The 49202-nt window shown below is 55.6% G+C and carries 48 protein-coding genes and 2 pseudogenes (1 of these 50 only partly in view); 5 read left to right on the plus strand and 45 right to left on the minus strand.

Features of this window, described 5'->3' with window-relative positions; genetic code table 11:
* The 6 genes from B5E62_RS07355 to B5E62_RS07380 form a co-directional block, all read right to left on the minus strand.
* Positions 1-1770, minus strand: partial view of a peptidase U32 family protein gene (locus B5E62_RS07355; protein ID WP_087173972.1) — the 5' portion only. It extends 477 nt beyond the left edge of the window; the window shows 1770 of its 2247 coding nt (coding positions 1-1770); the start codon lies at positions 1768-1770; its stop codon lies beyond the left edge, outside the window.
* A gap of 70 nt (positions 1771-1840) precedes the next feature.
* A complete protein-coding gene (gene zapA, locus B5E62_RS07360; RefSeq protein ID WP_033125221.1) occupies positions 1841-2254 on the minus strand; it encodes a cell division protein ZapA in 414 nt (137 codons plus the stop codon).
* A gap of 67 nt (positions 2255-2321) precedes the next feature.
* Complete coding sequence (gene ruvB / locus B5E62_RS07365) at positions 2322-3329, minus strand: Holliday junction branch migration DNA helicase RuvB (RefSeq protein WP_087173973.1); 1008 nt, start codon at positions 3327-3329, stop codon at positions 2322-2324.
* 15 nt (positions 3330-3344) lie between these two features.
* Entirely contained in the window at positions 3345-3959 is a 615-nt protein-coding gene (gene ruvA / locus B5E62_RS07370; RefSeq protein ID WP_087173974.1) for a Holliday junction branch migration protein RuvA, read from the minus strand.
* A 1-nt stretch (position 3960) separates the two neighbouring features.
* Positions 3961-4470, minus strand: coding sequence for a Gx transporter family protein (locus B5E62_RS07375; RefSeq protein ID WP_087173975.1), 510 nt, complete (start codon positions 4468-4470; stop codon positions 3961-3963).
* Positions 4471-4482: 12 nt separating this feature from the next.
* Positions 4483-4854 (minus strand): NusG domain II-containing protein, encoded by a 372-nt coding sequence (locus B5E62_RS07380; RefSeq protein WP_087173976.1) that lies wholly within the window; start codon positions 4852-4854, stop codon positions 4483-4485.
* 271 nt (positions 4855-5125) lie between these two features.
* On the opposite strand from B5E62_RS07380, the gene B5E62_RS07385 reads away from it, so the two are divergent.
* The gene (locus tag B5E62_RS07385) at positions 5126-6115 is read left to right on the plus strand and encodes an FAD:protein FMN transferase (RefSeq protein ID WP_087173977.1); all 990 of its coding nucleotides are present in this window, start codon (positions 5126-5128) and stop codon (positions 6113-6115) included.
* A gap of 84 nt (positions 6116-6199) precedes the next feature.
* On the opposite strand, the gene B5E62_RS07390 is transcribed toward B5E62_RS07385, so the two are convergent.
* The 20 genes and pseudogenes from B5E62_RS07390 to B5E62_RS07480 form a co-directional block, all read right to left on the minus strand.
* The gene (locus tag B5E62_RS07390) at positions 6200-6421 is read right to left on the minus strand and encodes a helix-turn-helix transcriptional regulator (RefSeq protein WP_087173978.1); all 222 of its coding nucleotides are present in this window, start codon (positions 6419-6421) and stop codon (positions 6200-6202) included.
* Positions 6421-6735, minus strand: coding sequence for a DUF6442 family protein (locus B5E62_RS07395; RefSeq protein ID WP_087173979.1), 315 nt, complete (start codon positions 6733-6735; stop codon positions 6421-6423). Before B5E62_RS07395 ends, B5E62_RS07390 begins: the two co-directional genes overlap by 1 nt.
* 134 nt (positions 6736-6869) lie before the next feature.
* A complete protein-coding gene (locus tag B5E62_RS17125) occupies positions 6870-7427 on the minus strand; it encodes a hypothetical protein (RefSeq protein WP_206414309.1) in 558 nt (185 codons plus the stop codon).
* Between the two features lie 41 nt (positions 7428-7468).
* A complete protein-coding gene (locus tag B5E62_RS07405; protein ID WP_087173980.1) occupies positions 7469-7924 on the minus strand; it encodes a DUF2752 domain-containing protein in 456 nt (151 codons plus the stop codon).
* A gap of 5 nt (positions 7925-7929) precedes the next feature.
* Positions 7930-8721 (minus strand): RnfABCDGE type electron transport complex subunit B, encoded by a 792-nt coding sequence (locus B5E62_RS07410; RefSeq protein ID WP_087173981.1) that lies wholly within the window; start codon positions 8719-8721, stop codon positions 7930-7932.
* 12 nt (positions 8722-8733) lie between these two features.
* On the minus strand, positions 8734-9309 hold the full coding sequence (locus B5E62_RS07415; protein WP_033125212.1) for an electron transport complex protein RnfA: 576 nt from the start codon (positions 9307-9309) through the stop codon (positions 8734-8736).
* Positions 9310-9320: 11 nt separating this feature from the next.
* Positions 9321-10037, minus strand: a complete 717-nt coding sequence (gene rsxE, locus B5E62_RS07420; protein WP_087173982.1) for an electron transport complex subunit RsxE — start codon at positions 10035-10037, stop codon at positions 9321-9323.
* A 12-nt stretch (positions 10038-10049) separates the two neighbouring features.
* Complete coding sequence (locus B5E62_RS07425; protein WP_087173983.1) at positions 10050-10634, minus strand: RnfABCDGE type electron transport complex subunit G; 585 nt, start codon at positions 10632-10634, stop codon at positions 10050-10052.
* Positions 10634-11587: an RnfABCDGE type electron transport complex subunit D gene (locus B5E62_RS07430; protein ID WP_087173984.1), complete on the minus strand. Its 954-nt coding sequence runs from the start codon at positions 11585-11587 to the stop codon at positions 10634-10636. Before B5E62_RS07430 ends, B5E62_RS07425 begins: the two co-directional genes overlap by 1 nt.
* Positions 11588-11615: 28 nt before the next feature.
* A complete protein-coding gene (gene rsxC, locus B5E62_RS07435; RefSeq protein ID WP_087173985.1) occupies positions 11616-12938 on the minus strand; it encodes an electron transport complex subunit RsxC in 1323 nt (440 codons plus the stop codon).
* 199 nt (positions 12939-13137) lie between these two features.
* Entirely contained in the window at positions 13138-14238 is a 1101-nt protein-coding gene (rpsA, locus tag B5E62_RS07440) for a 30S ribosomal protein S1 (RefSeq protein ID WP_087173986.1), read from the minus strand.
* A pseudogene (locus tag B5E62_RS17735) lies at positions 14219-14368 on the minus strand (4-hydroxy-3-methylbut-2-enyl diphosphate reductase); the annotation flags it as partial. The gene rpsA and the pseudogene B5E62_RS17735, both read right to left, overlap by 20 nt.
* A 27-nt stretch (positions 14369-14395) precedes the next feature.
* Positions 14396-14482: pseudogene (locus B5E62_RS17740) on the minus strand (4-hydroxy-3-methylbut-2-enyl diphosphate reductase); the annotation flags it as partial.
* 18 nt (positions 14483-14500) lie between these two features.
* A complete protein-coding gene (cmk, locus tag B5E62_RS07450; protein WP_087173988.1) occupies positions 14501-15157 on the minus strand; it encodes a (d)CMP kinase in 657 nt (218 codons plus the stop codon).
* Positions 15158-15182: 25 nt separating this feature from the next.
* Complete coding sequence (locus B5E62_RS07455; RefSeq protein WP_087173989.1) at positions 15183-15629, minus strand: YcxB family protein; 447 nt, start codon at positions 15627-15629, stop codon at positions 15183-15185.
* 30 nt (positions 15630-15659) lie between these two features.
* Complete coding sequence (locus tag B5E62_RS07460; protein ID WP_087173990.1) at positions 15660-16889, minus strand: NAD(P)/FAD-dependent oxidoreductase; 1230 nt, start codon at positions 16887-16889, stop codon at positions 15660-15662.
* Positions 16882-17820: a MurR/RpiR family transcriptional regulator gene (locus tag B5E62_RS07465; protein WP_087173991.1), complete on the minus strand. Its 939-nt coding sequence runs from the start codon at positions 17818-17820 to the stop codon at positions 16882-16884. The genes B5E62_RS07460 and B5E62_RS07465 overlap by 8 nt, the downstream gene beginning before the upstream one ends.
* 118 nt (positions 17821-17938) lie before the next feature.
* A complete protein-coding gene (locus B5E62_RS07470; protein WP_087174024.1) occupies positions 17939-19024 on the minus strand; it encodes a M24 family metallopeptidase in 1086 nt (361 codons plus the stop codon).
* Between the two features lie 92 nt (positions 19025-19116).
* Positions 19117-20478 (minus strand): peptide MFS transporter, encoded by a 1362-nt coding sequence (locus tag B5E62_RS07475; RefSeq protein WP_087173992.1) that lies wholly within the window; start codon positions 20476-20478, stop codon positions 19117-19119.
* Positions 20479-20506: 28 nt separating this feature from the next.
* Complete coding sequence (locus B5E62_RS07480; RefSeq protein ID WP_087173993.1) at positions 20507-22294, minus strand: aminopeptidase P family N-terminal domain-containing protein; 1788 nt, start codon at positions 22292-22294, stop codon at positions 20507-20509.
* 289 nt (positions 22295-22583) lie between these two features.
* Here B5E62_RS07480 and pepI point away from each other — a divergent pair, with 289 nt between their 5' ends.
* Positions 22584-23480 (plus strand): proline iminopeptidase, encoded by an 897-nt coding sequence (pepI, locus tag B5E62_RS07485; RefSeq protein ID WP_087173994.1) that lies wholly within the window; start codon positions 22584-22586, stop codon positions 23478-23480.
* A 28-nt stretch (positions 23481-23508) separates the two neighbouring features.
* Here pepI and B5E62_RS07490 read toward each other — a convergent pair whose 3' ends face one another.
* The 5 genes from B5E62_RS07490 to B5E62_RS07510 form a co-directional block, all read right to left on the minus strand.
* Complete coding sequence (locus tag B5E62_RS07490; protein ID WP_087173995.1) at positions 23509-25497, minus strand: 2-isopropylmalate synthase; 1989 nt, start codon at positions 25495-25497, stop codon at positions 23509-23511.
* A gap of 123 nt (positions 25498-25620) precedes the next feature.
* A complete protein-coding gene (locus B5E62_RS07495; protein WP_242957774.1) occupies positions 25621-26898 on the minus strand; it encodes a D-alanyl-D-alanine carboxypeptidase family protein in 1278 nt (425 codons plus the stop codon).
* Between the two features lie 66 nt (positions 26899-26964).
* Positions 26965-27486, minus strand: a complete 522-nt coding sequence (gene scpB / locus B5E62_RS07500) for an SMC-Scp complex subunit ScpB (protein ID WP_442911353.1) — start codon at positions 27484-27486, stop codon at positions 26965-26967.
* A 49-nt stretch (positions 27487-27535) separates the two neighbouring features.
* Positions 27536-28330, minus strand: coding sequence for a segregation and condensation protein A (locus B5E62_RS07505; RefSeq protein WP_087173997.1), 795 nt, complete (start codon positions 28328-28330; stop codon positions 27536-27538).
* A gap of 71 nt (positions 28331-28401) precedes the next feature.
* Complete coding sequence (locus tag B5E62_RS07510; protein ID WP_087173998.1) at positions 28402-28986, minus strand: TetR/AcrR family transcriptional regulator; 585 nt, start codon at positions 28984-28986, stop codon at positions 28402-28404.
* 167 nt (positions 28987-29153) lie between these two features.
* Between B5E62_RS07510 and B5E62_RS07515 the strand changes: the two genes are divergently transcribed.
* Positions 29154-30032 (plus strand): DegV family protein, encoded by an 879-nt coding sequence (locus B5E62_RS07515; protein ID WP_087173999.1) that lies wholly within the window; start codon positions 29154-29156, stop codon positions 30030-30032.
* Here the strand turns inward: B5E62_RS07515 and B5E62_RS07520 are convergent.
* Both B5E62_RS07520 and B5E62_RS07525 read right to left on the minus strand, forming a co-directional pair.
* The gene (locus B5E62_RS07520) at positions 30029-30904 is read right to left on the minus strand and encodes a metallophosphoesterase (protein WP_087174000.1); all 876 of its coding nucleotides are present in this window, start codon (positions 30902-30904) and stop codon (positions 30029-30031) included. The genes B5E62_RS07515 and B5E62_RS07520 overlap by 4 nt on opposite strands.
* Before the next feature lie 104 nt (positions 30905-31008).
* Entirely contained in the window at positions 31009-32235 is a 1227-nt protein-coding gene (locus tag B5E62_RS07525; RefSeq protein WP_087174001.1) for a D-alanyl-D-alanine carboxypeptidase family protein, read from the minus strand.
* A 204-nt stretch (positions 32236-32439) separates the two neighbouring features.
* Between B5E62_RS07525 and B5E62_RS07530 the strand changes: the two genes are divergently transcribed.
* A complete protein-coding gene (locus tag B5E62_RS07530; RefSeq protein WP_087174002.1) occupies positions 32440-33621 on the plus strand; it encodes a DUF4317 domain-containing protein in 1182 nt (393 codons plus the stop codon).
* Here the strand turns inward: B5E62_RS07530 and B5E62_RS07535 are convergent.
* Complete coding sequence (locus B5E62_RS07535) at positions 33618-34160, minus strand: prolyl-tRNA synthetase associated domain-containing protein (RefSeq protein WP_087174003.1); 543 nt, start codon at positions 34158-34160, stop codon at positions 33618-33620. The genes B5E62_RS07530 and B5E62_RS07535 overlap by 4 nt on opposite strands.
* Positions 34161-34292: 132 nt before the next feature.
* Between B5E62_RS07535 and B5E62_RS07540 the strand changes: the two genes are divergently transcribed.
* The gene (locus tag B5E62_RS07540; protein WP_087174004.1) at positions 34293-34889 is read left to right on the plus strand and encodes a Maf family protein; all 597 of its coding nucleotides are present in this window, start codon (positions 34293-34295) and stop codon (positions 34887-34889) included.
* A gap of 40 nt (positions 34890-34929) precedes the next feature.
* Here the strand turns inward: B5E62_RS07540 and rpsU are convergent, their stop codons facing one another.
* The 11 genes from rpsU to B5E62_RS07595 all read right to left on the minus strand — a co-directional run bounded on the left by rpsU (position 34930) and on the right by B5E62_RS07595 (position 49078).
* Positions 34930-35106 (minus strand): 30S ribosomal protein S21, encoded by a 177-nt coding sequence (gene rpsU / locus B5E62_RS07545; protein WP_004222305.1) that lies wholly within the window; start codon positions 35104-35106, stop codon positions 34930-34932.
* Positions 35107-35228: 122 nt separating this feature from the next.
* Positions 35229-37865 (minus strand): alanine--tRNA ligase, encoded by a 2637-nt coding sequence (alaS, locus tag B5E62_RS07550; RefSeq protein WP_087174005.1) that lies wholly within the window; start codon positions 37863-37865, stop codon positions 35229-35231.
* Positions 37866-37945: 80 nt separating this feature from the next.
* Positions 37946-39460, minus strand: coding sequence for a 4Fe-4S dicluster domain-containing protein (locus tag B5E62_RS07555; protein WP_087174006.1), 1515 nt, complete (start codon positions 39458-39460; stop codon positions 37946-37948).
* A gap of 131 nt (positions 39461-39591) precedes the next feature.
* Positions 39592-41979, minus strand: coding sequence for a homocysteine S-methyltransferase family protein (locus B5E62_RS07560; RefSeq protein WP_087174007.1), 2388 nt, complete (start codon positions 41977-41979; stop codon positions 39592-39594).
* Entirely contained in the window at positions 41976-42629 is a 654-nt protein-coding gene (locus tag B5E62_RS07565; RefSeq protein WP_143468821.1) for a vitamin B12 dependent-methionine synthase activation domain-containing protein, read from the minus strand. The genes B5E62_RS07560 and B5E62_RS07565 overlap by 4 nt, the downstream gene beginning before the upstream one ends.
* Positions 42630-42658: 29 nt before the next feature.
* Positions 42659-43528, minus strand: coding sequence for a methylenetetrahydrofolate reductase [NAD(P)H] (metF, locus tag B5E62_RS07570; RefSeq protein WP_087174008.1), 870 nt, complete (start codon positions 43526-43528; stop codon positions 42659-42661).
* A gap of 102 nt (positions 43529-43630) precedes the next feature.
* Complete coding sequence (glgA, locus tag B5E62_RS07575) at positions 43631-45067, minus strand: glycogen synthase GlgA (RefSeq protein WP_087174009.1); 1437 nt, start codon at positions 45065-45067, stop codon at positions 43631-43633.
* A 78-nt stretch (positions 45068-45145) separates the two neighbouring features.
* The gene (spo0A, locus tag B5E62_RS07580) at positions 45146-45937 is read right to left on the minus strand and encodes a sporulation transcription factor Spo0A (RefSeq protein ID WP_087174010.1); all 792 of its coding nucleotides are present in this window, start codon (positions 45935-45937) and stop codon (positions 45146-45148) included.
* Between the two features lie 113 nt (positions 45938-46050).
* The gene (gene spoIVB / locus B5E62_RS07585; protein WP_087174011.1) at positions 46051-47118 is read right to left on the minus strand and encodes a SpoIVB peptidase; all 1068 of its coding nucleotides are present in this window, start codon (positions 47116-47118) and stop codon (positions 46051-46053) included.
* A 108-nt stretch (positions 47119-47226) separates the two neighbouring features.
* Positions 47227-47808, minus strand: a complete 582-nt coding sequence (locus B5E62_RS07590) for an ANTAR domain-containing response regulator (protein ID WP_162610275.1) — start codon at positions 47806-47808, stop codon at positions 47227-47229.
* A gap of 43 nt (positions 47809-47851) precedes the next feature.
* Positions 47852-49078, minus strand: a complete 1227-nt coding sequence (locus tag B5E62_RS07595; RefSeq protein WP_330398057.1) for a glutamine synthetase family protein — start codon at positions 49076-49078, stop codon at positions 47852-47854.
* Positions 49079-49202 lie beyond the last annotated feature (124 nt).

Consider the following 49202-nt stretch of genomic DNA (forward strand, 5'->3'; position numbering starts at 1 on the left):
CGCGTAGGCAGATGCTCCCGTGTCCACAGGCTTTGAGAAGCCCGACTCTCTGAGGAGCAGAAGGCTTTCCAGGTTTTTCACCATGGCGCCGTCAAACTCCCTGCCCATGTCATGCAGTTTCGCCCTGTAGAATCCCTCCGCCTCCCTGCGGCAGATTTCAGCCATGGAGACATACACCTCCACCTGCCCCTCCTTTGCCCTTGCCAGGACCTCATCTGCTCCGCCTCCGGCCCAGACTGTATCCGGAAGATAGATCCTTTTTACAGAGGGGACAGCGAGGGCAGCCATGGCCTGCTCCACGGCCATGACAGACACAAAGAGCGGGATTTCCCTGAGGGGACGCTCCTGGCAGGGCTTCCCCGCAGAAGGGAACGGCCTGTCCGGAATCGCCGTCTCCAAAGGCAGCGTTTTTTGAGCTGTCTCAGACCCGCAGGGTCTCCGGAAGGATGTGGTGATCGCGTCCTCCAGCTTTTCCAGGCCCGCCCGCCGGAGCGCGTTGAGTGACTGGAGGGGCAGAAAAATCTCTCCCTCTGTATGGATTTCCAGGTCCTGAAAGACAAATTCCGTATTTCCCGTCTTCTTCATCTGCTTCAGGAGCTGTTCCCGGGCCAAGGGCCTGCTCTGAGCCTCCTGCACCGTGTCGCCGCTGACTGTCACCTGGGCCTTCTTTCCCGCAGTGTCGGCATATAGAGTAAGTGTAGCACTTTTCCCGGGAGAAAGTATTAATTTCCCATTAATTTTTTCTTGCAGATGGCTTTCCTTCCCGCTTTTTGAAGATGCATCCCTCTTCTGTGCCGGCTCAGGGCGGTCCAGGGAGAGCATCTCCCTGCCGTTGTGGCGGGTGTAGTACCCGTCCGTATAGCCCCGCCGCGTGTAGGCCTCGAGGAGAGCTCTTTGATCCTCCCGGGACACCCGGAAGCGTTCCTTATCGCCTTCCAGCTCTGCCCAGAGGTCTGTGTATTTCCGGTACATGGAAGTGACGGTCTCCACGTAGTAGGGCTGCTTCATCCTCCCCTCGATCTTGAAGGAGGTAATGCCCGCCCCGACAAGCTCCGGGATGAGCCGGATGGTGCACAGGTCCTTCAGGCTCAGGATATCCTGCTCTTTTTTCGTCTGCTCCGCCCTCCACGGGAGGCGGCATGGCTGGGCGCACTGGCCCCGGTTCCCGCTCCTTCCGCCTATCATGCTGCTCATGAGACAGCGCCCGGAGTAGCAGTAGCAGAGCGCCCCGTGTACAAAGCACTCCACCTCCAGGTCTGTCTCCTCCGCGATCCGGCGCACCTCCCCGAGAGACAGCTCCCTGGCCGGGACTACCCTTGTGACGCCCCGCTCCTCCAGAAAGGAGGCGCTGACCGCGCTGGTCACTGTCATCTGGGTGCTGGCGTGGATGGGGAGAAGGGGGAACTGCTCCCTTATGAACTCCATTACTCCCATGTCCTGTACGATGACCGCATCCAGCCCCTGCCGGTAAAAGGGAAGGAGATAGCTGTAGAGCTGGTCAAGCTCACGCTCCTTGACCAGCGTGTTGACAGTCAGATAGAGCTTCTTCCCGTGGATATGGGCATAGTCGATGCCCTCCAGGAGCTCCTCCTCTGTGAAATTCCGGGCAAAAGCCCTGGCGCCAAAGCAGGCGCCTCCCGCGTAGACCGCGTCGGCTCCCGCCCTGAAGGCGCACTTCAGTATGTCCAGGGAACCGGCCGGAGCCAGTATCTCCACCGGCCCGCCCTTCTGCCCCGGCTCTCTGTTTTCTGTTTGTTTCGGATACGGCATACCTGTCTTCCCTCCCCTTTTGGTGACCATTCTTTTCGATGAACATTTAAAAAGGCTGTCCCATGACAGCCTATTTTTTCTGATTGTTCTTCATCTCTGTTTCCAGTTTGACGATCTTCATCTGAAGCTCCCGGTTCTCCTCTTTCATCCGGTCCAGCGTCTTCTCCGCGTTCTCGAGTTTTATCTGAACGGAAATGAGCTCATGCTTCAGGTCGTACATCTCTTTGTCCTTCGCCTCAATGTCGCTCTCCAGGGTGCCGCCCTGCTTCTTTGCCTTGAAGTAGTCATCGGCGATGTTCAACGCAAGGAGGATGCTCCTCGTCTCAGCGCTCTGCTTGCGGTATCCCTCGCTGTTGGTACACTCTTCCAATTTATGGTTCAGATAGGTGGACACCCTCTGCAGATACTCCTCGCTTTCAAATCCGCTCAGTGTGAAGACCTTGCCCCCTATGAGAACTTCCGTATAATTCTTTGATGATGCCATAAATGACCTCCCGCCCTTTTACGTTTATCCTGCAATTTATTATAAACTATTTACATATAAAAACCAACTATTTTTCAATATTTTCAGGTGAAATTCCCAGATGCTCATAGCTGAGCGCCGTAACCACGCGGCCTCTGGGCGTTCTCTGTATAAAGCCGTTCTTCAAAAGATAGGGCTCGTAGACGTCCTCAATGGTCCCCGCGTCCTCCCCGATGGAGGCGGCCAGCGTGTCAAGGCCCACAGGACCTCCCTGGAACTTCTCGATCATGGTGAGAAGGATGTTCCTGTCGATATGGTCCAGTCCGTACTTGTCCACGTCCAGAAGGTCCAGGGCAAAATCCGCCACAGCCTTCGTGATGACGCCGTCGTATTTCACCTGGGCGAAATCCCTCACCCGCTTGAGGAGACGGTTTGCAAGCCGGGGCGTTCCCCGGGACCTCCGTGCCAGCTCCATGGCTCCCGCCTCGTCGATCTCCACCCCCAGCACGGCGGCGGAGTTCATGATAATGGTCCGAAGCTCCGGGACCGTGTAAAATTCCAGGTGATGGACCACGCCAAACCGGTCCCTCAGGGGCGCTGTCAGCATGCCAGCCCTTGTGGTGGCCCCCACCAGGGTAAATTTTGGAAGGTCCAGGCGTATGGACCTGGCTCCGGCGCCTTTGCCGATGACAATGTCAATAGCGTAGTCCTCCATGGCCGGGTAGAGCACCTCCTCCACCTGCCGGTTCAGCCTGTGGATCTCATCCACAAAAAGCACATCACCCTCCTGCAGATTGTTCAGGATGGCTGCCATCTCCCCGGGCTTCTCGATGGCCGGCCCGGAGGTGACCTTCAGATGGACCTGCATCTCGTTGGCGATGATGCCGGCCAGGGTCGTCTTACCAAGCCCCGGCGGACCGTAAAAGAGCACATGGTCCAGCGCCTCCCCCCTGGCCTTGGCGGCCTCGATGTAGATCTTCAGCGTGGCCTTAGCCTTCTCCTGACCGATGTAGTCCTTTAAATAACGGGGTCGGAGACTGTTCTCTATCTTAACATCCTCTTCCAGATTTTCTGTTGTGATAATTCTTCGTGTCATGTCTTCTACCTGCTTCTAGAACATCATTGATTTCAGAGCTCTCTTCAGCACATCCTCCACCTGCATGTCCTCCGTGATCTCCACCTGGCGCACCGCCTTGAGAGCCTCCGTGCTCCCGTAGCCCAGGGCCACAAGAGCCTGTACCGCGTCATTCTGGACTGTTCCTGCAGGGCCGGCGCCAATCCCCGGCACGCTGTCCGCATCCCCGGAGTGAGGGAGGGCGTCCTCAAGCTTCAGTTTGTCCTTCAGCTCCAGTATCAGCTTTTCCGCCGTCTTTTTCCCAATGCCGGGCGCAGACGAGATGGCCTTTGCATCGCCCGAGAACACAGCGAACCGCAGCTCATCAGGCGTGAGCTGTGAGAGGATGTTCAGACCTCCCTTGGGTCCGATGCCGCTGACACCTATGACAAGCCGGAACACCTTCAGGTCATCTTCTGTCAGGAAGCCGAAAAGCTGCATGCTGTCCTCTTTTACGCTGAAATAGGTGTGTATCTTTACCTGGCTTCCGATAGCCGGCAGCCTTCCCATGGCGCTGCCGGCCATGAAGATCCCGTAGCCGATGCCACCGGCTTCCACCACGACCCTGTCCTCCTCCACCGCGGCCAGTTCACCCCGTATATATGAAATCATGTCATCTAACTCCCTTTCCATTCAATGTAATGCCTGTCAGCCGTCTCAGCATGGCGTCAGCGGCAATGCCGATGACAAGTCCCGTGAGCAGCCCGGCCACAAGGAGGACCGGGACATAGTAGGAGACACTGAAGGTCTGGACGACGAACATGGCTACCGCGAGCTGTCCCACGTTGTGCATGACGCCCCCGCCGATGCTGACACCCAGGACGCTGAAGCCTCCGTTCCTCTTCAGCAGAGCCATGACCGTCAGGCTGAGGAGCGCGCCGGCCAGACTGTAGAGGATGCTGAACATGCTGCCAAATATAAAGCCCGCCAGGACAACTCTTGTTACAGACAAAAGATAAGCCTCTCTGAGGCTCATCTTATAAAGTGCGATCACTATGATAAGATTGGCAAGACCCAGCTTGACTCCAGGAATACCGATCTGAAATGGTATCAGGGATTCCACATAGCTGAAGATCAGCGCCAGTGCCGTGAAAACTCCAAAATAAGCAACCCGCGTCTTCAAGGACAGCACCTCCTAATTCGTGACAGCGTCATACTCGCTCTCCTGCCTGGACTGGATCTCCACGATCACCCTGTTGGGGAGACAGATGATACTCTCGTTGTCCGCGGACACGGCCCGCTGGTCCACGCAGAGCTGGTCCGGACAGTCCGCTTCTATCATCTTGGCCCTCCCGTTCCTGATCCTGAGGATATTGGTCCCACCGTTGATGGAGACCTCCCTGTCCTCGTTCAAAGGATATGTTCCCTCTATCGCACCGTCCACACGGACCACAGCCACGCCGCTTCCGGCACTTCCCAGCGCTTCGTGAAGGAGCCAGGAGCCGGCCGCTACCGCCAGGATCAGCACGATAAGTACGATATCTTTTATCTTCAGACGTTTTTTCATGATGACTGCTTTCGCTTTCTCCTAAATACTATATGTGCTATTCTACCATATCGTTTTGGGATGTGCAACCACATGTTCGGACATCTGTTCGGATGAGCAGCAGCCACATGTTCCTGTGTAGTTGCAGTTGCGGCCCCTGCCGTGACTATGTTATAATGTTTGCGCAAAAGCGTGACCTGAAGCGGCAAGACCGCTTCACCCTGTCGCTCACGCGGTATGACAGCGACGTGCCGCAGACCTGGCACGATTTTTACAAATGAGGTGGAAAATCATGAAATTATGGAAAACACGGTCCCTGGCAGGAGCGGCTGCGGCAGTCTCTTTCTTTCTGGTATCCGGCTGTGCGGCAGTCTCCTCCGAGCCCATGACGTACACAGACACGCTGTTTGACAGTGTGATCTCCCTGCAGATATACGACTCGAGGGACCAGGATATACTGGAGGGATGCCGTGAGCTCTGTCAGAAGTACGACGTCATGTTCTCCCGGACCAATGAAGAGAGCGAAATCTCCAGGATCAACAATGCCCAGGGCAACCCGGTCGAGGTGTCGCCGGATACTGCCACCCTTGTCAAAAAGGGGCTCTACTACGGCAAGCTCTCCGGAGGGGCCTTCGACATCACTATAGGCTCTGTGTCCAGGCTGTGGGATTTCAAGTCTGAGGACCCGGCTCCGCCGGATCCTGCCGCTATCGCCGCAGCCCTGACCCATGTGGATTATAAAAAGGTGGTCGTGGAGGGGAATACCGTCACCCTGCAGGATCCGGCCGCAGCCCTGGACCTGGGCGCCGTGGCGAAGGGATACATAGCTGACAGGCTGAAGGATTACCTGGAGGGAGAAGGCGTGCGCCACGCCCTCATCAACCTGGGTGGGAACGTGCTGGCTGTAGGTGACAAGCCGGACGGCTCTTCCTTTAATATAGGCATCCAGAAGCCCTTTGACGAGAGCGGCATCCCTCTCACCTCGGTCAGGATCGATGACAAGTCCATTGTCACATCGGGGACCTATCAGCGCTTTTTTGAGCGGGACGGCAGTCTGTACCACCACATTCTGGACCCCGCCTCCGGGTACCCCTGCAATAACGGTCTGGCCAGCGTATCCATCATCACAGACTCCTCTCTCACCGCGGACGCTCTGAGCACCACCTGTTTTGTCCTGGGCCCGGAGAAAGGGATGTCCCTTGTCAATCAGCTGGAGAACGTGGAAGCTGTATTTGTAGACACGGACAGCCAGATCACCTACTCAAATAATTTCCAGAAATAGAAAAACTCCCTATGGGCAGTTAATGTAGAAGCTCCCTGTGTGAGAGGCAATGCAAAAGACAATGCCTCTCGCGCAGGGAGCTTCTTACACTTGCCGTTCGTCAAAATAGAACAGCTCTTCAAACTTCTTATCTAAAGCGATACAGAGAACAAGCGCCAATTTCGCAGTTGGGTTAAACTGCCCTGTCTCAATAGAGCTGATCGTATTGCGGGATACCCCCACCATTTCCGCCAGCGCTGACTGTGACAGCTTTTTTTCTGTCCGCACTTCCCTTATATTGTTTTTCAGTATCAGCTTATCATTCATCAGAACAGCTCCATACAAAATTTACAAAAAAAGCAGGCAGCCAATATCAGCAGTACGATACCGGCTATAAGAGAATACTTTTGTTGCAGCTTTAGCCCCTCATAGGTAAATCCCAAGCCCGAAGTGCAAAACAGCAGCGATATGATGTCTGCGGGAGACTCTGTCCGGACTATCTTGATGATCATTATGACCGCCCCCAAGACAATCAGGCCCCACAGTGAAAAGGCATCCCTCTTTAGACGCACCTCTCTCTCGCGTTCATCTCCCAGATAATTTTCTCTTTTGGCTCTTAATAAAATTTCCTCTCTGTTCATGGATACAGTCTCCTTATGCCAAGTTTTATTGTCATTAAGAAGTATATCATTGCCAAGTATACTTGTCAATACTACGCATAAAAACGGCCAGCCCCATGGGGCTGACCGTTTCCTGATTACATGATTTCAAGAAATCAATATCCGTATGACGGATAGGCGCTGAACAGGGCTGCTCCGAAGACGAACACCAGGATGAAGGAGAGTATGATGACCACCAGCTCGATGACGAGTGCCGCGCGGCAGTAGTTTCTCCTGTTGATGTTGCCGTTCTTTCCGAAAGCCCACACAAAGTAGAGGATGATGCCCGCGCAGGGGATCATCAGGGCCAGGATGGTGAGGACCCAGTCACCCATGGACATGGGGCTTGTATCCATACCGCCGTACTGCTGCGGGTTGTAGCCGTTTCCGCCGTACTGCTGATTGTAATTCTGGTTGTAATTCTGGCTGTAGTTATAGTTCTGGTACTGATACTGGCTCTGATCCTGGTACTGGGTCTGGCCGTTCTGAGCATAGTATCCGTTCTGTCCCTGGCTGCCAGCGCTGTCTGTACCTCCTGCACCGTTATAGTCCGCACTGCTGTAGCCCGCATTGGGGTCTGTGTACTGCTGCTCCGGCTGGCTCTGCGAGCTTCCGCTCCCGGCGCTTGTATAGTCCTGTCCGTTGTCCGGCTGATTGTTGTAATTATTATCCATTTGTTCTTCCTCCTTGAGACACATAACAATCTGCCGTTATTTTACCATAATTGTCTGTAAATGACAATCTTTTGGAGGAGATTATCTGAATGGTAAATGTAGGGTTCCCTGTCAGGGAAGTATCTGTACATGGATACAGCGTAAAAGACGAGCATCCCGCAGATGAGAAGGATGCCGACCCACTTGAGCCACCCGGAAAGGTTCCTCCTGCGAAGGAGATATCTCTGTACAGCGGCGGCCCCCAGCCACAGCAGGATGGGATAGATAAAGGGCTGCAGCTCCCAGGCCTCCGCAAAACGGAGGGCGAGGACCGCAAGCCCCGCCCTTGTCAGCCCGCAGGCGGGACAGGGAAGGCCTGTCAGGCAGACTGCCGGGCAGATGCTGCCGAAGAGGATATACAGAAGACAAAAAAGGGCGATTACCGAAATAACCGCCCACTTTACATTCCTTATATCCGTCCAGAAAAGCTTTGCGCTGGATCTGATATATCTCATCATGATTTTTACAGTATCACTTTCTTCGGACACTTCTCCGCGCACTTTCCGCAGTTTGTACACTTGGAAGGATCGATGTGCGCGATATTGTCTACAACCTTGACAGCGTCAAACTCGCAGACCTTCTCACACATCTTGCATCCGATACATCCAACGGAGCATACAGACATGACATCTTTACCCTTATCCCTGGAGCTGCACTGTACAAGGTGCTTCTGCTCGTAGGGCACAAGCTCGATCAGATGACGCGGGCACACGGCGATACATTTTCCGCAGGCCTTGCAGGCATCCTTGTCTACTACAGCCACACCGTCCACTATATGGATGGCGTCAAAGGGACAGGCCTGCACGCAGGAGCCCTCTCCGAGACAGCCGAAAGTACAGGCCTTCGGGCCTCCGTTCTGCATCATATTGATCATGACACAGTCGTGTAATCCGTTGTAATTGTACGTCTGCTTTGCCACCTCGCAGGTGCCGGCACATTTGACAAAGGCAACCTCCCTTATCTGCTCTCCTGCGTCAACACCCATGATCGCGCCAACCTTTGCGGCCACCGGAGCGCCGCCCACAGGGCAGGCGTTGACCGGGGCCTCTCCCTTGGAGATGGCCGCCGCAAGTCCGGAGCACCCCGGGTAACCGCAGCCACCGCAGTTGTTGCCCGGCAGCACGCCCAGTATCTGCTCTTCTTTTTCGTCAACTTCTACTGCAAACTGCTTGTCCGCAAGTCCGAGGAAAATACCGATGAATAACCCAGTACCGCCTACAATGACTGCAGCCAAGATAATTCCTGTCATACTCATTTTCTTTTCCTCCTATATCAGCCCGGAGAAGCCGAAGAATGCGATCGCCATCAGTGTGGAAGTGAGAAGGACGATAGGCATTCCCTTAAAGGACTCCGGAATATCGTTGTATTCCATTTTCTCTCTGATGCCGGCCAGCAGGACAATGGCGATCAGGTAGCCGACTCCTGTGGCAAAACCGTTTACGACACCCTCCAGGATGTTGTAGCCATCCTGCACGTTGTTCAGCGCAACACCCAGCACGGCACAGTTTGTCGTGATCAGGGGCAGATAAACGCCCAGCGCGTTGTAGAGGGAGGGGACGAACTTTTTGAGGAACATCTCCACGATCTGTACAAGCGCCGCAATGACCAGGATGAACACGATGGTGTTCAGATAGTCAAAGCCCAGCGGATGAAGGATGAACTGGTACAAAAGGCCTGCCACCAAGGAGGCCAGTGTGATAACGAAGATAACGGCTCCGCCCATGCCGACCGCTGTCTCTGTCTTTTTGGAGACACCGAGGAAGGAACAGATACCGAGGAACTGGCTGAGCACCACGTTGCTCACGAGCGCAGAGCCCACTGCAATTAAAATCAAATCTCCCATGGTTTTCCCTCCTATTCTTTATCTTTTCCGGCTGCTGAAGGGCATCCGCCGCATGTAGCACAGTCCGCGCCGCAGCCTGACTGGATCTTGGAAGCGTCCTTGCCCTTCTTCTCCATGTTGATCTTCACCTTGTTCTGGAGAGCGGCAAGTCCCGCGAGCACGAGGAAGGCGCCCGGAGCAAGGATGAAGATGGTGATGGGTGTGTAGCCCGCGGTTCCGGTAGCCGAGTCAGCCAGCGGAAGGAGCTGGTAGCCGAAGACCTGTCCCGCGCCCAGTATCTCTCGCACGATACCGATAGCGATCAGGGCCACCGTAAATCCAAGTCCCATGCCCAGTCCATCAAAGATGGAGGGGAGCACCTTATTCTTGGAAGCGTAGCTCTCAGCACGGCCCAGGATGATACAGTTTACAACGATCAGTGGAATGTAGATTCCCAGTGAATCGTAAAGGTCCGGTGTGAAGCCTTCCATCATAAAGTCAACAATTGTTACAAAGGATGCCACGACTACGATAAACGCAGGCATACGGACAGAGTCCGGTATGATCTTCCGCAGCATGGAGATCAGCATGTTGGACATGACAAGTACGAATGTCGTGGAAAGTCCCATGCCGATACCGTTTGTCGCTGATGTTGTGACCGCAAGCGTGGGGCACATGCCGAGCATCAGGACAAAGATCGGGTTTTCATCTATAAGACCGTTTTTCAGTCTCTCGCCACATTCATTCATCTCAACTACCTCCTAAAACGCATTCTGGAAGTAACCAAGTGCCGCGTTCACCGCACCTGTCACTGCCCTTGTTGTGATGGTGGCGCCGCTGATGGCATCAATTGGCTCGCCCTCGCCGCCGTCTTTAGATACATAGAAATGGTCTGTCTGCACGCCCACATACTGGCCGTAGAAGGACTCGTTCTGGGCGTTCATTCCAAGACCTGCCGTCTCGCTGATGGACAGGAAGGAAATGCCGCTCACCGTGCCGTCCGCCGTAATGCCGACAACCACCTGTATATCGCCGCCGTAGCCCTCGCCGTCTGTAGCCGTGATGACATAGCCTGTGTCGCCGCCGTCCACTGTGCAGACCTCATCGATGGTGGCATCGATGCCAAGATCGGAGATTACCTGGTCTGCCACAGCGGAGTCCACATCTGTCTCCTCGAAGGAGCCCAGATCCGCGTCCGGGAACACAGCCTGCCATGCCTCCCTCTTTGCGTTCTCTTCAGACTGGGCGATAGGGTCCTTTGTGACCTCATAGGCAAGCCCGAGGAGAAGGCCGGAGATCAGTGTGATAACTGTAAGGATGATTGTATTTTTTATGATCTTGTTCATTATTTCTCTCCTCCTTTACCAAACGGTTTTGGAAGAGTAACCTTCTCGATCAGCGGTACCAGAAGGTTACTGATGATGATGGCGTAGGAAACACCCTCAGCAGACCCGCCGAAGATACGGAACAGGCCGGTCAGGACGCCGAGGCAGATGCCGTACAGATACTGTCCCTTCTTGGTGATGGGGGACGTAACGTAGTCTGTCGCCATGAACCAGGCTCCCAGCATGAGACCGCCGCCGCACAGGTGGGCTGTCAGGTAGGTGGGGTCGAAAAATCCAATCTCCGGATGTGCCACATGGCCGAAGATACCGACAAAGACCACAAAGGTCACGATGTATGTACCCGGGATGCGCAGGTCGATGACTCCCATCAGGATCAGGAAGATCGCGCCGATGATGATGGCGATGACAGATGTCTCACCGATGGTCCCGGGAATGGTCCCGATGAGCATGTCCATCGTGTTCACCTGGTCAAGAGCGCCCTCCTTCACATAGGAGAGGGGAGTCGGTCCTGTCACGCCGTCGTAGACAAAGCTTGTCATGGGGCCTGTAAAGGAAAGCAGAAGGAAGCACCTTGCTCCCAGAGCCGGGTTCATGAAATTCTGCCCCAGTCCGCCGAAAAGCTGCTTTACGATCAGGATCGCAAACACGCTTCCCAGGGCTCCCATCCACCAGGGGGCTGTAGGAGGCATGTTGAGACCCAGGAGCATACCAGTGACAACCGCACTGAAATCTCCTACTGTGACTTTTTTATGCATCAGTTTCTCATAGATAAATTCTGTAAGCACAGAAGCCGCCGTGGTGCTGACCATCATGATCAGGGCGGGAAGTCCAAAGTTGTACACTCCGAATGCAGTTGCCGGAAGCAGCGCAATGACTACCATGAGCATGATATTGCCGGAGGTCACTTTGGAACGTATATGTGGTGAAGATGAAATGTTAAATGAATTCTCCACGTTTGTTCACCTCTTCCTCTCTTATTCTTTATTTCTTTTTCTTGCGGTTCGCAAGCGCAATTTTTCTCATAGAACCAATGGACTGCTTCAGCTGGCGCTTTGCGGGACACACGTAACTGCAGCACCCGCACTCCACGCACTCCAGACCGTTCAGCTTTGTGAACTGCTCCTCGTCGTGGTGCTCCGCATAGTCTGCCAGGCGGGACGGGATGAGCCTGCTGGGACAGGCATCCACGCATCTTCCGCAGTTGATACATGCCGTTGGCTCGAATTCCGCCACCGCGTCTCTGGAAAGACAGAGAATGGAGGAAGAAGTCTTTGTGACAGGAGTGTCCAGGGTGAACATGGCAAATCCCATCATGGGGCCGCCGGAGATCACCTTCTTCGGCTCTCCTTTAAAGCCGCCCGCAGCTTCCACCAGCTCTGCCTGGTTTGTGCCAAACAGGACCTTAAAGTTGCCCGGCTCGTTTACAGCGTCTCCGCTGACTGTCACGATACGCTCCATGGAAGGGAGTCCCTTTACGACAGCCTGGTAGATGTTGATCATGGTCTCCACGTTGTCCACCACGCAGCCCGCGTCTGCCGGGAGCATGGAGGAATTGATGGCTCTTCCTGTGGTGGCGTAGATGAGCTGTCGCTCAGCTCCCTGAGGATACTTCGTCTTCAGGGCCATCACTTCCATCCGTGCTTCGTCCTTCACCAGCTCCTTTAATTTTGCGATGCAGTCAGGCTTGTTGTCCTCCACAGCAAAGATCCCCTTTGCGTTGTCAAACAGGGAAAGGACCACCTTCATACCGCCCACGAGCAGCTCGGGCGTTTCCGTCATCCTGCGGTAGTCCGCTGTTATGTAGGGCTCACACTCTGCACAGTTTGCAATAATGTAGTCAATCTTTTCCGGCTCCTTCGGGGAGAGCTTTACCCTTGTGGGGAAGCCTGCACCGCCCATGCCGACCACGCCGGCCTCGCCGATAGCGTTTAAGATCTCCTCTTTTGTCATCTCGCCGAGAGGTTTGACCGGAGCGTACTCCACTTCCGTATACTCGCCGTCGTTCTCAATGACAATACAGTTTACTTTTGCCCCTGTGGGGTTGAAATGAGGTTCGATCGCTTTGACTGTCCCCGAGACAGAGGCATAGATGGGGGCGGATACGAATCCGCCTGCCTCCGCGATCTTCTGTCCCTTTAATACATGATCGCCCACTGCTACAACTGGAGAGGCCGGGGCGCCAATATGCTGAGAAAGCGGATAAACCAGGTTTCCCTTTGGCTTAACTTCGACAATAGCCTTGTCTTTTGCCAGGCTTTTGCCATCATCCGGGTGGATACCACCCTTAAATGTCAACAATGCCATCTCTTTTTTCCTTCCTTCCTACTATAATCTGTATATACTATACAAGAAAAACTCGGCTTCTTCTAGTTTTTCCGGCATTTTTCTTGTATATTTCCAAGTACATCTCGTCGCATTTTTAACAATACTGCACATGAAAAGAAAGAGACTATAACATAGTCTCCATCTTTTTATACATTATATATTTGTGCGAAAATGCGCTTTACTCTTCTTCTGCCTCTGCCTCAGCCGGAGCCTCCTCAGCCTGCTGCGCGCTCTCAAGAGCCTTCATGCTCAGGCTGATCTTCTTCTCCTCCTCGTTGAGGTCCACGATCTTGGCTGTGATCTCCTGTCCCACCGCAAGAACATCAGATGGCTTATCTACGTGTGCTCTGGAAATCTGAGACACGTGGAGCAGTGCGTCCACACCAGGCGCAAGCTCAACAAAAGCGCCAAAGTCTGTCATCCGTGCGACCCTGCCGGTGATGACCTTTCCAACAGCGTAATCCTCCGCCGCGTTGGCCCACGGATTGGTCTCCGGGAATTTCAGGCTGAGCGCAATCTTCGTCTCATGGATATCCTTCACGAGAACAGTTACCTTCTCGCCAACCTGGAATACCTTCTTCGGATTCTCCACTCTTCCCCATGACATCTCAGAGATGTGGAGCAGCCCATCCACGCCGCCCAGATCGATAAAGGCACCGAAGTCTGTCACATTCTTGACTGTACCTTCGATCCTGTCGCCAATCTGCAGCTTCTCAAAAAGCTCTTTCTGCTTTTCAGCCTTCCTGGCCACAAGGAGCTGTCTCCGGTCTCCGATGATGCGGTTCCTTCTCGGATTGAATTCGCTGATAACGAACTCGATCTCCTGATCCTGGTATTTGCTCAGGTCTTTCTCGTATGTGTCAGAAACCAGGCTTGCAGGGATAAATACTCTGGCTTCATCGATCACGACAGAAAGTCCGCCGCCAAGGATCTGTGTAACAGGAGCCTTCAGGACTTCCTTATTCTCAAATGCCTCTCTGAGGCGCTCGTTTCCTTTCTCGGCCGCAAGGCGTTTATAAGTGAGCAGCACCTGACCTTCTCCGTCATTCACTTTCAATACTTTTGCTGTCATGGTATCTCCAGGGGACACGATAGTCGTCAGATCAACGTTAGGCTCGTTTGTATACTCGCTTCTGGTGATGATGCCATCTGCCTTGTAACCTATATTTAAAATGATCTCATCCGGCTTTACGTCGATGACAGTGCCATCTACCACTTCCCCGTTCCGTATTGTCTTAAAAGACTCTTCCAACATCTGTTCAAAAGTTAATTCTGACATTATTTTGAACCTCCTCAATTATTTTATTGGGCGTGGATGCCCCTGCTGTAATACCTACTGTTTCCACGGACCTTAATTGATTCATATCAAAATCGTCAAGTGTCTGTATGTAGTACGTATTGTTACATGCATGATCTGCGAGCCGTTTTACAGCATAGCAAATCGTATCTAAAACAGTTATATCATACCCCTTTTTCGAGATAATTTCAACTAAATCTTTGATTTTATTGTAATTATATGTCGTTTCAGCCTCCCTGCACATCTACCGGCAGAGTCCAAGGATCGTATCCGCCACCTGCCGGATCGTCATGTCCGAGCTGTCCACCAGCACCGCGTCCTCAGCCTGCCGCAGAGGCGCCGTCTCGCGGTTCATATCGCGGCTGTCCCTCTCGATGATATCCCTCTCGATCTGTTCCAGGTCGCAGGGCACACCCCTGGAGGTCAGCTCATCGTATCTCCTCTTTGCGCGGGTCCGGCTGCTGGCAGTCAGATAGACCTTCACATCCGCGTCCGGGAGAACGCAGGTCCCGATGTCCCGGCCGTCCATGACCACATTCTGGCTGCGGGCCATCTCCCTCTGGAGAGAGAGGAGCTTCTCCCGCACCTCCGGGACAGCCGAGCTTTTTGAGGCCATGCTGCCCACCTCTTCACTCCGCAGCAGGGGGGTGATGTTCTCGCCGTTCAGGTAGACCTGCTGCTGTCCCTCCTCATAGCCGATGGAAACCTGCGCGTCACGGCATGCCTCCTTTATCTTCTCCGTGTCCTCCGGCCGGATGCCCTTCTTCAGGAAATGGACGGCCAGCCCCCGGTACATGGCCCCCGTGTCCACGTAGATAAATCCTTTCTCTTTTGCCACAAGCCGGGCAATGGTGCTCTTTCCCGCACCTGCCGGTCCGTCGATCGCTATACTGTAACCCATTTTTTCGCTCCTTGTCCTGTATATTTTAGAGATACTGGATGCTGCCTCCGGCCTTAGTACATTTCTTTAGAAGAAACTCCTTCAGGTCGGCGAGGTTCTTTCCCTTCACGCTCCCCTTTTTCAGAGCAATGAAGCCTTCCTTTTTACGCCTTTTGTCAGCCACCAGGGCAAGCGTGGTGTCCGTCTCGCAGATGCACTCTATTTCTCCGTAGGAGAACTCCTGGGTGACATCACCGGTGACACATGTGAAGCCGTCCTCGCAGAAGCTGACCTTCACCGTGCGCTCCTTTCTGCTGATCCTCTTCAGCTCCGCCCAGCGCTTCCTGGCTTCCTCGTAGGCCTTTGTCCTGATATCCTGTACCTTGAAGGGGCCCCATGCCTTCGTGTTCCTGTATTTGTAGAGGGCCGTGTACATCTCGTTTACTATTTTAAAAGACTCGCTGTATTCCATATAATATACTGGTTCCATCATATCATTCCTCTTCCTGTAGATTCTTTTGCGTTAGGGGATGCTGCTCCCTGCCAGAAAGGCGGTGGACCAGGCGATCTGGAGGTTAAAGCCGCCGGTCACCGCATCCAGGTCCAGCACCTCCCCCGCAAAGTAGAGCCCCTTCACCCTTTTGGACTCCATAGTCGCGGGGTCCACCTCCCGCACCGAGACCCCTCCCTTTGTGATGATGGCCTCACTCCATCCCCGCAGGGCCACGGCAGTCACTGTCAGATCCTTCAGCAGGCGGACAAGCTGTCTCCTTTCCTCTCTGGAAATGTCGTGTATCTTTTTCTCCGGCGGGATTCCCGAGAGCTCCACTGCCACGGGGATCATTCTGGACGGGAGGAGCCTGCCCAGGGAATTTTTGAACTGCCTGTTCTTCTGCTCCTCAAAGTCCCTGAGTATCCTCTGGTCCAGCTGCTCGTGGGACAGGGCCGGCTTCAGGTCGATGTGGAAGGAAAGAGGTCCCTTCTTAAGCCTTGGCCCCACCTCGCTCGTGGCACTCAGGACAACCGGGCCGCTGAGTCCGAAATGAGTGAAGAGCATTTCCCCGAAATCACGGTACAGCTCCCGCTTTCCATCCTTGACCGTCAGCTCTATATTTCTCAGGGAGAGTCCCATCAGGTCTCTCACCCACTTCTCCTCCGCCTCCACCGGGACAAGAGAGGGGAAAAGGTCTGTGACGCTGTGGCCTGTCTCCCGGGCAAACCGGTACCCGTCTCCGGTAGAGCCTGTCAGGGGGTAGGAAAAGCCGCCGGTGGCAATGATGCAGGCGTCTCCTGTCTCCCGCCTGCCATCCTCCAGGAGAAGGCCGGTCAGCCTTCCATCCTCTGTCAGCACCTCCCTGGCCGCGGCGCCGAGATGGAGACGGACCTTCCATCTGCTCATCTGCCGCTCCAGGGTGCGGATCACATCTGAGGAGTGGTCGGAGGCGGGAAATACCCTGCCGCCTCTCTCTGTCTTCACCGGCATGCCGTTCTCCTCGAAAAAGCGGATCACATCCTGGTTCGTGTGGGTGTAAAAGCTGCTGTAGAGAAATTTCCGGTTGCTCTTTACCGCCTGGAGAAGCTCCTCTGTGTCGCAGTCGTTTGTCAGATTGCAGCGTCCCTTTCCGGTGATGAAGAGCTTTCTGCCAGCCTTGTCATTTTTTTCGTATACATGGACCTGATGGCCCTGCCGGGCGGCGGCCACAGCCGCGTACATGCCGGCGGCGCCGGCGCCGATGATCAGAACCTTACTCATCTGTATCCCCTTTGTCTTCTTTTTTTCCGGGCGCGGCAAGCTCTACCTTGTCACTCACCTTGTCCAGCTCATCCCCGCTGTACACCTGATACTCGTCCCATATCTCCTCCAGCATCTCCAGTGTGGAGACAACCTCCTTCTGCTTTTTCATGCACAGTGCGACCACCAGGGCGTTGACCACGCTCAAGGGGGCCACCAGGGAGTCCACGATGGAGGCCATGTCGCTCCTGGCGATCAGATTGCAGGAGGAATAAAGATTCATGGGGGAGTGGATGCTGTCTGTCAGGGTGATGACCTTTGCCTTCCTGTTGCTGGCGAATTCCAGCGCCTTCAGAGTACGCATGGAATACCTGGGAAAGCTGATGCCGATGATCACATCCTCCTCCCCGATACGCAGCAGCTGCTCAAAAATCTCGCTGGCACTGTTCGTGCTCACAGCCGTCACATCCTCGCAGAGCAGATTGAGGTAGAAGCTCAGGAAGCTGGCCAGCGGTGCGCAGCTCCTGATCCCCACCACGTATACCTTCCTGGCCTTCAGGATAGTCTCCACGGCCAGCTCAAATGCCTCGTGGTCGATACTCTCCATAGTGAGCTTTATCTTCTCAATATCCGACTGCAGGACAGAGGCAAGGATCTCTCCCTGGGTGATGCGCCCGTATGTCACCTCCATGCGCTGGATGGAATTCAACCGTGTGCGCACCATCTCCTCCAGAGCCTTCTGGAAGGCAGGGTAGCCGGAGTAGCCCAGGGCGGTGGCAAAGCGCACTACCGTGGACTCGCTGACCCCAACCACTTCCCCCATCCTTGCGGCCGTGAGAAAGGCCGCCTTGTCATAATCCCTGCGGATATAGTCAGCCAGCTTTTTCTGTCCCTTGCTGAATCTTGCGTAGCCGTCATCAATTTTCTGCAGTAATTCGTTGTTTGTTCCCATCTTACAGGTCCCTTTTCTTTATAGTCACAAGAGGACAAAGGACCTCCGGTCCCTGCCCTCTGTGTGTATTCACTGTACTATTATAAATCCTGCCGCACCGGTCCGCAAGTAGAAATCCTTACTCCTCCGGCACAACGATCAGGTCCTTCGTGAAGCTGTTGAGCACTTCACAGCCGTCCTCCGTAACAAGGACAAGGTCCTCGATGCGGACGCCGATGCCTTCCTCCGGCAGGTAGATACCCGGCTCCACGGAGAAGCACTGACCCGGCCTGATGATATCCGTGTTCACGGAAGACACATCCCCGGCTTCATGATCCTCCAGGCCGATGGAGTGTCCTGTGCGGTGCGTGAAATACTGCCCATAGCCCATCTCCTCGATGTAATTTCTGGCGGCAAGGTCCACGTCGCACATCCGGTTGCCCGGCTTCGCGGCGGCAATCCCACGCAGGTTTGCCTCCAGCACGATGTTGTAGATCTCCCTCGCGCGGTCTGACACCTCGCCGATGAAGACAGTCCTTGTCATATCGGAGGCATAGTTGTCCTTGAAGCCGCCGATATCGATGACCACGCAGTCGCCCCTCTTCCCTTTTGTGTCGTCCGTTGCGTGATGGGGATCCGCCCCGTTCTTTCCGTAGGCGGTGATGGGGTCAAAGGACACGCCCTCACATCCGGCCTCCTTGTAGATCTCCCGCACCCTGTGGTCCAGCTCCATCTCGGTCATTCCCTTTGCCACAAGGGGGATGACCTTCTCCATGACGCCGTCGTTGATCCTGGAGGAGACGCGCATCAGCTCCTGCTCCTCCTCGTCCTTTATCATGCGGACCTGGTCAACGATCCAGGAGGCATTGACAAAGCTGCTCCCGCCGCCCAGCTCCTGCAGGCGCAGGAGGAATCTGGCCGGCCAGTTCTTGTCCACGCCCATGACCGCGTCCCTGTCTACATAGCGGCTCAGGAGCTCCACAGCGTCCTCGATGTCGTCGTACCACACAAGCTCAACGCCCAGGTCTCTCTCCTGGGGGAACAGCCTGTTGATGACCAGCTTGTGGTTCCCCTTGACATTCAGGTACAGAGCCAGCATCCTCTCGCCCGGATGTATCCACTTCCCTGTCAGATAGAAGATCGCCACAGGGTCAGAGATGATCATCTGGGGAATGCTGTTTTCTTCCATTGCCTTTAAGATTTTTTGAGTTCTTCCCTCGTTCATGATATGCACACCTCGCTCTTTTATTTTGCACATGCCGGGGAAAGGTCCCCGGCACAGTGTCTGCAGATTTTCTCCTGCCACTTACTATGATATTACTCCTGCTCCAGCTTGTCCAGCCTGCCGCTGCATCCCCACAGTATGAGTCCGAGGGCGATGACAACAGCCGCCACAGCTCCGTATCCCGCCTGGAACGGAACTGTCTTCAGGAAGTCGTAGAGCGGCGGGTATATCATCTGCGCAAAGAACACAGCGATGGGCCAGAAGCCAAGAAGGATACCCATGGCCTTGGCCGGCGCGATCTTTGTGATGAAGGAATTGCCAAGAGGCGAGAACACCATCTCGCCCACAGACATGAGGACAGCCACCATGACGATCCAGATGAGCGAGCACTGTCCGTCGCCTCTCACGATATCGGCGGCCACCATGACAACAAAGGCGCATCCCACAAGGATCATGCCCAGCGCCGTCTTCTTGAACATGCTCATGTCTCCCTTCGGGCGCTTTGCCATCTTATCCCATATAATAGCGAATACCGGTCCCAGGATGATACATGTGATGGCGTTCACGGAATCAAACCAGGATGTGGGCACCTGGAAGGAGCCGATCATCCAGTTAGCGTGGTTCAGGTAGGAGGCACCGTCTCCCCAGCCGAAATAGTAGTATGCCGGCATGTAGGCCATATACCACACCATCCAGAAGACAACAGAAAACAGAGTCACGAGGATGACTGCGATGATGCGCTTCCAGTCGCCCTTTGTGAGCGGAGCGCTCTCTGCCTTTGCAGCCTTCGTCTTGTCCACGAACTCTCTCTGGTCATGCTTGAACGGCTTCTTTCCCGCTTCACCCAGAGCTCTCTGGTTTACAATGAACCAGATGGCGTCGATGAAGAGGAAGATGCCGCAGATCAGGAATACGGTGTTAAACGGCAGCTTCAGGCCGAAGAGTCCCGAGATGGGAAGCATGGCGATAAATGTTGTCCCCGTAAAGCTTCCGATGTTCACGAAGGAATACTGGATGGAGAAGGCGTTGTTCAGCTCCTCCTTGTCGTGGAATAAAAGTCCGTTTATGCCGGACAGATTTCCCTTGAAAAGGCCGGTACCCACTGCCACCAGGATGATCATGACCCACACAAGGGCGAGGGAATCGGCCCGCCAGGCGCACACATAGCCAAGTCCCATCAGTATCATACCTGCCGGCACGCAGATACGCGGACTCAGCCAGTAGTCGGCGAGCCATCCGCCCACAATGGGGGTGATGTAGGTTCCCGCGACAAATGCGGCTGAGATGAAGGCGCCCTCGGAGTCTGTCAGTCCGAGTCCTCCCTGGGCTGCCTCCGTGGCGATCCAGATCGCCAGAAGATATTTCATGGTGTAAAATGCCAGTCGCTCAAAGGTAAAGCCGAGCGCGCAGACATAGAAACCAAAGGGTTTTTTTCTTTTTGCTGTCTGTTCCATTTTGAAGTTTCCTCTCTGCTATTATTTCCTACACAGCCCTTGTGTACTTTTTAAGCCAGTCTCTCTCCTCCTCGTCAAGGAAGGGGGAAACCTTTTCGTACACCGCGCTGTGGTAGTTGTTCAGAAGACGTCTCTCCTCTTCTGTCATCATATCCGGAAGGATGGCGTCCAGATCCATCGGAACGAATGTGATGGTCTCAAAATACAGGAACTGCCCGTACTCGTTCCGGGGCCCTTTTCTTGTCAGCAGCTCATTTTCCAGCCGGATCCCGTATTCTCCCTCCAGGTAGATGCCCGGCTCGTCTGTGACCACCATGCCGTCCTCGAAGGGCTGGATCTCTCCTGCCCGGAGCTGCCAGCGGAACCCTGTCGGCGGCTCGTGTATGTTCAGGAGATAGCCGACTCCGTGTCCCGTCCCGTGATCAAAGTTCAGGTTCCTGTCCCAGAATGGCTTCCTGGCAAGCATGTCCAGTGTCATCCCGGTCGTGCCGTATAAAAATCTTGCCGATGCAAGCTGGAGGTTGCTGATGGCTGTCAGCGTAAAGTGCTCCTTCATCCTGTCTGTCACATCGCCCAGTGCGTAGGTCCTCGTGATGTCGGTAGAACCCTCATAAAAGCCCGCGCCGGTGTCAGTCAGGAGAAAGCTTCCTCCCTCCAAGCGCACATCTGTCTCCGGCGAGGATGTGTAGTGCACGATGGCCCCGTGTTCGCCGAAAGACACAATGGGCTCAAAGCTCGGGCGGATGAAATCCCCCTGCTGTGCCCGCAGTTCGTCCAGCTTCCGTGAAGCGCTCAGCTCTGTGATGACCTCTTTGTCGTAGTTCTCCTTGACCCATTTCATAAATCTGATATGGGCAACGCTGTCCTTGAGCTGGGCTTTCCGTATATTGGCAATCTCTGTGGGATTTTTGACTGCCTTAAAGAGGATTTCCGGATTGCGCATCTCCACCTTCCCGGTCTTCTCAGGTATGTTTTTCCAGAGCGAGTAGTTCAGCCTTGCCGGGTCGATGAGGACAGTCGCGCCTTCATCCAGCGCCTTCACATCTTCATAGATGTCATTGTAGGGGTGGAATACAACTCCATCCCTCTCCAGCTCCTCCCTCAGCTCTCCGGAAAATTTAGAAGCGTCCGCATAGAGGTCCATCCGGTCCTCTCTGACCACAGCGTAGGACAGCACCAGCGGGAAGAATTCAATGTCATTTCCGCGGATGTTCAGCGTCCAGCATATATCGTCCAGTGTGGTCAGTATATGACAGTCCGCTCCCGCTCCCTTCATGGCTTCGCGTATCCTCCCGAGCTTTGAGGCGCGGTCCTCCCCCGCGTACTGGAGTCCCAGCTCCCATACCGGCTCTTTGGAGAGGGCCGGCCGGTCTTCCCATATATCTGCCGCCAGGTCCTTCCCGCAGGAGATGGCGCCTCCCTTCTCCGCAGCGATCTGCTCGTAGAGCTTGCCGTCGCCCAGAGAGACACATCTTCCGTCAAATGCGATAACACCGCCCTCCGGAAGGCGGTCTCTCAGGAAATGTTCTATGTCAGGCACCCCGGGCTTTCCCATCTTCATGAGTCTGACCGGTGTTCCCTCCAGCTCCTTTGCCGCCTGGATAAAATATCTGCCGTCCGTCCACAGATAGGCCTCATCCGCTGTGAAGACTGCCGTGCCTGCGGAGCCGGTAAAGCCGGTGAGAAATTCTCTCATCTTGAAATGCTCACCCACATACTCGCTCTGATGGAAATCAGCCGTGGGCACGATGTAGATATCTGCCCTGTTCTGCCGCATGATACCATGCAGCCTCTGTACTCTCCCGGTTATATCCATGATCTCTCTCGCCTCCATTTTGTGAATCTTGACTCATACACTGCCTGTCCGCACCAGCATCCGGCACAGATATCCCCGGCGCAGACCAGATTATTTTACAATATAAAGCAAGGTTTGTAAACTTGAAAATTTCAGCCGGAAAATTTTGGCTCTCCTCAGCAGCCGCCCCCATTTCCACGCCTTGTCAAACAAAATCCCCTTATGCTATACTTGTCAGAAACAGCGGGTTTTATGTAAGAGACCTGCTCTTCCGCAAGGGAAGGCAAAGAAGATCCAGGAGGTAAACGATATGAATATCACAGAAGGATACATGCCCTATCTGGGCTATCAGACATATTATCGGATCGCCGGAGAGTGCCGGGACGGAAAGCAGCCCCTGCTGCTGCTCCACGGCGGGCCCGGCTCCACCCACAATTACTTCGAGGTGCTGGACGCCCTGGCTGACACAGGCAGGGCCGTCATCTCCTACGACCAGCTCGGCTGCGGGAATTCCTATGTGGACGGACACCCGGAGCTGTGGTGCCAGAAGACATGGGACAATGAGCTGATGGAGCTGCGCAGGCATCTGGGACTTGACCAGGTACATCTGCTCGGGCAGTCCTGGGGCGGCATGCTGGCCATCGAGTATCTCTGCGACTACCAGCCGGAGGGCGTCACCTCCGTCATCCTCTCCAGCACCCTCTCCTCCGCCAGCCTGTGGGCAAAGGAGCAGCATCGCATGATCCGCTTCCTCTCCCGGGAGGACCAGGAGGCCATTGCCGAGGCAGAGCGGACCGGATGCTTTGACACGCCGGCGTACCTGGCAGCAAACAGCAGGTTCATGGAGCGGCACTGCGACTCTCTGCATGATGACAATGCCCCTGAGTGCGTGACCCGGCCGAAAAGATCCGGGCAGGAGGCCTACCTCTACGGCTGGGGGCCCAACGAGTACAATCCCACCGGGTCCCTGGGAAACTGGGAGTACACGGACAGGCTGGACCAGATCAAGTGCCCGGCCCTCATCATCAGCGGCACAAACGATCTGTGTACGCCCCTCATCGCCAAGACCATGTATGACCGCATCCCGGACGCCAGGTGGGAGCTCTTTGACGGGTGCCGTCACATGTGCTTTGTCGAGGACACCGAACGATATATCCGCCTTCTTGCAGGATGGCTGGATGAGACAGAAAAAAACGGCTGCCTGTAGGCAGCCGTTTTTGCGGGTCAGGTTTGCTTTATTTCTGGTTCCGGAACTGTACCGGTGTCATATTGTACGCTTTCTTGAAGAGCCTGTTAAAGTGCTCCACGTTCTGATAGCCCACGGACAGGGCGATGTTCTCCACCGTCATGTTGCTGCTCTTTAAGAGCGCTCTTGCCTTCTTCATGCGGATCTTCTTTACAAGGTCACCGAAGGTCATCCCTGATTTCTCCCGGATATACTTGGAGAGGTAGGGCTTGGAGAGATAGAACTTCTCTGCCAGGTCATCCAGCGTCACGTCAATGTAGTTGGCCTGTATGTAGTTCATGATCTCGATCATGCGGGCATCCTTCACCGGCTCCGCAGTGCTGAGCTCCTCTATCTTGTTCACAGCCACGATGAGGGCCTCAATGGAGGCTCGGATGATGTCTGCGTCTATCCCAACGCCCCAGAAGGTCTTCTCCTGGGAGACGATCCCTACGTAGGCTACCGCCTTGGAGGAGGAGCCCCTGGTGAGCGAGTGCTCCTCGTAGTAGCGCAGCTCGTAGCTGATATTGAAGTACTGCTTGATAGCGTTGCTGACAGCGTCCAGGCGGCCGTTTCCGGAGGCGGTCACCACCTGCTCGTCGTTGCCGTGGTGGATAGTGGCGTCCGCGATGATGCCGTCCGCCTGGCGGAAGTGGCACTCATCGATGGAGAACACGGTCTTGGCGTTCACGTAGTTGTCCGTGAATATCTGGTATACCCACTCCGGTGTCAGCTCTTTGTGGGCTCTGTCGGAGACACCCTTCACAAGGTAGCCTACCTCCTCCCTCATCTTCTCCGGGAGATTGATGCCGTGGCTCTGCTTCAGGATGTAGTTCACGCCGCCCTTTCCGGACTGGCTGTTGATGCGGATGACATCTGAGTCGTAGCGCCTTCCCACATCCTGGGGATCGATGGGCAGGTAGGGAACTGTCCACTTGCCGCACTTCTTCTCCTCGCGCCATGCCATGCCCTTGGCGATGGCATCCTGGTGAGAGCCGGAGAAGGCCGTGAAGACCAGCTCGCCCGCGTAGGGCTGACGCACATCCACGGTCATCCTCGTGAGGCGCTCATAGGTCTCCTTGATCTCTTCCATGTTGGAGAAGTCCAGCTTCGGGTCCACCCCGTGGGAGAACATGTTCATACCCAGGGTGATGATGTCCACATTTCCTGTCCGCTCGCCGTTTCCAAACAGCGTGCCCTCGATCCTGTCCGCACCTGCCAGGATGCCCAGCTCCGCTGTGGCCACGCCGCAGCCCCTGTCGTTGTGGGGATGGAGAGAGAGGACTACGTTCTCCCGGTAGGCAAGGTGCTTGTGTACGTACTCGAGTTGGGAGGCGAAGACGTGGGGCATGGCGTTCTCCACAGTCGTGGGGATGTTGATGATGGCCCTGCTGTCAGCCTGGGGCTTCCAGATATCCAGGACAGCGTTGCACACCTCCACGGCGTAGTCCACCTCTGTCCCGGAGAAGCTCTCCGGGCTGTACTCAAAGGTAAAATTGCCCTCTGTCTCATCCGCCAGCTTTTTCAGGAGCTTCGCCCCGTCTATGGCAATCTTCTTTATCTGCTCTTTGTCCTTTTTGAACACCTGCTCCCTCTGCGCCACAGATGTGGAGTTGTACAGGTGGATGACTGCATGGGGAGCTCCCTTTACAGCCTCAAAAGTCCGCTTGATGATGTGTTCCCTGGCCTGGGTCAGCACCTGGACGGTCACGTCATCGGGGATCATGTTCCGCTCTATCAGGGCACGCATAAAATTGTACTCTGTCTCAGAGGCGGCCGGGAAGCCCACCTCGATTTCCTTAAAGCCCACCTTCACAAGCAGCTCAAAGAATTCCAGCTTCTCCTCCAGGCTCATAGGCTCAATGAGAGCCTGGTTGCCATCGCGCAGGTCCACGCTGCACCAGACCGGGGGCTGGTCTATGTATTCCTTTTTTACCCAGTCGTAAGTGACTTCCGGGGGCATGAAATACTGCCGCTCATATTTTTCAAAATGTTTCATCTTCCATCTCTTCCTTTCAGCAACACAGAAAGCTGAATATTTATCAACTTTGTTGTTCTTTTTTAATACCTGTCTATCCTAACACACATAGGCGCAAAAGAATAGTGGTAAATTTAATCATTTTTATTGATTTATTTTGTTATCCCCTGTAAAAAAGCGGGCACAGACCTGGTCCATACACCAGGGGATACTCCTCTCTGCCACCTCCAGTGCCGCTGTCACCTTCTGCTCTGCCACCGGGAAATCCCCTACGCAGTAGAGGACGCTCCCTACCTCCTGCCCCTCTCTCACAGGGGCAGACAGCTCCCCGGGGAGCAGGGCCCTGGCGGTCACGGTCTCATTTTCAGCCAGAAGGATATCCTTTTCCAGCGGCTCAGCCGTGAGGAGGGCTCTGGCTTCCCCCTGCAGCGCTCCGGAGGGCGGCGCGCCGCCGCCCACAGGCAGGTCAGGCAGGGCGTGGTCCAGAGTGACCGTCTCGTACCGGTAATGGTCGATGCCGTACTGCATGAGCTTTCTTGTGTCCTCCCATTTGTACCCTTTGTTGCCCGGCCATCCGCATGCCAGGAGGGCCACGATAAAGGTGCGTCCCCCGTTTTCCAGCGCCCCCACATAGCAGTATCCCGCATCCGCTGTAAATCCCGTCTTCCCTGTCAGCGCGCCCTCCATCATGGTGAGGAACGCGTTGTGGTTCCGGAGAGAGAAGGTCCTCTGACCGGACAGGTCTGTAAAGGTGTAGCTGTCCTTCCCCGTGATGGCAAGAAAGGACTCCCGCTGCGGCGACTCTTTGATGCAGTATCTGAGCATCCGGGCCAGGTCGGCCGCCGTGGTGGAATGTACACCCGTCTCATCGGAGGCATCCAGGCCGTTTGGCGTGACAAACCAGGTGTCCAGACAGCCAAGCTCCTCCGCCTTCCGGTTCATCAGCTCAGCAAACCTCTCCACACTCCCGGCCGTGTTCTCCGCAATGACGACAGCGCTGTCATTGTGGGATTCCAGCATAAGAGAGTAGAGCAGATCCTCCATGCGGTAGCTCTCCCCCTCCCGGACGCCCAGACGGACCTCGGGCGAGGAGGCGGCATTCTCCGACACGGAACACTCCATCTGCAGGTCCCCCTCCTCCAGTGCCAGGATGCATGTCATGATTTTGGTAGTGCTGGCCATGGGCCGGGCTGTGTCCGCCTCTTTTCCAAATAAAACACGCCCGCTGTCAGCGTCCATGAGGACCGCCGACCGGGCGTGGAGAAAGGACAGCTCCACCGGCGCCTCCCCTTCCTCTGCCTGTTCAGCCGCACGGACGGGGGCACGGGCTGCCAGGAGAAAAAGGAGCGCAGCTGCCAGGAGCAGGCATACCCTCTTTTTTTGACCGCTCTTTTTCTGTTTTGTCACATGAAGCCACATCATATACATCACGCCCCAAAGAACCTGCGCAGTTAACCTATATGTATGAAGGCCGCAAAGAAAATATGTCTATACATCCAGCCTGAGCTGTGCCTCCTCCTCGGCCTCGTGCTTGAAGCTCTCGATCTGCTCCGGATTGATACCCGGCAGCTCATCCAGGGAGTGGATGCTGAAGCGCCGCAGGAACTCCTCCGTGGTCCCGAACAGGATGGGCTTCCCCGGCGCGTCCAGCCTGCCCACCTCGCACACGAGGTCGTACTCTACCAGCTTATTGACCGCATGGTCTGACTTGACCCCCCGTATCTTCTCTATCTCCAGCTTTGTGACCGGCTGACGGTAGGCGATGATGGAGAGGGTCTCAAGCTGCACGTCTGTCAGCACGTACCTGCGGGGCTGCCTCGCCACCTTGATGAGATACTCGTACATCTGGGGCTTCGTGCACATCTGGAAGGAGTCCTCCAGTTCGATGATGCGGATCCCCCTGTCGTCTGTATCGTATTTGTCCATCATATTGTGTATCAATCTGCGGGTCGTCTCCTCGTCATGGCCTATGGCCGCCGCAATCTTGGAGAGCTCCACCGAGTTCCCCATGGTAAAGAGGATGGCCTCTATGATCCCCTCTAATCTGCTTATCTCCACTTTATCCTTCCCCTTCTTCTCTTTGCTCTTCTTTACGTGTCCGCTCCCCGCCGCATATCATGGATGTGATGAGGATATCATCAAAGGGCTGCTCCTGCAGGACCTTGATCTTGCCTGTCTTCATCAGCTCCAGCACGGCCAGGAAGGTGACTACGAGCTGCACCCTGGACCTCTGTCTGGCCATGAGCTGGCGGAAGCTGAAGGAGGGATGTGCCCCGGCGTACTCCTCCACAAAGCCCAGCTTTTCCGGCAGGGAGACCTCCTCCTTCTCTATTTTCCCAAAGCGGCTGCGGATAGGATCGATCTTGTCCGTCTGCCTGCGCATCATCTCCCGGAAAATGCTGTTCAGCCTGGCGAGCGTAAGGCCGTCCAGCAGCTTGTCCAGGTCTATCGGCTCCACATAGTCCTGCACCTCCTCCGGAATGTCCGGATCCCGGTACAGAGACCTATCGCCCTCCACCTGCCGGTCCCGCAGCTCGTAGGACATATACTTGTACATCTTGTACTGAAGGAGCTGCTCCACCAGCTCCTGGCGGGGGTCTTCCTCCTCACCCTCCCCGTTCACTTCCCTGGGCAGCAGCATCCGGCACTTGATATCCAGCAGTGTGGCCGCCATGAGGAGGAACTCGCTCATCACATTCAGGTCCTCCCTCTCCATGGCATGGATATATTCCATATACTGATTTGTGATCTCCACGATAGGAATGTCGTAGATATCTATTTTGTTTTTGTCAATGAGGTGCAGAAGAAGGTCCAGGGGGCCTTCGAACACCTGCAGCTTTACCTCTAATCCCACAGACACCCTCCGCTCTTTTTGACTTAACTATACTATTATATCTGACCTTTGCTCTTTTCTCAACAGTTTTTCTAAAGCTGTATGAGCACCCTGGAGCGGAGGATTCCCATGAGGAGCTCCTTGGCCTCCCTCTGCAGCTTCTCCACAGGGATCTTCTCAGCATGTCCCTCATTGATAAAGCCGATGACGCCGTAGCACAGGAACCCGGCGATCCTTTTCGGCGAGTAGCGCAGACGGCTCCGGCTCTCCATCCGCTTTGTGTGCTGCTCCACTGTCTCCAGGACGATGCTGTAGAAGGCAAATGCCAGGTACGGGTTCTTGTCAGGCGCTGTATAGTGAAAAAAGTCAAAACGGCTGTAGTACAGCTCCATGATGGCGTCCAGGATGTTACAGTAGCTGAGCACTTCGTCCCTCTGGGGATTGTTCTCCCGCTGCTTTCTCTCATAGTCCTCCGTGCCCAGGAGCACCATATCCTGAAAGATCTCGTCCACCAGCGCGTACTTGTCGCTGTAGTGGGAGTAGAAGGTAATGCGGCTTATTTCCGCCCTGGCACACAGTTCCGTGATGGAGATCTGCTCAAAGGGCTGCTCCGGGAGCATGGATATGAGCGTATTTTTCAGATTTCTCTTTGTCTTTGTGATGCGTCTGTCTTCCATGGCATACATTTCTCCTAAACTGTATAAATAACTGACAAATCCGGATGGTCTGTCATTGAGTTTTCATTTTTGTTCTGCTATAATATTTTAACATCTGTTAAAATATCGGTCAATGTGTAAGATATTTTGTGTTTTGAGCCATATTAAGAACTGTAAAGGAGAGTACTATGTCAGACATTGCTATTATGACGGACAGCAACTGCGGGATCATGCCGGGCTGCGAGCCCTGTCCCGACATCCACATCATACCCATGCCTGTCCTGATAGATGGTGAGACTTTTTATGAGGGAAAGAGCATTACTGCCGACAGCTTTTACAGGCAGCTCGCCTCCGACGCCGCTGTCAGCACCTCTCTCCCCTCCCCCGGAGACGTGATGGACATGTGGACCTCCCTCCTGCGGGATTACCGGGAGGTGGTGTACATCCCTATGTCCAGCGGGCTTTCGACCTCCTGCGCCAGCGCTCTGGCACTGGCCTCCGACGGGGACTTTGGGGGGCGTGTCCACGTGGTGGACAACCACCGTATCTCCGTCACCCAGACCCAGTCTGTGCTGGACGCCTGCGCCCTCGCCGAGGAGGGGAAGACGGGGCGCCAGATCAAAGAGCAGCTGGAAAGGGAGGCGCTGGATGCCAGCATCTACATTGCCGTGGATACTCTGAAATATCTGAAGCGCGGCGGGCGCATCACGCCTGCCGCCGCCGCGGTGGGCACAGTGCTGAATTTAAAGCCCGTCCTCACGATCCAGGGGGACAAGCTGGACGCCTTTGCGAAGGTCCGGGGCATGAAGGCCGCCTTCCGGACCATGTGCAAAGCGGTAAAGAAGGATATAGACACTCGCTTTTCCCACTTAAAGGACGAGGGAGTCCTGAAGCTGGGCATGGCCGAGACGGCTATGAGCGAGGAGGAATTTCTCTCCTGGTGGGAAAAGTACCAGGAATTTTTCCCGGACATGGAGATCGTCCACTATCCCCTCACCATGAGCATCGGCTGCCACACGGGAGCGGGCGCTCTGGGAGTGGGCGTATTCCGGGTACACCGGCCCTAGCCCTGTTTTCCGACAAAAGTGAGACTGACAAGCTCAGCCATATTGTAGAGACGGACATTGACTGTGTGGGTCCCAAGTCCCCGGCTGACCACACAGCTTTGTCCGTCTTTTCCTTTGTACATATCCCCCGAGTAGCGGGGGAAAAGCTGCATCTGCGGGGTGATGACTCCCCCCACAAGGGGCAGGCGCACCACACCCCCGTGAAGGTGGCCGGACAGGACAAGGTCCGCCCCCCATTCCCAGTAGACATCCATGTAGGCCGGATTGTGGGCCATAAGGATACGGTACGTATCCCCGGACCGCTCCCCGACCCGCTCCTCTATCTCCTCCACCTGCAGCTCCTCTCTCCCCAAATGGCTGTAGCAGGAAAGAGGGAGCTCAAGGCCTGTGATAGCTGCCTGGAAGCCCTCCTTCTGAAACAGACAGGTCTTATTTTCCAGGACACGGATGCCCGCCTCCAGAAGGGCGTGCCGGTATCTCTCATATCTGTCGCCGTACTGCCTGCAATTCTCCTTCATCTTCTGCTCGTGGTTGCCGTTGGCGGCATAGACAGGAGCAGCGGACGCAAGCCGCCTCATGAGGGCCAGGGCCGTCCTGTCCGTCTCCGGCTGTGTCCGCGTCAGCATGTCGCCGCCTGTCAGGATACAGTCCGGTCTCTCCTGCTCCACCTTCTCCATCAGCCTCCTGTTCTCCTTCCCGTATTCCTTTCCGTGAAGATCCGAGAGGAAGAGGACCCTTATCTTCCTTCCTTTCTCCAGCCCCGGCAGCACCTTCCTGTAGCGCCTCACCCGGAAGCCGGACAGCTCTCTTGCCATCTCACCGGCGCACACGACAGCGGATGTGCCCAGCAGTGCGAGCGGCTTCTTCCACATTTCAAGCTCCTCCTTATCTGTCTGCCCTCCTCCGGGCAGTTCTGGTAATGATTATATAATCTGTCCTGCTGTTTTGCAACTTCCCGATTCCTTTTTTCCCGCACCTATGCCGGGAAGAACATCGCAAGGGTCTGCTCCAGGCTGCTCAGGAGGGTAGCTCCCGGCACATTTTCCGCCGCCACAATGTCCGCTCTGCCGATTTCGGCACCGTCCAGGGTGTAGACCACGCTCCCCGCTTTATCTCCCGCCCTGACAGGTGCTTTCAGCTCCTCCTCCACCTGATACTCCTTCTCAATAGCTGTCAGGTCCGCGCCTTCCGTGTCCACGTACCGGAAGGGCTCCTTCTGCCTCACGGCCGTCTGCCTCTTCTGCCCCCCTCTGACCTTCACAGGCTCCAGCCTCTGGATGCCCTCATCCACATACTTCACGCATTTTCCAAAGCCGTAGTCCAGAAGGGATGCCGCGTCCTGGAACCGCTGCTTTGATGTCTCCGCCCCCATGACCACCGCGATCATCTCCATCTGGTTCTTCTCGGCCGTGGCGGTCACACAGAAGCCCGCGTCGTCTGTGGACCCGGTCTTCAGTCCCGTGGCGCCGGCATACTGGCGGACCAGCTTGTTGGTGTTTGCCAGCGTGAAGGTGGTGCTCCCTCTGGCTGTGGTGTGGGTAATGTCCTCCATCCAGATGCAGGCGTAATCCCGTACCTGGGGGTATGTACGGATCAGCTCCCGGGACATGGTACCTATGTCTCTCGCGGTCGTCAGGTGCCCCTCCGCATCCAGGCCGTTGCAGTTGACAAAGGTAGTATTTTCCATTCCAAGCCCCGCTGCCCTCTCGTTCATGTGCCTCACAAACTCCTCCTCACTGCCCCAGATGTGCTCAGCCATGGCCACGCAGGCGTCGTTTGCACTGGCCACGGCAATGCATTTGAGCAGGGTGTCCACAGTCTGCACCTCCCCCGGCTCCAGGAAGACCTGGGAGCCGCCCATGGAGGCAGCGTACTCGGACACGGTCACCTGGTCTGTCAGGGCAGTCCTCCCCTCCGCCAGGGCGTCAAAGATGAGAAGAAGCGTCATCACCTTTGTCACGCTGGCAGGGGGACGTCTTTCATCCGCGTTTTTCTCGTAGACCATCTTCCCCGTGGATGCCTCCGCAAGAAAAACAGAAGGGGCCTCCACCTGCGGACCGTCTGTGGCGGCAGTCTCCCCGCTGTCTGTCCCGCCGGACTCCTCCTGACCGCTTTCCTCCCGGCCGGCCTGGGGTGCCGCCCTGAGCGCGGCCGGCTCCAGGAGCAGCACCACGCACAGGAGGACCGTCAAAAATCGCTTCATATGCCCATCTCTCCTCGCATACATCGTCTGTTACTAATATATTTCTCTTTTGTCCACTTATTCTATTTTTTGCTCTCAGACCGGCCTGTGTCCAGGTTGTCAATCTCGTCCCGCTGTGTTAAAATGTGTGTTCCGGGATTCCTCCCTTCCAGGGTGGGCCCGGCTGGACCATATCAGAAAATCAGTCAGGAAAAGAGGTATTTTATGAATAAAAAAGAAGTCCTGGAGATCAGGAAACAGTTCTCCCCGCAGAACTGCGCCATCACCCGCATCTGCGGCTGTTATGTGGACGGAGAAAAGGAAAAAAAGCTGGAATTCAAAGAGGCCTTCCTCTCCCTCCCCGAGGAGGAGGAATACAAGTATTTCGATCTGTTTAAGCGGACCCTGTCCGGCACCGTGGGGAAAAACCTCCTCAATATGAGCTTCCCTCTGGAGGAGGAACAAAAAGGCGGTGCCCAGGAGCAGCTGATGCAGCTCAGGGACAGCCGTCTCACGGATGACATGCTCGTGTCTGAGTTTTATGATAAGGTGATCGAGCACTACGACTTTGGAGAGCACTATCTCATCCTTCTCATCCACGCCGCCTATGACGTGCCCGGAAAGGCCTCCGACGGGATGGAGATGTACGATGCCTCCGACACAGTCTATGAGCACATTCTGTGCAGCATCTGCCCCGTCTCTCTGTCCAAGGCGGGCCTGTGCTACAACGCGGAGCACAACAGCATTGAGGACCGGATACGTGACTGGATCGTAACTGACCCGATCAACGGTTTTCTCTTCCCCGCTTTCAATGACAGGTCAAGCGATGTTCACAGCCTCCTCTACTACTCCAAGAAACCGGAGGAGCTCCAGGAGGTCTTTCTCACCCAGGTCCTGGGCTGCAGCCAGGTCTTAAGCGCGGGCACCCAGAAGGAATCCTTCCAGGCTATGATCGCGGACACGCTGGGAGAGGACTGCCCTTACAGCGTGATACGCAATATCCACGAGAACCTGAACACCCTGATCGAGGAGAACCGGGAGGAGCCGGAGCCGCTGGAGCTGGGCAAGCCTGAGGTCAGACGGCTCTTCTCCCTGAGCGGTGTGCCAGAGGAGAACCTGGAGGACTTTGACCGGGAATTCGATGAGACGGTGGGCGAAAAGGCCTCTCTTCTGGCCTCCAACATCGCCAGCACAAAGAAATTTAACATCAAGACTCCGGACATTGTCATCAATGTCAATCCGGACCGCACCGACCTGGTGGACGTAAGAGTGGTGGATGGGCGGAAATGCCTTGTGATCCCCGTGGACGACCAGGTGGAGGTCAACGGCATCGAAGTGAGGATGGACCCGGAGACAGGGGCTGAGGGACAGCCCTTGCAGCCTCTGTCCGCGGGTCCCAGGCTTTAAAGCTCCACGATCCTGGGTCTGTGGTGGGTGTAGGGCAGGAACTTCTTCAGAAGGTCCTGGGTCTTAAATTTCAGATGGGTGGTGTTGATGCCCGTGTTGCAGACAAACCACTCCGCCTGGGCCACCTCCTTGTCGATGATGAGCTGTACATAGTCATCCTCATCGTTCAGAAGACCTACGACACTGGCGGAGCCGGGGGTACAGCCGATATGCTTCACCATCAGCTCCGGCGGCGCGAAGGACATGTGGGACACTCCCAGCTTCCTGCTGAAGGAGGCTGTGTCAAAGGGCTTGTCATCGGGCATGAGGAGAAGGAAAAAGGAGGTCTTCTTCTGGTTGCAGAGAAAGACATCCTTCCGGACCGGCGCCTGCAGCACCTCTCCTATCTCCGCGCACTCCTCCATGGACGAGGCCGGGTCGTTGTCCACCCGCTCGTAGGAAATGCCCAGCTTTTTGAAGACCCTGTAGACCTCCTGCTCAAGGGAGACTCTCTCCGACACATTCTCCGGAGGGGTGTTTGTGATCTCACTGATATACATAGGGTTCTTTCCTCCATTTCATTTTTGTCTTATAATAGCTATTATAGTGCACCGGCCCCTTCCCGCGCAAGCGAAAGACAGGTTTTTGCCGTGCCGGCCACTGGAAATATCATTGAAAGGATGTGATCTTAAGTGAAATATATACTTGCCTCCGCCTCTCCCAGGAGAAAAGAGCTCCTGGCCCAGGCCGGATATGACTTTGAGGTGTGGCCCTCCGGGGCGGAAGAAAAGAGCGGCGGAACGTCTCCTGCCGAGATCGTGGAAGAGCTTGCGGCTCTGAAGGCGCAGGATATCTTTGACAGGTGCCTGCCCTCCCGCCAGGAGGACTTCACCGTCATCGGGGCAGACACGGTCGTTGCCTACAATGGTGAGATACTGGGGAAGCCGGCCGATGAGGGCGAGGCGCTGGACATGCTCGCCATGCTGGCTGACCGGACCCATCAGGTCTGCACAGGCGTGTGTCTCATCGTGTGGAGGGGCGGGCAGAAATATGTGCGCACCTTCCACGAATGTACACAGGTCACCTTCTATCCCGTGACCAGGGAGGAGCTGCTCGCCTACGTCCGGACCGGCGATCCTCTGGACAAGGCGGGAGCCTACGGGATACAGGGCCCCTTTGCCGTGCATGTGAAGGAGATCCGGGGAGACTACAATAATGTAGTGGGGCTTCCCATTGCCAGGCTGTACCACGAGCTGAGAGCGATGGAAGACAGATGGGAACGTATATAAAAAGATGACACGCACATGCGTGTCATCCTTATTTTGCACATTAGTTATATTTACGTTTTCTAGCAGCTTCGGATTTCTTTTTGCGTCTTACGCTCGGTTTCTCGTAATGCTCTCTTTTCCGAATTTCCTGCTGAATACCAGCCTTTGCGCAGCTTCTTTTGAATCTGCGTAAAGCGCTGTCCAACGTCTCGTTTTCTTTAACGATTACATTTGACATAGTCTCACACCTAACCTCCCCTCCAGCCCTATATTGTGCATCATACGACTGTTCGGGTATATTTATTGCACTACATTAGATTATAGCACATTTTTCCTGCACGTCAATCATTTTTTTGCTTTTTAGAGCTGGTTTTCCAGCACTTCTTTTGCTTTCTGCAGGGCCTCATCAATGCCGGCAGGGTTCTTTCCTCCTGCCTGAGCCATATTCGGACGGCCGCCTCCGCCTCCGCCGACGCAGGAAGCGATGGCTTTGATCAGGTTGCCCGCATGGGCGCCTGCCTTGACAGCTCCTTCAGTAGCCGTGGCCATCAGGTTTACCTTGCCGCCCGCATCGGAAGCGAGCACGACCACGCTCTCTCCCAGCTTCTCCTTGAGCTGGTCTCCTAAATCTCTCAGGCCGTTCATGTCAGCGCCGGGGGCCTTGGCAGCCAGGAAGTTTATGCCTTTCACCTCAGTCACCTGGTCCGTCACATCGCCCATGGACTCTTTTGCGAGCCTGCTCTTCAATCCCTCCACCTCACTGTGGAGCTCCTTGTTTTCAGCGAGCATGTGGGAGAGCCGCTCCTCCAGCTTGTCCGGTGTGGTCTTAAGGAGCTTTGCGGATTTTTCCAGCCGCTCCTCCAGCTCATCATAGTACCTGAGAAGGCCCTTGGATGTGAGGGCCTCGATCCTGCGCACACCGGCAGCCACACCTGTCTCAGAGATGATCTTGAAGGCCGTGATAACGCCCGTGTTGTCCACATGGGTACCGCCGCAGAACTCCTTGGAGAAATCGCCCATGCTCACCACCCGGACGATATCGCCGTACTTCTCCCCGAAGAGAGCGGCGGCTCCTGTCTTTCTGGCCTCCTCGACAGGCATGTTCTCAGCCTTCACGGGCAGACAGTTCATGATCTGCTCATTGACGATGGCTTCCACCCTTTTCAGCTCTTCCTTCGTCATGGCCGAGAAATGGGTAAAGTCAAAGCGGAGCCTGTATTCATTGACAGAGGACCCGGCCTGCTCCACATGTGTCCCCAGCACCTGGCGCAGGGCCTGCTGGAGAAGATGTGTCGCGCTGTGGTTCCTTGCGGAGAGGGCACGCTTCTCCTGGTCGACCTCCAGGGCGGCCTTGTCTCCCACCTTCAGCATGCCGCTCACCACGTGCCCCACATGGCCGATCTTTCCGCCCAGGAGCTTGATGGTATCCTCCACCTGGAAGAGGCCGTCCTCCGTGCGTATCACGCCGTTGTCCGCCTCCTGGCCGCCGCTTGTGGCGTAAAACGGTGTCTCTTTTACAAACACAGTACCTTTCTCGCCGTCAGACAGAGCGTCCACCACCTCGTCCTCCGTTGTCAGGACTGTGATCTCCGAGTCATAGGTCAGGTGGTCGTAGCCCACAAATGTGCTGGTCACAGAGGGATCGATGGACTCGTACACCGTCACGTCGGCGCCCATGTAGTTGGTCTCGCCAAAGGTGCCCTTTGCCCGCTCCTTCTGAGCCCTGGCGGCCTTCTCAAAGCCCTCCTCATCGATGGAAAATCCTTTTTCTTCGAGGATTTCTCTCGTCAGGTCCACAGGGAAGCCATATGTGTCGTAGAGACGGAATGCCTCCCCGCCGGAGAGGACGCGGCTTCCCTCTTTCTCCATCTGAGACTCCAGCCCCTCCAGGATGGAAAGGCCCTGGTCAATGGTCTTGTTAAACTGCTCTTCCTCCTTTGTGATCACCTTGAAGATGAAGTCCCTCTTCTCCTCCAACTCCGGATATCCGTCCTTGGAGCCGTCGATGACCGTCTGGGCCAGCTCTACCAGGAACTCTCCCCTGATGCCGAGGAGCCGTCCGTGGCGGCAGGCGCGGCGGAGGAGACGGCGCAGCACATAGCCCCTTCCGCTGTTGGAGGGCATGATGCCGTCAGATATCATAAAGGTCACAGAACGGATGTGGTCCGTGATGACGCGGATGGACACGTCAGTGGCGTAATCCTTCTCGTACTCCTTGCCCGCAAGGCGGCACACATGTTCCCTGAGAGCCCGGATCGTGTCCACGTCGAACATGGAGTCCACACCCTGCACGATACAGGCCAGACGCTCCAGGCCCATGCCGGTGTCAATATTTTTCTGCTCCAGCTCTGTATAGTTTCCCTGTCCGTCATTGTCAAACTGGGTGAACACATTGTTCCATATTTCCATATAGCGGTCGCAGTCGCAGCCTACCGTGCAGTCCGGCTTTCCGCAGCCGTACTCCTTCCCCCGGTCATAGTAGACCTCCGAGCAGGGACCGCAGGGACCGCTTCCGTGCTCCCAGAAATTGTCCTCTTTGCCGAAGCGGAATATCCTGTCCTCCGGGATACCGATCTGCTTGTTCCATATCTCCCACGCCTCATCGTCATCCACATAAACGGAGGGATACAGGCGGTCCGGGTCAAGTCCCACCACCTCTGTCAGGAACTCCCAGGTCCAGGCGATGGACTCCTTCTTAAAATAGTCGCCAAAGGAAAAGTTGCCCAGCATCTCAAAGAAGGTGCCGTGGCGGGCCGTCTTTCCTACATTTTCAATATCTCCGGTGCGGATACATTTCTGGCAGGTGGTCACTCTCTTTCTCGGAGGGATTTCCTGACCTGTAAAGTAGGGCTTCAGAGGTGCCATACCGGAATTGATCAGCAGAAGGCTTTTATCGTTGTGGGGCACAAGCGAGAAGCTCTTCATCGCCAGATGTCCCTTGCTCTCGAAAAATGTAAGAAACATTCTCCTTAATTCATTTACACCGTATTTTTGCATAGTTTCCTCCTAAATTTTCAAACTAACATCTAATTATAAATAGAACCCCGGCGTTTGTCAACGCCGGGGCATTTCACCGCCTATTTCAGCTCTATCTCTTCCAGCTCCTTTGGAGGCACCTGTCTGGAGGACGCCTTCACGAAATCCTGGATCTTCTTCTGGGCCTTCGGCACAGGGATATTCGTGCCGGCTCCGGCCACACAGCCGCCGGGGCAGCCCATGCCCTCGATGAGGCAGCCGTTCATCCTGCCCGCCTTGGCCAGAGTCAGGATCTTCTTGCAGTCTGCAAGTCCCTCTGCATGCTCGATATTCACCTGCACATCCGGGTAGTAGGTGTTGATGCACTTCCTGATGGCATCCGCCACTCCGCCAGCCACCGCGTAGCCGCGTCCTGCGCCTGTGGCGTTGTGGAAGGAGGACTCTGCGGAGTACTGGGTAAGGTCGATGTCCTTCGCGTCGAACATGGCCTGGAGCTCCTCAAAGGTCACCACGAAATCCACGTCGCTGCGGACAGTCCTTCTCATAGCCTCCAGCTTCTTGGCCGCGCAGGGACCAATGAAGACTACCTTGGCGTCCGGATGCTCCTGCTTGATGGTCCTGGCTGTAGCCACCATGGGCGTCAGCTCCTGTGATACCTCGTCGATGAGGTCAGGGAAGAACTTCTTCGCCAGCATCGCCCAGGAGGGACAGCAGGAGGTGAGGAGGAAGGGAAGCTCCCCTGTAGTCACTTTCTCCACATAGTGGTGGGCCTCCGCGATAGCGCCGATGTCCGCACCCAGGGCCACCTCGTACACCTCTTTAAAGCCCAGCTCCATGAGAGCCGCCTTCAGATTTCTCGGTGTGATATTGTCGCCAAACTGCCCGTAGAAGGCGGGCGCGATCTCCGCGATGATATAGTCTCCCTCTGTCAGCGCTCTGGCCAGCTGAAAGATCTGGGACTTGTCAGAGATGGCCCCGAAGGGACAGTTCACCATGCACATGCCGCAGGAAACGCATTTCTCATTATCAATATAGGCCCGCCCCATCTTGTCGGAGACAATAGCTCCCACGCCGCAGGCCTTCTGGCAGGGGCGCTCCTTTTTCGCAATGGCGTCATAGGGGCAGACAGACTTACACTTTCCGCACTTGATACATTTGGACTGGTCGATAAAGGATTTCCCATTCACAAAGGAGATGGCCCCCTTCGGACAGACCTCCATACAGGGGTGGGCCAGACAGCCCTTGCACATATTGCTGACCTCGTATCCCTTCTCCTCACAGGCCTCGCAGGCAGACGGGATCACCTGCATGAGCGGCGGCTCATAATATTTGTCGGAGATATTGCTGGCCTCAACTCCCGCCGTAAGATGGACCGGCTTGTTCTCCGGGCGCAGGGACAGTCCCATGGCCAGCCGGAGTCTCTCGCGGACGATAGCCCTGGCTCTGTACACGCTCTCCCGGTACTTGATCTTCGTGTCCTCGTTTACCATTTTATATGGAATGGCTTCCATGTCATCGTTTAGCGTCTCCGGGTTGGATTTAAATCCAAGCCTTGCGACCTCCTCGAATACCTTCCGGCGCAGTCTCCGCACCGTTGTATCCAATCCTCTCATCATAAAGTGGTCTCCTCCTGTAATTGAACTTTTGCCCCCTCGTCAAAAGGGCTTTTCTTCATTACAACTATAGCGGGCTGTTAATTTTCTGTCAAGAACACGGTGTGTACAAAATCAGGAACATGGAACCGGTCCTATCTCCCGAACAGCTCCTGGGCATAGTAGACCGACTGCATGGCGTCCTTCCCGTAGAAATCAGCCCCGATCATGTCCGCGTACTCCTGGTTCAGCACAGCGCCTCCCACCATGACCCGGCAGTCCGGCCTGGCCTCCTTCAGCTGGCGGATCGTCTCCTCCATACTGCCCACGGTGGTGGTCATGAGGGCGGAGAGCCCCACCAGACGGACCTCCTCCTCCATCGCCTTCCGCACGATATCCTCCGGGGGCACATCCTTCCCCATGTCGATCACGTCAAAGCTGTAATTTTCCAGGAGTACCTTCACGATGTTTTTCCCGATATCATGTATATCCCCCTTGACAGTCGCCAGGATGATCTTCTCCTTCTTCTCAGTGGAAGCTCCGCTCTCCTCCAGCCTGTCCCTTAGCACGGCAAAGGCATTTTTGGCCGCGTCAGCGCTCATGAGGAGCTGCGGCAGGAAGACAGTCCCCCTCTCGAAGCCCTTCCCCACCTGGTCCAAAGCCGGGATCAGCTCACTGTCGATGATGGCAAGGGGGGGCTGCTCCTTCACCAGCTCCCTGGTGATGGCGGAGGCATCCTCCTTCAGCCCCTTCTCTATGGCCGCTCTCAGTGAGAGAGAGGACGGTCCTGCCTGGGCCGACGTATCCGCCTGTACAGTGCCGTACTCCCGGATATACTCCTCACAGTTGGCGTCAAAGCCCATGAGGGCGCAGTAGGCATAGTAGGACTTCATCATCTCGGCGGAGGAGGGATTGATGATGCCGGCTGTGAGGCCGCTCTGCAGGGCCATCGTATAGAAATTCGCATTGATGACCGCCCTGCCCGGCAGGCCAAAGGAGATGTTGGACACGCCGAGGACAGTCCGGACGCCGTATCTTTCCCTAACCAGCCGGAGGGCCTCCAGGGTCGTCCTGGCGCCATCCGGGTCGGAACTGATAGTCATGGCCAGCACATCGATGACGATGTCTTTTTTCTCTATCCCGTATTTTCCGGCCTCCTCTATGATCCTTCCGGCAATCCGGGCCCGCCCCTCAGCGTCCGATGGAATGCCCTCCTCATCCAGGGTCAGGCCCACCACCACGCCGCCGTACTTTTTCACGAGCGGGAAGACCTGGTCCATGGACTCCTGCTTGCCGTTGACTGAGTTGATCATGGGCTTTCCGTTGTACATCCTCATGGCCGCCTCCATAGCCTGGGGGTCCACTGTGTCGATCTGCAGGGGCAGGCTGGTGATGCTCTGCAGCTCTCCCACCACATCCTGCATCATGGATTTCTCATCTATATCGGGCAGCCCCACGTTCACATCCAGGATGTGGGCGCCCTTCTCCTGCTGGGTGACCGCCTCCTTCAGGATGTATTCCATATCATGGTCCTTCAGGGCCTGCCGGAACCTCTTTTTTCCTGTGGGGTTGATGCGCTCTCCGATGATGACCGGCTTATCCCCCAGGAGCACCGCCCGCCCGTAGGAGGAGACGATGGTATGGGACTTCCTGACAGGGGACTTCACCTCCATTCCCCGGCAAAGCCTGGTCATCTCCCGAATGTGGGCCGGGGTAGTGCCGCAGCACCCGCCGACAGCGCAGGCCCCCATCTCCACGATCTTTTTCATGGAGGAGGCGAACTCCTCCGGGGCCACGTCGTACACGGTGCGTCCGTCCCGCTGCCTGGGCAGCCCCGCGTTAGGCTTTACGATCACTGGAAGGGAGGTGTACTTCATGATATCCTCCAGGATGGGGAGCATCTGCTCCGGGCCCAGACCGCAGTTGATGCCGAGGGCGTCCACCCTGAGTCCCTCCAGCATGGAGACGGCGGCAGCCACGTCTCCCCCTGTCAGCAGCTTCCCTTTCTCGTCAAATATCATGGTGACGAAGACAGGGAGGGATGTGTGCTCCTTCGCCCCCAGCACGGCAGCCTTCATCTCGTACATGTCGCTCATGGTCTCAATATGGATCAGGTCCGCCCCGGCGGCCTCCCCATACCCGGCGGCCTCCCCGAAGGCGGACAGGGCCGTCTCAAAATCCAGGTCCCCCAGAGGCTTCAAGAGCTTTCCCGTGGGCCCTATATCCATAGCCACATAGACCTTCCTGTCATCGCGCACGCCCAGCCAGGCGCCCTCCTTGGCGCTCACCACGGCGGCTGTGATGATGTCCTCCAGGTCATACTCGCTGCTGTGGAATTTGAGGGCATTGGCTCCGAATGTGTTGGTGAGGACAATGTCGCTCCCGGACTCAAAATACTGCCTGTGTATGTCCACGATATCCTCTGTGTGCTCCAGGTTCCAGGCCTCCGGCAGTTCCCCCGGGCGAAGTCCCTTCTCCTGGAGAAGGGTTCCCATGCCGCCGTCAAAAAACAGCAGCTCTCTTCCTAATCTATCCAGTATCATCCTTCGTTCCTCCGATATATACAGTCTGTCTTGCCGCAGGCCTCACAGCCCTTTCTGTGGCATGGCTCCTTTACCGTGGAGACCCCGATCACCGCAGTGACGGATTTCACCGGGGTGAGCATGGAGCTGTCCGTCAAGGAGAGGCCTATCCTCTTCGGCGCCTCCAGCATGGCCAGCAGCTGTCCCTGGTGACAGATGGAGAAGTCACCGTAACCCGGGCTGAAACGGGGGCGCAGGTATTTGCCCTCACGCTCCAGCTCACGGCCTATCTTCTCCTGCTCCCCGTCCAGATATTCCTCCAGCATGGCGGCGGCACAGGCCTGGGTCACCACGGCTGCCGCCATGTCTGTCAGGGACTGGCGGCGCATGAGAAGGTCCACCCCCGAGCCCAGGGTGGCCCCCAGCACGACCGCCTGGCAGCAGCCCTTCATATTCTTCCAGAGACTTCTGCTCTCCACCTCCATACCTCCTATGTCCAGACGCCCCTCTCCGGCTGTCTTCAGGTCAAAGACCCGCCATACGATCCTTGGGGATGCAGCTTTCTCCAGCTGGCTGAATGCCGCGGCCACCAGGCGCAGGGTAGCCTCGTCCGCCTCCCTTCGTCCAAAACCAAGATAGCGGACTGCCTCCTTTGTCATTGTGTCTGTCATTGTGTCTCCTACATCCTTTCTGTCCTATACTATGCCTTTATGACCTCTGAGAGGCCGTCCATGATGGCCCGGGCTGTCCGGGGTCTGTTCATGGAATAGATGTGGATATCCTGTATGCCGTTGGCTATCAGGTCAATGATCTGGTCCACGGCGTAGGCGATCCCCGCCTGTTCCATCGCCGCCGGATGGTCTCCGAACAGGTCCAGGATGGCGCGGAAGCGCTGGGGCAGCACAGTGCCGGACAGAGCGCATATCCGCTTCATCTGCTTTGCGTTTGTGACGGGCATGATGCCCGGCAGGACAGGCACCGTGATCCCCGCCTCCCGTATCCGGTACAGGAAGCTGTACAGGATACTGTTGTCAAAAAACATCTGTGTGGTGAGGAAGTCCACGCCGCAGTCCACCTTGTGCTTCAGATGAAGGATATCCTCCTTCTGGGTGGCCGCCTCCACATGGCCCTCCGGGTAGCAGGCGGCGCCGATACAGAAATCCCCCTCCCTGCGGATATCCTCTATGAGTTCGCTGGCATATCTGTAGTGGTGGGGAAGCGGGAAGGTGACGTCCTCCGGGATATCTCCCCGGAGGGCGAGGATATTCTCGATGCCTCTCTCCCGCAATGAGGCGATGACCTGCCGCACCTCCTCCCGGGTGGAGGAGACGCATGTCAGGTGGGCCAGGCTTGGCACCTGGAAATCCTCTTCGATCCGGGTGGCAATGCGCACCGTGTTCCTGCTCGTTCCTCCTCCCGCGCCGTAGGTGACGCTCATAAAGGCAGGCTGCAGGGACGCGATCTCCCCGGCCGCCTCCAGCACCGCGTCGTAGCTGTCCTCTGTCTTTGGCGGAAAGACCTCGAAGGAAATATGTATCCCCTCTCCTCTCAATATATCCTTTATCTTCATGTAAAAACCACTCCTTTGCACACCGGGACCACACTGGTAAAAAACAGGCTGCCGCGCCAGATAAACAGGTGCGGCAGCCTGAGATCCATCCTGTCATGCATCCTATAATTCGTCGTAAAGCTTCTCGTACTGTCTTGCAGAATTATTCCATGAGAAATCCTGCGCCATAGCTCTCTCCACGATCTTGTTCCAGTCTCTCTTGTGATCGTAGAATATCTGCTCCGCATAGCGGACCGTTGCCATCATCTCATGGGCATTGTAATTGCAGAAGCTGAAGCCGGTGCCGGTCTTCTCATATTCATTGTATGGCTCCACCGTATCCTTCAGGCCTCCCGTCTCGCGGACGATAGGCAGCGTCCCGTAGCGCAGGCTCATGAGCTGGCTCAGGCCGCAGGGTTCAAACAGGGAGGGCATGAGGAAGGCGTCGCAGGAAGCATATATCTTGTGGGACATAGGCTCCGAATAATAGATATTGGCGGAAACCTTCCCGGGATACTTCCAGGCGTAATGTCGGAACATGTTCTCATATTTCGCCTCCCCGGTCCCAAGGGCGACGATCTGGATGGCATCCTGGCACAGCTCGTCCAGCACGCAGTCGATCAGGTCAAATCCCTTCTGGTCCGTCAGCCTGGAGACAATACCGATCATCATCACATGGCTGTCCTTGTCCAGGCCCAGCTCCTCCTGGAGGGCAAGCTTGTTCTTTACCTTCTCCTTGCGGAAATTGGAGACGGAGTAATTGCGGGCGATGTGCTTGTCCGTCTCCGGATCGTAGTCATCGTAGTCGATACCGTTGACAATACCTGACAGGCTGCCCGCTCTGGCGTTCATCAGCCCGTCCAGCTTTTCCCCGTAGAAGGGAGTCTTGATCTCCTCCGCGTATGTACTGCTGACCGTAGTGATGCGGTCCGCGTATACAATGCCGCCCTTCAGGTAGTTGGCGTCCTTGTAGGCCTCCAGCTTGTCCGGCACGAAATAGTAGGACGGAAGGCCTGTGATATCCTGCACCCTCTTTGTGTCCCAGGTGCCCTGGAATTTCAGGTTGTGGATAGTCATGACCGTCTTGATGCCTCGGTAGTACTCGTTCCCGTAGCGGAAATTGTCGAGGAAGATGGGGATGAGTCCGGTCTGCCAGTCGTGGCAGTGGATGATGTCCGGGCGGAAGCCGATCACAGGCAGGGCGCTCAGCACAGCCTTGGAGAAGAAGGCAAACTTCTCAATGTCCGCATACATATCCCCGTAGGGCGCCCAGCCGCTGAAATAATATTCATTATCTATAAAATAGAACGTGATCCCCTCGTACTGCAGCTCGAGGATGCCCACGTACTCTGTCCTCCAGTTCAGGTCCATGTAAAAATGAGTCTTATACTGCAGCTGGTTTCTCCACTCCTCTTTCATGCAGAGATATTTGGGCAGCATGACACGGACATCATATTTTTCTTTATCAAAGTATTTCGGCAGAGACCCAACCACGTCCGCCAGCCCGCCTGTCTTGATAAAGGGCACGGACTCCGATGCTGCAAAAAGTATTTGTTTCATGATATCTTTCCTCCCATCCTTACGGTATATAGGTATATATATATTTATTATACCGTATTTTTTTTCAGATGAAAAGGGTTATCTGTTTTTATATTCCAGGCGGAGGGTGTCTGCGATGAGTGCGATAAACTCCGAATTTGTGGGTTTTCCCTTGCCGTTGCTCACAGTGTAGCCGAAGAGCTCGTCCAGGGTGTCCAGCTTGCCCCTGCTCCAGGCCACCTCTATGGCGTGGCGGATAGCCCTCTCCACCCGGCTGGCCGTTGTCTGATGGCGCTTGGCGACTGTGGGATAGAGGACCTTTGTCACTGCGTTCAGCACATCCATGTCCTCCACAGCCATCATGATGGCGTCCCTCAGATAGTGATAGCCCTTGATGTGGGCGGGGATGCCGATCTCGTGGATCATATCCGTCACTCTCGTCTCCAGGCTCTGCTCCTCCGGCTCCCCGCTCTGCCGGGAGGAGTCCATGCCATGGATGTAGCTTGTCCGGCTCTTCTTCGTGACCTGCTTGATCCGCTCCAGGATAACATCGTTTTTAAAGGGCTTCATGACATAGTATACGGCTCCCTTATTGAAAGCGTCCTCTGTGATGCGCTCCTGCCCCACAGCCGTGACTATGATAAAATACGGGCGCTTTTTCAAAGTTTTGTCATGGTTGACGGCGTCCATCACACCGAGTCCGTCCATTTTAGGCATGATCAGATCGAGCAGGACAACATCCGGCTCTTTTTCCCGGATCACACGGCACATATCCTCACCGTTGTCCGCCTTCCCCACAAGGCTTAAATCCTTGTCGCTGCTGATGATATCGCCAAGCAGCTCCAGGATCCTCTCATTGTCGTCGGCGATCGCTACACGAATCTCTCCCATTCCATAATCCTCCTATCTGTTCTTGAAAAACTGTCAAGGAAAATTATAGGATTACAAAAATGCGAAATCAAGGATTTGAAGTCGGAAGATCTCGACAGCTTCCTCCCGTTTTCTTAACTTTCGATATGTTTCAACATATCCTGTATGAAGATGCCGTAGCCCTCCTTCGGGTTGTTCACGAACACATGGGTCACCGCTCCTATCAGCCGCCCGTTCTGGATGATAGGGCTGCCGCTCATGCCCTGGACAATGCCTCCGGTGAGCCCAAGAAGCTTCTCGTCCGTCACCTCCAGCAGGATCTCCTTGTTCGCTTCCTGGGCGTTCCTGTCAACTTTTGTAATACGGATCCTGTAATCCTCCACAGTACCGCTGACCGCACAGCGGATGAGGGCATCCCCCTCCTCGATCTGGCTCTCGTCCGCAGCCGCCTCCAGGGGCTGTGTATCTGTAAACAGGGCGTCGATCCTGTCCAGCGTGCCGTATATACCGTCCTCCGTGTTCTGGGTGATGCTCCCCAGGATATTGTAGTTGTTGTAGATGATGACGCCCTCCATCCCGCCCGGCGTCCCGTCCTTTCCCTTCCTGATGTCCTTGATGCTGGTCGTGTAGAGAAGGCCGTCAGACGCGTTCAAGAGCTGCCCGGTGTCTGTATCCCGGATGCCGTGTCCGAGAGCTCCGAACTGACTGTCTCCGTTCAGGAAGGTGACGGTGCCGAGCCCCTGGGCGTTGTCCCTCACCCAGATCCCCAGCTTGTACTCATCCCTTTCACAGCGAACAGCCTTCATGCGTATGGCGATCTCCCGGCCGTCCCGGCGCACCCGCAGCACGACTTCCTCCTTGTCCAGGGCCGCCACTGCCTCCACCAGCTCGGACTTATTGCTTATCTCTTCCCCGTCAAGCCCGATGATATAGTCCCCCTCCTGCACGAGATTTGCCGCGGGCTCATACTCCTGGCCGTCCTCTCCCTGGATTTTTTCCGTCCCCAGGACCATAGCGCCCTCTGTCTCCAGGTAGATCCCCACCGGCATGCCGCCGGGGATCAGCAGTTCCTCGGACGCAGCCGCGCTGGCCTCCCTCTCCAGGCCGGCTCTGCTCTCCTCTATCAGATACCAGCTCCCGCCCACAGAGATGGTGAACACGAGGACCATGATCAAGATTCGTCTGTACCAATATCTACGCATACTATCGTCTCCATACCGCCGCTCTCTCAGGAGAGCGTTTTATCGTTAGTATGCGAAGGCGGAGCTCTTTTACACTGGGAATATATGGCTGCCCGCCGTCATCGGCCGTCAGCTGTCTCTTAAGATTTCCTCCGCGATGCGTATCTTCCTGACGCACCGGTCCATGGCTGATTTTTCTATATATCTGTGTGCGTCCGGTTCGCTCATCTTCCTCTGGTCCACGAGGACCCACTTGGCCCTGTCAATGGTCTGCTGCTCCTGCAGCCGTTCCTTCAGCCTGCGCATCTCCTTTTCCAGTTTCTTTATCTTCATCTGGACAGCGCTCAGCATTTTCACGGATGTGTAGAGGTCCTGCCTTGTGGTGGGCCTGGCCAGCGTGACGATGCCATAGTCCTCCACCTGGGAAGACACCTGCTCGTACATCTCCGCCTTGACCAGCAGGAGGATCCCTGTCTCGTGCTGCTCAGCTATATCAATGGCAGCCTGTATGCCGAAATCATCCTTCAGCGGCGTGTTGATGATGAGGATATCGTAAGTCTGGCTGACCAGCATCCGCTTTGCGTCCCCCATGGTGAACACGCAGGAAATATCTCTGTACTGGGGGCCCGTGAGCACCTCCCTCAGAACGGAGACCATCTTGTCTGACGCAGAGGCCACCAGGATGCGGTATGCCGCTTTTTCTGCTGTCATGTTCATTCCCACTCCTTTATCCTGTCGGTGTAGTCAGTGTGTCTCAGCGTGTCTGTGGCGGATTTTTGTAGACATCCAGGTATGCCTCGGGCAGGACCCTCTTAACGAGCGCGCTCGCGGCCGCCGCGTCCCATGCCTCTCCGCGGCTCTCCGGCAGCTTCCTCAGCTGGTCTGTCAATGTGTGGTCCGCTGTGTACAGATTGACATTGGCCGGCTTCTGGAGCGGCAGCTTTCTCTCGATCCCGTCCATCCCCGCATAGATGAGAAGGGCAAAGGCCAGATAGGGATTGGCTGTTGGGTCAGGGGAGCGCAGCTCGATACGCTTCTTACCGTTCTTCACCGCCGGGATCCGTATCAGCTGGGAGCGGTTCTCCGGGGACCAGGTCACATATTTGGGAGCCTTCTTCTCGCCCAGCCTCCGGTAGGAGTCCTCAGAGGGGTTGAGGAACAGAGTGATGTCCCTGATATGCTCCAGGATACCTGTCATGAACTGTCCGTTGCAGTCTGACCCGTCCTCACTCCTCACTGACATATTGATATGCATGCCGTTGCCCGCGTATTCCTTGATGGGCTTGGGTGAAAAGTCCGCACAGAGTCCGTTCCCCATAGCTGCGGTGCTCACCACCCACTTAAAGGTGGCTGTGTTGTCCGCCGCTGTGAGAGGGTCGCTGTACATAAAGTCGATCTCATTCTGTCCCGGCCCCTCCTCGTGGTGGGAGGCCTCCGGCTCTATCCCCATATCGATGAGCGTAAAGCAGATTTCCCGGCGGATGTTCTCTCCCTTGTCCTCCGGGGCCACATCCATATACCCGGCCATATCGAAGGGGATCTTTGTGGCATTTCCCTGCTCGTCTGTGTTGAAGAGGTAGAACTCCACCTCAGTCCCGAAATCGATCTTCAGCCCCTTTTCCTTCGCCTTCTCCACTGCCATTTTTAATATATACCGGCTGTCCTTCTCGTAGATCGTCCCGTCAGGATAGCGGATGTCACAGTACATCCTGGCCACCCGCCCTGTGGACGGACGCCACGGGAGGATGGAAAAGGTAGAGGGGTCCGGGTGGAGAAAGAGGTCGCTCTTCACCTCATTGTCAAACCCGGCCACGGCCGAAGCGTCGAAGGAGATGCCCTCTTTGAACGCCCTCTCCAGCTGCCCCGACAGGATGGAGATGTTTTTCTGCACGCCAAAGGCGTCAAAAAAGGCCAGGCGGATGAACTTCACATCCTCCTCATCCACAAATGTCATGACCTTTTCATACTGATACATATCCATATATCTTCCTCCTAGTATAATAATGGTGTAGTCAATAATGACTACGGGTTAATAGTTACAAAGTCTAAATGAATAACTGAAGGAGGGCTTCCCTCTCCATCAGATGTTATTGTTTCCTTACCGT

Source organism: Lachnoclostridium sp. An118, from assembly GCF_002160985.1.
Lineage (GTDB): Bacteria > Bacillota > Clostridia > Lachnospirales > Lachnospiraceae > Claveliimonas > Claveliimonas stercoravium.

Excerpts from the sequence above, each read along its gene's own strand:
- zapA (WP_033125221.1), bottom strand. The coding sequence starts at position 2,254 with ATGGCATCATCAAAGAATTATACGGAAGTTCTCATAGGGGGCAAGGTC.
- ruvB (WP_087173973.1), bottom strand. The coding sequence starts at position 3,329 with ATGACACGAAGAATTATCACAACAGAAAATCTGGAAGAGGATGTTAAG.
- ruvA (WP_087173974.1), bottom strand. The coding sequence starts at position 3,959 with ATGATTTCATATATACGGGGTGAACTGGCCGCGGTGGAGGAGGACAGG.
- B5E62_RS07380 (WP_087173976.1), bottom strand. The coding sequence starts at position 4,854 with ATGAAAAAACGTCTGAAGATAAAAGATATCGTACTTATCGTGCTGATC.
- B5E62_RS07385 (WP_087173977.1), top strand. The coding sequence starts at position 5,126 with ATGAAATTATGGAAAACACGGTCCCTGGCAGGAGCGGCTGCGGCAGTC.
- B5E62_RS07390 (WP_087173978.1), bottom strand. The coding sequence starts at position 6,421 with ATGAATGATAAGCTGATACTGAAAAACAATATAAGGGAAGTGCGGACA.
- B5E62_RS07395 (WP_087173979.1), bottom strand. The coding sequence starts at position 6,735 with ATGAACAGAGAGGAAATTTTATTAAGAGCCAAAAGAGAAAATTATCTG.
- B5E62_RS17125 (WP_206414309.1), bottom strand. The coding sequence starts at position 7,427 with ATGGATAATAATTACAACAATCAGCCGGACAACGGACAGGACTATACA.
- B5E62_RS07405 (WP_087173980.1), bottom strand. The coding sequence starts at position 7,924 with ATGATGAGATATATCAGATCCAGCGCAAAGCTTTTCTGGACGGATATA.
- B5E62_RS07410 (WP_087173981.1), bottom strand. The coding sequence starts at position 8,721 with ATGAGTATGACAGGAATTATCTTGGCTGCAGTCATTGTAGGCGGTACT.
- B5E62_RS07415 (WP_033125212.1), bottom strand. The coding sequence starts at position 9,309 with ATGGGAGATTTGATTTTAATTGCAGTGGGCTCTGCGCTCGTGAGCAAC.
- rsxE (WP_087173982.1), bottom strand. The coding sequence starts at position 10,037 with ATGAATGAATGTGGCGAGAGACTGAAAAACGGTCTTATAGATGAAAAC.
- B5E62_RS07425 (WP_087173983.1), bottom strand. The coding sequence starts at position 10,634 with ATGAACAAGATCATAAAAAATACAATCATCCTTACAGTTATCACACTG.
- rsxC (WP_087173985.1), bottom strand. The coding sequence starts at position 12,938 with ATGGCATTGTTGACATTTAAGGGTGGTATCCACCCGGATGATGGCAAA.
- rpsA (WP_087173986.1), bottom strand. The coding sequence starts at position 14,238 with ATGTCAGAATTAACTTTTGAACAGATGTTGGAAGAGTCTTTTAAGACA.
- cmk (WP_087173988.1), bottom strand. The coding sequence starts at position 15,157 with ATGGGTTACAGTATAGCGATCGACGGACCGGCAGGTGCGGGAAAGAGC.
- B5E62_RS07455 (WP_087173989.1), bottom strand. The coding sequence starts at position 15,629 with ATGATGGAACCAGTATATTATATGGAATACAGCGAGTCTTTTAAAATA.
- B5E62_RS07460 (WP_087173990.1), bottom strand. The coding sequence starts at position 16,889 with ATGAGTAAGGTTCTGATCATCGGCGCCGGCGCCGCCGGCATGTACGCG.
- B5E62_RS07465 (WP_087173991.1), bottom strand. The coding sequence starts at position 17,820 with ATGGGAACAAACAACGAATTACTGCAGAAAATTGATGACGGCTACGCA.
- B5E62_RS07470 (WP_087174024.1), bottom strand. The coding sequence starts at position 19,024 with ATGAACGAGGGAAGAACTCAAAAAATCTTAAAGGCAATGGAAGAAAAC.
- B5E62_RS07475 (WP_087173992.1), bottom strand. The coding sequence starts at position 20,478 with ATGGAACAGACAGCAAAAAGAAAAAAACCCTTTGGTTTCTATGTCTGC.
- B5E62_RS07480 (WP_087173993.1), bottom strand. The coding sequence starts at position 22,294 with ATGGATATAACCGGGAGAGTACAGAGGCTGCATGGTATCATGCGGCAG.
- pepI (WP_087173994.1), top strand. The coding sequence starts at position 22,584 with ATGAATATCACAGAAGGATACATGCCCTATCTGGGCTATCAGACATAT.
- B5E62_RS07490 (WP_087173995.1), bottom strand. The coding sequence starts at position 25,497 with ATGAAACATTTTGAAAAATATGAGCGGCAGTATTTCATGCCCCCGGAA.
- B5E62_RS07495 (WP_242957774.1), bottom strand. The coding sequence starts at position 26,898 with ATGATGTGGCTTCATGTGACAAAACAGAAAAAGAGCGGTCAAAAAAAG.
- scpB (WP_442911353.1), bottom strand. The coding sequence starts at position 27,486 with ATGGGGAACTCGGTGGAGCTCTCCAAGATTGCGGCGGCCATAGGCCAT.
- B5E62_RS07510 (WP_087173998.1), bottom strand. The coding sequence starts at position 28,986 with ATGGAAGACAGACGCATCACAAAGACAAAGAGAAATCTGAAAAATACG.
- B5E62_RS07515 (WP_087173999.1), top strand. The coding sequence starts at position 29,154 with ATGTCAGACATTGCTATTATGACGGACAGCAACTGCGGGATCATGCCG.
- B5E62_RS07520 (WP_087174000.1), bottom strand. The coding sequence starts at position 30,904 with ATGTGGAAGAAGCCGCTCGCACTGCTGGGCACATCCGCTGTCGTGTGC.
- B5E62_RS07525 (WP_087174001.1), bottom strand. The coding sequence starts at position 32,235 with ATGAAGCGATTTTTGACGGTCCTCCTGTGCGTGGTGCTGCTCCTGGAG.
- B5E62_RS07530 (WP_087174002.1), top strand. The coding sequence starts at position 32,440 with ATGAATAAAAAAGAAGTCCTGGAGATCAGGAAACAGTTCTCCCCGCAG.
- B5E62_RS07535 (WP_087174003.1), bottom strand. The coding sequence starts at position 34,160 with ATGTATATCAGTGAGATCACAAACACCCCTCCGGAGAATGTGTCGGAG.
- rpsU (WP_004222305.1), bottom strand. The coding sequence starts at position 35,106 with ATGTCAAATGTAATCGTTAAAGAAAACGAGACGTTGGACAGCGCTTTA.
- alaS (WP_087174005.1), bottom strand. The coding sequence starts at position 37,865 with ATGCAAAAATACGGTGTAAATGAATTAAGGAGAATGTTTCTTACATTT.
- B5E62_RS07555 (WP_087174006.1), bottom strand. The coding sequence starts at position 39,460 with ATGATGAGAGGATTGGATACAACGGTGCGGAGACTGCGCCGGAAGGTA.
- B5E62_RS07560 (WP_087174007.1), bottom strand. The coding sequence starts at position 41,979 with ATGATACTGGATAGATTAGGAAGAGAGCTGCTGTTTTTTGACGGCGGC.
- B5E62_RS07565 (WP_143468821.1), bottom strand. The coding sequence starts at position 42,629 with ATGACAGACACAATGACAAAGGAGGCAGTCCGCTATCTTGGTTTTGGA.
- metF (WP_087174008.1), bottom strand. The coding sequence starts at position 43,528 with ATGAAGATAAAGGATATATTGAGAGGAGAGGGGATACATATTTCCTTC.
- glgA (WP_087174009.1), bottom strand. The coding sequence starts at position 45,067 with ATGAAACAAATACTTTTTGCAGCATCGGAGTCCGTGCCCTTTATCAAG.
- spo0A (WP_087174010.1), bottom strand. The coding sequence starts at position 45,937 with ATGGGAGAGATTCGTGTAGCGATCGCCGACGACAATGAGAGGATCCTG.
- spoIVB (WP_087174011.1), bottom strand. The coding sequence starts at position 47,118 with ATGCGTAGATATTGGTACAGACGAATCTTGATCATGGTCCTCGTGTTC.
- B5E62_RS07590 (WP_162610275.1), bottom strand. The coding sequence starts at position 47,808 with ATGACAGCAGAAAAAGCGGCATACCGCATCCTGGTGGCCTCTGCGTCA.
- B5E62_RS07595 (WP_330398057.1), bottom strand. The coding sequence starts at position 49,078 with ATGGATATGTATCAGTATGAAAAGGTCATGACATTTGTGGATGAGGAG.